We start from the raw sequence: 57,227 nt of genomic DNA on the forward strand, positions 1-57,227 counted from the left end.
CCACCGCGTCGGCCAATGCGATGACCTGGGACGGATCACGCAGGTCGATGCCGACCACATGCAGTCGATGCAGCCAGTCGGCGGCGTCAGGCATCGCCGCGAAGCGTCGCACCGCGTCACGCGGGAAGCGGGTGGTGATCGTGGTGTGGGCACCATCGCGCAGCAGCCGGAGCGCGATGTGCATTCCGATCTTGGCCCGGCCGCCGGTCAGCAGCGCCCGCTTGCCGGTCAGATCCGTCCGCGCGCCGCGCTTGGCGTGACTCATGGCCGCACACGCGGGGCAGAGCTGGTGGTAGAACGCGTCCACCAGCGTGTAGCGCTGCTTGCAGATGTAGCAGGGCCGGGCCTTCATGAGCGTCCCGGCCGTCGGCGCCTCGACGCCTGACGTGAGCGCCAGCCCCCGCGTCTCATCATCGATGCGGTCGGGTGCGCCCGTGGCCGTCCCGGCGACGATGGCCTTGTCGTTGTCCTGGATCGCCGCTCGCTTGACGCCTCGGCGGTGGTGCTTGACCGCCTTGAACATCCTGCCGGTCGCCTGTCGGACGGCCACGAAATCGGGGTGGGCCTCGTCGAGCTCGTGGATGGTGCGCAAGACCCGCAATGTCACGGCCAGGTCGTCTGCGTCGACTCCGCTGCCGACCGCAGCCGAGGAGGGTGCTGACATGGGCTCGGGCGCTGATCGGTTCGACACGGCGTCCAGCGTACTCAGGGCTCGTCCGCGGGCACATTACAGCCCGCATGGGCGAGGCAACTCAGCACCCGAGACCCGCGCGGATCTCGCGCCATGGTTGTCCCTCAGCATAGGCGGCCGGCATCCACGGGCCACCGCCGAGAGGTTGGTTGTCCGCAGGGCTGCCAGCCAGTCGATGGAAGGGGCCGCGAGCGTGGGAGCCGCCGCGGCGTCGCCGCCTGCGGCCAACCACACCGAGACCGAGATCCGGCCACCGAGCGAGGAAGCGTGCCGGCGCATATTCTCGGGCTTCATCGGCAACGGCCGCTGCGTTCGCCTCGCCCCCGCGCATGGCCAGCCCGAACTGGCCGGAGGTGTCGACCGCCCGCAGCAGCCCGACGGCGCGGAAGGCACCAGTCTCCTTCACATGGTCGGGCAAGAGCGACAGCGACCGCCGAACGCTGCAGTGGATTTCTTGCACTGCATCGCGGCCTCCTGTCATCGGCCCAGACAAACCAGTCACCCCGCATAACGAGCGCCGACCGTAACCGGTGGACAGCTTCGGACACCCGCGTGCACCCCCAACCCGCCTCATGGCCTGACACCACAGGGCTGCCCGTGAGCACGACGTGACGCTTGATGACGTGTTGTCTGCCTTCGCTGTCCTCGCCGAAGGACAGGACGACCGCAGATGCGACGTGGGGACGCCGCCGTAGGAACGAGTCAGTTCACCGAAATGCCGATGGGCGTGTGCTCACTCAGCTGCCCAGAGTCGGACGCCGACGGCGATGGTCGGACCCCGCCCACATGGCGATGGTCGGTCCTTCAAGATTGCGCACCGCGCCCGCTCATGTTTGCTTGGTTCGTGTGTTCGCGTTTGCGTACTACGTAGCGTCATGTCTGCTAGGTTGGGCTCATGGTCCTCGACTCGCTCGTCCCACGGAGGGTGGGTGAAGTCCTGACGGGGCTGGTTGCCGTGGAACCGGTGATCGCCCTGCACGGCCCGCGCTCGGTGGGTAAGTCCACGGTGTTGCACGGGTTCGCTGCCGATGTGGGGAGATCGGTTCTCGACCTGGACGACGTCGAGGTGCGCGAGGCGGTCGTGGGGAATTTGGCCTCGGTCGTCGCCGGTGCGGCACCAGTGTGTGTCGACGAGTACCAGCGGGTGCCCGACATCCTGGATGCGCTCAAAGCGAGGCTGAATCGAGAGGGCAGCCTACCCGGAACCGCCGTGATCACTGGATCGACCCGGCAGGACGCCCTGCCCGCCACGGCTCAGGCTCTCACGGGACGGTTGCACTCCCTGACCATCTGGCCGCTGTCCCAAGGTGAGATCGCCGGGGTGAGCGAGAACCTCATCGAGGTGTTGCCTGCCGACCCTGAGGGTGTCGTCGGCCGGATCCCCTCCTCAACGACCACGCGCCAGGAATACGTGGAGCGTGTCTGCGCCGGGGGCCTGCCCTTGGCCCTGCGACGTTCCGGCGCGGCCCGAGCCCGATGGTTCGATGACTTCGTGCGAGCATCGGTCGAGCGGGACGCCCTGGAGTTGAGCCGAATCCGTGAACGACAGGCAATGACCGACCTGCTGGGTCTGACTGCGGCACAAACCGGGCAACTGCTCAACGTCTCTGCTGCTGCTGAGAGGCTCGGCGTCAGTCGAGCCACCGTAGAGGTTCACCTGCGGCTGCTCGAGGACCTCTTCCTCGTGGTACGGCTACCGGCGTGGGGCAAGACCCTGCGCTCACGGGTCAGCGTCAAACCCAAGGTCCACGTCGTCGACTCCGGACTGGCCGCCCGGCTGCTGCGACTCACGCCTGACAAGCTCACACGACTCGACCCGGCATCACTCACCGACTTCGGGCACCTGCTTGAGACCTTCGTCGTCGGGGAGATCCGCAAGCAGGCTTCCTGGCTCGACGAGCCCGTCACCCTAGGCCACTGGCGGACAAGCGACGGTGCCGAAGTCGACGTGGTCATCGAGTACGACGACGGCACAGTCGTTGCGTTCGAGGTCAAAGCCAGCGAACGGGCGCCGGGCGGCGACTTTCGCGGTCTGGCTCAACTCCGCGACGCCCTCGGACCGCGGTTCGCCGCCGGGATCATCCTCACCACCGGAACCCGCTCCTACACCTACGCCGACCGACTCCACGTCATGCCCATCGACCGGCTGTGGACTCCGGTGGCACCCGGAGCCCCGCACTGACCCCGCCACAAGGCTCCGACGCGAGTTGGTTCTCTACCCAAGGTCTTTTGATGGGCCTGAGCCATGTCGTCACCTCGTCGTGGGGAATTGTGTAGAGCCGCCACAGCGCGCGTTGCTGTCAACGGCAATCCCGAGATTGGCGCAGAACGGCAGCATCCTCGGCGCCATGGAACGGGACAGGCGAACACGTAGCAACCGTGCAGCCGGCACGGGAGCTCGGCATCTGGGGGTCGCCATCACCCGTTGAGTCGGACGACGCGGACGGCGATCTCGACCAGGCTCCGAGCGCGACGGACGAGCGCCTCAGCCTTCACAGCTGACATGAGGCTGACGCCGTGCTCAACGTCAGCCTTGTTCGACACCAGTTCGCGGAGTCCCTTCTCGGCACCGGCCGCGTCCGGTCGCTGCCCCAGTGCCCGACGAAGCTCCTTCGCGGCAAGCGCGTGGTCCTTGCCCTTCACCGTCGAACCGGTGAGCTGAGTGACGATGGCGTCCTTGGCGCAGATGCCCGCATGGATGGCATCCCCCGCAGCAACGGTGTAACGCTCCGCACTCAGATTTGCCTCCGCGGAGGCCAGGTACTCCTCGGCTTTCTTCAGGAAGCTTCGTGCGTGATTGCGGTGTTCGAGCGTTGCCATCACGCCACACCGACGGGTGCCTGCGGGAGCGACCCGAGTAGAACCACCCCGTCAGCGACGATCTGGGCGACGACCGGCTCCTCGCCGCTGCCCGCGAGGCGGCCGAACTCCTCCGGTGTGAACACCAGCACGTCGCAGTCGTTGCCCAGCCGAGCGCGGACAACGTCTTCCAGTTCCGTCCGACCCTGCCAGTCCGAGGGCGCGAGGACGGCCAAGTCGACATCACTCTCGGCCGATGCCTCCCCCCGCGCCACCGACCCGAACAGGACCACCGCATCGACACTCGACCCGACCACGGCCCGGACCGCCTCCCTCAGCGCCGCAATCGGATCGAGCAGGACACGCAAAGGCTGGATGGCGTAATGGTCCTCGTTGATCGTGTGAACCATCGCCCGACCCACAGCGCGGCTCTCCACCACACCGAGATCGGCGAGGGAGGCCAGCGCCTGCTGAACCGACCACAGGCTGCACTGATCGCGGACCAGGCCATGCACCTGCCGCCCGGTCAGCGGAACACCCGTACGCAGCAGCACGGCCAGCACCGCCCCGCTCGCACCCGGGATCAAGCCCCCGAACGCGGCCTCAAATCGCATATGACCAGTCTACCTGTCACATGACTGCAGTTCCAGTCACTTGGGGTGATCACGCGGCTAGGCCACTGAGACCCAAGCGACCAGCTCGTCAACCCGAAGACCCCCCCCCGGCGGCCAACCCCAGCGAGGCTGGACCCTCGCGATCGCCGCCCCGCGATCTCGTGGGTCGCGATGTCGACGGTCAGGGCCTTGCCCGACAACTCCCACATGCGGTGCCACAACCACTCCGCCTCCAGGTCGGTGCCGACCAACAGGCCTGATCATAATTCTGAACCCCTCAAACTCATGATCTGTACTCGAGTCAAGTCCTCATGAGCCAGAGATGCCTGCGTGGTGGTGGACGGCTTGGGCACCGACCAGGACGAGGCTCGGGAGGTGGTGGGTCAGCGCTTCGAGGGCGTCGAGGAGGAGTCGCCGAGCGGCGACAAACAGGGACGACGGCGTCCACGTCAGTCCTTCGACGCGAGATCGGTCGCCGCCAGGGCGTCCATCAACTGCTCGGCCTCGGAGTCAGAGCGACTGCAACTCGTCCCTTCAGGGGTTGCCCGGCCAGGTAGTGTCAGCTATAGTCGACACGTGGTCGAGGTTACACCGCGAGGGCTTCGACCGTTGGCTCAGAAAGCTGAAGGACCGGCAGGGCAGGCTGCGGATCCTGGAGCGGATCGACCGCCTCGCCCACGGGAATCCTGGTGATGTGAAGTCGGTCGGACAGGGCGTGCTCGAACTGCGCTTGAGTTTCGGTCCCGGCTATCGGGTCTACTTCACACAACACGGCGACCGTCTGGTCCTGTTGCTGCCGACTGGCGTTCGAGAGAGGACGACGATGACGACGAAGAAGACTGAGAAATCCACCCCGTTCGATGCGGCCGACTATCTAGACGGCATCGATGATGTCCCCTCCTACCTGGAGATTGCGCTGGAGGAATCGGCCGAGGACCCCACGGCCGTTCCCCGCGCCCTTGGTGTCATCGCTCGCTCCCAGAACATGAGCGAACTCGCTCGCCGCGTCGGCATGAGCCGCGACGGCCTATACAAGGCGCTGTCCGATCAGGGCAACCCGACCTGGTCAACCGTCCTGAAGGTGACCAACGCACTGGGGCTGCGATTCACTCTGCACGCCGCCTGACTCACGAAAGGTACGCACATCGCGTTATCTCGAAGGTCGCGGCTTACGAGATGACGAGGTGCCGGTGACCGTCGATGCCTCCATGGACGATGTCGAGTTTTCCGGCGTGCGTGGTGGTTTCAACAAGCAGCCTGCCCCATACCCCCCTTTAGTTCTTGCGACTACGGCAACCCACCCATAGTTTGAGGCGTGAAGCAAGCAACCGTGAGGACTCGCACATGAACATTGGCATTCTGGGGACGGGCAACATCGGCAAGACGCTGGTCACAAGGCTCAGCCAAGCGGGGCACGAGGTGAAGGTCGCCAACTCTCGCGGCCCTCACACGATCGATGCCGAGCTTCTCTCAGCGGGCGCGCGTGCCGTGACGACCGAAGATGCTCTGGCCGATGTTCAGGTGGTCATCCTGTCCATCCCCCTCAACCGCATCCCCGAGCTCGCTCCGCTGATCGCGCGCCTGCCCGAGGACACAGCGGTCATCGACACCTCCAATTACTACCCGTTCCGCGACAACAAGATCGACGCGATTGAGGCTGGTCAAGTTGAGAGCGTGTGGGTTGCCCAGCAACTTGGCCGTCCGATCGCCAAGGCATGGAACGCGATCGGCTCGGCCTCCTTCGCCAAGAAGGGCAAGCCTGCAGGTGCGCCCGATCGGATCGCGATTCCTGTCGCGGCCGACCGTGACCGGGACCGGGAGATCGCGATGGCGCTGGTCAATGACACCGGCCTGGACGCCTTCGACGCTGGTTCCCTCGCGGACTCGTGGCGCCAGCAGCCCGGCGCCCCCGCCTATTGCACGGACCTCAGCCACGCCGAAATAGGCGATGCTTTGGACGCAGCCGAGCGGGACAGGCTGCCCAAGCGCCGGGATCTCGGCGTAGCAGTCATGCAGGAGCGTCTCGGCGACGGAACCACCAACCCAGACGAAGAGTGGGGAGTCCGCCTCGTACGGGTCATCAACATGTAGTCGGCCGCGGGCACGACCCTCGCGCGCAAGCGTGCTCCGCTCACGAGGGTGCCAGTGAGCGCTTGCGGTACCCGTGGGTCGACAAGGACGGCCGATACACGAGGGACGTTCCGGCAATCACTCTTCTCATGGGCGCGGGAGTCAGGGAGTTCGGGAATCGCTGGCCACGCATCGACATCGCCGGAGACTCCGCCACCACCCTGACTACCCATGATGCGCCCCTCCCGTCACGCTCCGTAACGGGCTCGAGGACGGTGGAGTGGACAGCAGGCGACGCCGACGACGTTCCCCCCACCCCGGATGTCGTGGGAATACGTGGGGAACCGTGGCGAATGGGAGGCCTCCGGAGGCCATCCGTGTCCATGAGAGTCCACAACTGAGAAGGACCGAAGTCCTTGTCAGAGGGGATTTGATGTAGTCAGGAAACCATACATCGTTGTGCGCGAGAGAGGAGTTGAACCTCCACGTCCCAAGGGACACTGGCACCTGAAGCCAGCGCGTCTGCCATTCCGCCACTCGCGCAGTGGGTCTTGCAACCCGACGGCAAACAATAGCACGCACTGCGCGAGCTTCCGCAAATCGAATGGGCTCCACCGCCCCGCCAGTCCACGGCGATCTCCCGGAACCCTGTCAATCAGGACCTGAGACGCCTACTGTGGAGAGACCACGGAGTCTGACTTGAAGGAGGACGACCATGCCGGATTGGCCACTATGGGTGTGGGTGATCATCGTCGCAGTGCTGCTCGCGGTGATCGCAGGGATCGTCGTGGCAGCGTCGCGGAGGCAGCAGAGCGCCAATCTTGAGCGCGCCGAGGAGCTGCGGACGCGTGCGCACGAGAGCGACCGGATCGTCGCCGCCCGGCAGGAGCGTGCTGATGAACTGGCCGCTCGCGCCGAGTCGGTACGCAACGAGGCGATCGGAGAGAGCCAGCGCGCCGAGTCCCTGCGCATGCAGGCCGCTGAGGCGGAGGAGCGGGCCGCACGCGCCGCCGAGCAGGCTGAGTTGCGCGACGATGAAGCCCGCAACAGCCGCGAGTCGCTCGAAGCAGCCGCCCTGGAGCGCGATCAGCAACTCGCTAAGGCTGACCAGCTGGACCCACGGGTGCACACCGGACGGCACGGCCACATCGTCGAGGATCAACCTGTCGACAAAGCCCGCCCCATCGATCCCGATGATGAGCGGGATCCGGATCCTGAGCCTCTCCCTGACGATGACCGCGACGTGGACCTCGAAGACGAGCGGGACCTCGTCGTCGACGACGATCCGACGCCGGATGACGTTCCCCGGGACGAACACGGCCGACGACTCGACCCCTATGGAAACCCTGTCCCCGATGGCCGATGGCCCGATAAGGAGTGAATCATGACCACCGATCCTCTCGGCACGCCCTACCCCGACCCTGCCGCGCGCCCAGACCTCGAGAACGAGGTCTCCGCGGAGTCGCCCGGCTCTCCCGACTCGCCGGACTCCCCCGCCTCGCCCGACTCACCAACCAGCCCGGACAGCCCTCCTGAAGCTGAGCCCCTCGACCGCGACGGTCTGGCAGGTATGGACATCGAGCACGAACCCGATGCGGACGGCTTCTGGCGCGACGAGTTCGGGAACCGCGTCGACCACGAGGGCCGACGGGTGGACGAGGACGGCAACCGGATCGACGCGGGGGGCGATCGCATCGACCCGCTGGACCCGCCAACCGGCATCGTGCCACCAATCCCACCCCGCTGACCCTCTCTCAGCAGGCGGGGGCACAAATCTCTGGGAGCCGGCCGCTCTCTGGGTTGGTCAACCCACCCAGAGAGCGGCCGCTCACCAAACGAACCACGCGGGGGTGACACATCCCCGCGACAGGTCAGGGAACCAGGTAGCCCGCCGCCCGGTACAGCTCGTACCACTCAGGCCGGGTCAGCTCGACGTCGGCACCCGCCGCCGCCCAAGTCACGCGCTCGGGCGTCGTCGTGCCCAGCACAACCTGCATGTTGGCCGGGTGCCGCGTGATCCACGCCGTCGCGATGCCCTCGGGCCGCACGTCGTACTTGGCCGCCAACCGGTCGATGACCGCGTTCAGCTCCGGATGGTCCGGGTTGCCGAGGAAGACGCCGGTGAAGAACCCCGCCTGGAACGGCGACCACGCCTGCACAGTGATGTCGTTCAGGCGGCAGTAGTCCAGGATGCCGAGGTCGCGGCTGACCGACTGGTCCAGCGCAGCCATGTTCGCCGCGACACCCTGCGCCACGATCGGCGCGTGCGTGATGGACAGCTGCAACTGATTGGCGACGATGGGCTGGGTGACGTCGCGCTTCAGCAGGTCGATCTGCCCAGGAGTCTGGTTCGACACCCCGAAATGGAGCACCTTCCCGGCTGCCGCCAGGTGATCGAACGCGCGCGCCACCTCCTCGGGCTCCACCAGCGCATCGGGGCGATGAAGGAGCAGGACGTCGATGTAGTCGGTGTCCAGCGCGCGCAGCGATCCCTCCACCTGGACGACGAGGTGCTTGTAGGAGAAGTCGAAATAGGGCCCATCCTTGACGATGCCCGCCTTGGTCTGGAGCGTGATCTCCTCCCGCTCCGACGCGGTGAGCTGCAGCGCCTCCGCGAAGCGTCGTTCACATCCGTGATAGCGGTCGTCGCCGTAGATGTCAGCGTGGTCGAAGAAGTTGATGCCCGCCTCGCGTGAGGCGTGATAGAGCGCCCGCACCTCGTCGTCGGACTTGTCCTGGATACGCATCAGGCCCGTGACTACGGCTGGGACCTCGAAGGTGGTGGGGCCGAGGTTGAACGTCTTCATCGTCGTTTCCTTCGTCAGGTCGTTCGCGGGCCTCCTCGGCTCGCGCTCATGAGCCTATCCCTCGCCCGACCAACAGGCGGGCTCTTCCTGCCATGCGACGCTGTGTCCAGGTAAAGCGGACAGGTCACGTTCCTGAGGCTTCGAGGCCGCTTCGCGGCACCTCAGCCAGCGGGGGCGCACGCCTCGCGGCACCTCAGCCAGCGATGGGGCCGACGGGGGCCGTGGAGTGGCGGATCACCAAGCGGGTGGCAAGCCGCACGTGCCCGGATTCGACCGGGCGGCCGGCGGAGATATCCAACAGCCGACGAACGGCGGCCGCGCCCATCCGGTGCAGCGGCTGGTGCACCGTCGTCAGGCCCGGCACGGCGAGCCCGGCCAGGATGGTGTCGTCGAACCCCACGACACTCAACTCCCCCGGCACCTGGATCCCGAGCTGCCGCGCAGCCTCGCAGACCCCCATCGCGGCCGGGTCGCAGGGGGCGAAGATTGCGGTGGGCCGCTCTTCAGCCGGCCGCGACAGTAAAGTCCGCCCGGCCTCCAACCCCAGCTCGTGGGTGTAGCCGCCCTCCACCACCAGCGACGAGTCCAGCGTGAGGCCGCCCATGTGGAGCGCCGAGACGTAGCCCTGCATCCGCTCGGTGGCGGGCACCGATTCGGGCGGGCCCTGAATGAAGCCGATGCGACGGTGCCCCAGGCCGATCAGGTGCTGCGTGGCCTCCACACCGCCGTTCCAGTTGGTGGCGCCGATGCTCATCACGTTCGACGGCAGGGCGTTGGCCGGGTCGATGGCCACCAGAGGCAGCGCCAGGTCGCGCAGCTTGGCGAGCTGATGCTCGGAAAGCCGGGCGGTCAGGACGATCACCCCGAGGTACCCCTTGGCCTTGAGCAGCTCCAACCAGGCGTCATCCAGCGGGACGGGGGCCCCCGCAGTCGACTCCCCCGGGATGTAGAACGTACCGAGCGCCACCCCCTCGGCCATCGCGGTGGAGATGGCGCCCTTGAGGATCTCGAGGGTGTAGGTGGTGGTGAGGTCGTCCGCCACGAGCGCGATCTGCGGGTACGGCGACGACTCCCCGCCCACGGGCTGGTACCCCAGGTCCTCCACGGCAGCCAGCACCTTGGCCCTGGTGGCGCCGGACACTCCGCCTCGGTCGTTGAGCGCCTTCGAGGCCGTGGCGGTGGATACGCCCGCACGCAGCGCGACGTCCTGCAGCCGCACCGCCTTCACTCCCTTGCCCGCCATGGAGGTCAGCCTAGCGAAAGTTTCGCCCGTGGGTCACAACACGGCACCAATCTTTGGTCGCTCTTGCAAACTAAATACCTTTGTGCCTAAGATCAGTCTTGTTAGTCAAGGTTTCGCGAAACTTTTCGCGGTCACACTTTCGGAGGATCAACGATGACCCACAAGCTTCCCAAGATCGCGGCACTCGTCGCGGCGGCGGCTCTGGCCCTGTCCGCCTGCGGCGGCACCACCGACGAGGCCAGCCCCGGCTCGTCGTCCGCCCCGGCCGGTGGCGGCGAAGCCGCCCTCACCTGGTGGCACAACTCCAATACCGGCGCCGGCAAGGACTACTACGACAAGGTCGCCGCAGACTTCGAGGCCGCCAACCCCGGTGTCACCATCACCGTCGAGGCCATGCAGCACGAGGACATGGGCACCAAGATCGAGGCTGCCTGGCAGAGCGGCGACATGCCCGACATCTACATGGAGCGTGGCGGCGGCGAGCTGGCCGACAAGGTCGAGGCCGGTCTCGTCAAGGACCTCTCCGAGGCCGCGTCCGAGACGATCGACAAGCTGGGCGGCGCCGTCAACGGCTGGCAGGTGGACGGCAAGACCTACGCGCTGCCCTTCTCGCTGGGCGTGGTGGGCTTCTGGTACAACACCGAGCTGTTCGAAGAGGCCGGCATCACCGAGGCCCCCACCACGATGGACGATCTCTACGACGCCATCGACAAGCTCAAGGCCGCCGGGATCGATCCGATCTCCGTCGGTGCAGGCGACAAGTGGCCTGCCGCCCACTACTGGTACTACTTCGCTCTCCGCCAGTGCTCGCAGGACGTGCTGTCCGGCGCGGTGACCAGCCTCGACTTCTCCGACGAGTGCTTCGTGCGCGCCGGCGAGGACCTCGAGAAGCTCGTCGCGGCCGAGCCGTTCAACCCCGGCTTCCTCACCACCCCCGCCCAGTCCGGCCCCACCAGCGCCTCCGGCCTCCTGGCCACTCGCAAGGTGGCCATGGAACTGGCCGGCCACTGGGAGCCCGGCGTCATGCAGGGACTGACCGAGGACGAGCAGGGCCTCGGCGAGGCCACCGGCTGGTTCGCGTTCCCTGAGGTCGACGGAGGCGAGGGCGACCAGAGCGCCGCGCTCGGCGGCGGCGACGCCTGGGGTGTCCCCGCCGACGCCCCCGACGAGGCCGTCGAGTTCGTCGAGTACCTCCTCTCCGACGAGATCCAGAAGGGCTTCGCCGAGCTGGACATGGGCCTGCCCACCAACCCCACAGCGTCCGAGTACGTGGCTGACCCGGCGCTGGCCCAGCTGCTCGAGGTCCGCGACGCCGCGGGCTACGTGCAGCTCTACTTCGACACCGCCTTCGGCACCTCCATCGGCGGCGCCATGAACGACGAGATCGCCCTGGTCTTCGCCGGTCAGGCCTCCGCGCAGGACATCGTCGACGCCACCCAGGCCGCCGCGGACGCGGAGAAGTAATCAATGACCGCCACCTCTCAGCAGGCGGCGGGCCGGATCAACGTGGAGGGCGGGCGCGACGAGCGCCCGCTCTCCCCCGTCCGGAAGCGGCCCGTCAACTGGAAGATGGGCCTGGAGATCGCGATCTTCGTCCTGCCCGCCCTCATCCTCTTCTTCATGTTCGTCGTGTGGCCCATGCTGCGCGCGATCCAGTTCTCGGTCTACCGCTGGAAGGGCTTCGGCCCACTGGTGGACTTCGTCGGCCTCCGCAACTACGCCTCGGTGCTCAGCAACGACGTGTTCCTCGGGGCGCTCAGCCACAACCTCATCATCGTGGTGGCCTCCATCGCCATCCAGCTTCCGCTCGGCATCGCCGTCGCGCTCCTGCTCAACCGCAAGATGAAGTTCCAGGGGCTGCTGCGCACCATCGTGTTCGTGCCCTACATCCTCGCCGAGGTCATTGCCAGCGTGGTGTGGTTCCAGCTGCTGCAGCCCCGCTACGGCGTGATCGACTCCATGCTCGCCACCCTCGGCATCCAAGGCCCCGAGCAGGGCTTCCTCGGCACCCCCGAGATCGCGCTGTGGACCGTGATGGTGGTGCTCACCTGGAAGTACCTCGGGTTCGCCATCCTGCTGTTCCTCGCAGGCCTCCAGGGCGTCCCCCAGGAGCTCGACGAGGCGGCCCAGATCGACGGTGCCTCGTGGTGGCAGACCCAGCGCTACATCACCATCCCGCTGCTCGGCCCCACCCTGCGCACGTGGGCGTTCCTGTCCATGCTGGGCTCGCTCCAACTCTTCGACATGGTGTGGATCCTCACCGGCGGCGGCCCCGCCAACGCCACCACCACCATGGCCACCTTCCTCATCAACGAGGGCACCAAGCGCAGCAACTACGGCATCGCCGGAGCCGCGTCGGTGGTGCTGTTCGTGGTGGCCCTCACCATGGCGCTGCTCTACCAGCGCTTCATCCTCAGCCGCGACATTGAAGCCAACGACAAGCGAAAGGTCCGCCGATGACCGCGATCACCGCCCGCGCCGCGTCCGACGCGGCCCCGCGCCGCCGTCGCCTGATGAGCGTCAACCCGTTGGTCTACCTGGTGGGCCTCGTGGTGGCGGCATTCTCGCTCGGGCCCGTGTTCTACTCCATCCTCGGTGGCTTCCGCAGCAACGCGCAGCTCGCCGAGAACCCGGCCGGGCTCCCGTCGCCCTGGATCTGGTCCAACTACACCGGCGTGCTGACCAACCCCAACTTCTGGCGCTACGGCCTCAACTCCATGGTGATCGCGCTGCTCACCACCGCGCTGGTGGTGGTGCTCGGCCTGATGGCGGCCTACCCGCTCTCGCGCTACCACTTCCCCGGGCGCGAGAAGATCTACATGATCTTCGTGCTGGGCCTGCTGTTCCCCGCCACGGTGGCGGTGATCCCGCTGTTCATCATCATCAGCAAGGACCTCGGCATGAGCAACACCTGGTGGGGCGTCGCGCTCCCCCAGGCCGCGTTCGCGCTGCCCATGACCATCGTCATCCTGCGACCCTTCCTCCAGGCCATCCCGGCCGAGCTCGAGGAGGCTGCCGCGATCGACGGCGCCAGCCGGCTGAGCATCTTCACCCGCATCATGGTGCCCCTGTCCGGCCCAGGTCTGGTCACCGTCGGCGTCCTGGCCTTCGTCGGCTCCTGGAACGCCTACCTGCTGCCGCTCCTCCTGCTGCAGGGCGACATGCGCACCCTCCCGCTGGGCGTGGCCGACTTCTCCACCGAGCACTCCTCCGACACCGCCGGCGTGTTCGCGTTCACCACCTTGGCGATGGTCCCCGCCATGGTCTTCTTCCTCACCATGCAGCGCCGCATCGTCGGCGGCCTCCAAGGCGCGGTCAAGGGCTGACGCCCGCGCGCAGAATCGACTCCCCCATGACCTGGACAGACCCCACCGCACCCCTCGACGCGCGCCTCGATGCCCTGCTGGCCGAGATGTCCCTGGCCGATCTGGCCCACCAGCTCGGCTCCTACTGGCTCCCCGCCGACGGCGACCGACCCGCACCGGATCCCGACGCCCACGAGGTGGCGCCGATGGAGAACGAGTTCGCGCAGGAACTACGCCCCTGGGACGAGGCCATCGACGGCGGGCTGGGACACCTCACCCGCGTCTACGGCACCGCCCCGGTCAGCGTGCCCGATGGCGCCGCCAAGCTGCGCCGGCTGCAGGCCGACGTCGTGGCCTCGAACGCGTTCGGCATCCCGGCGATCGCGCACGAGGAGTGCCTCACCGGCTTCACCACCCTGGGCGCCACCGTCTACCCTGCGTCGATCGCCTGGGGCGCCACGTGGCGGCCCGAGCTGATCGAGGAGATGGCCGCGGCGATCGGCTCGGACCTCGCCTCCGTCGGCGTCCAACAGGGGCTCTCGCCGCTGCTCGACGTGGTGCGCGACTACCGCTGGGGCCGCGTCGAGGAGACCTGCGGTGAGGACCCGTACCTGGTGGGCAGCCTCGGCACCGCCTACGTGCGCGGCCTGCAGTCGGCGGGTGTGATCGCCACGCCGAAGCACTTCGTCGGCTACCCGGCCAGCCGCGCGGGGCGCAACCACGCGCCGGTGTCGATGGGGCGCCGCGAGCTCGAGGACGTGATGCTGCCGCCGTTCGAGATGGCGCTGCGCCTCGGCGGGGCCCGATCCATCATGAACTCCTACTGCGACATCGACGGCCAGCCCGCCGCCGCGTCGGCCGAGCTGCTGACCGGCGTGCTGCGGGACCGCTGGGGCTTCGAGGGCACCGTGGTCTCGGACTACTGGAGCATCGCGTTCCTCACCCGGATGCACCGGATCGCCCCCGACGACGCCACCGCCGCGGCGCTGGCCATCCGCGCCGGGCTCGACATCGAACTGCCCTCCACGGGCTCTTACTGGGCCATCGAGGAGGCCATCTCGCGCGGGATGCTCAACGAGGACGACGTCCGCCGCTCAGCGCGCCGCGTGCTCCGGCAGAAGCTGCAGTTGGGGCTGCTCGACGACGGCTGGGAGCCGACTGCGGACCCAGCCGCGGACCTGGATTCCCCGCGCAACCGCAGGATCGCGAGCCGGGTCGCGGAGGAGTCGGTCGTGCTGCTCAGCAACGACGGCGTGCTGCCGCTGGCCGCGGGGCGCCGGGTCGCCGTCGTCGGTCCCGTGTGGGCCGACGTGCGCAGCTTCATGGGCTGCTACTCCTTCCCCAACCACGTCATGGCCAAGACCGGCACCGAGATCGGCCTCCCCATCCGCGGCCTCGACGAGGCCCTGACGGCCGCGCTCGGTGACGCCGTCACCTTCGCGCAGGGCACCGGCTTCATGGACGGCACCGACGAGGACCTGGCCGCGGCCGTGGCCTCGGTCGCCGGCGCCGACGTGGCCGTGGTCACCGTGGGCGACATCGCGGGCATGTTCGGCGACGGCACCTCCGGCGAGGGCTGCGACGCCGTCGACCTGCGCCTCCCGGGCCGGCAGGGCGAACTGGTCGAGGCGGTGCTGGCCACCGGCACCCCCACGGTGCTGGTGCTGGTCACCGGCCGCCCCTACGCCGTCGGAGAGTACGCGGACCGCTGCGCCGCCGTCGTCCAGGCGTTCATACCTGGCGTGGAGGGCGCGGACGCCCTGGCCGGGGTCCTGTCAGGAGCGCTCAACCCGTCGGGCCGGCTCCCGATCGGGCTGCCCTCGCACCACGGCGGCCAGCCCGGCACCTACCTGGCGGCGCCGCTCGGATGGTTCTCCAACGGCATCTCCAACCTTGATCCCATCCCGCGGTTCCCGTTCGGGCACGGCATCTCGTACACGCGGTTCGAGTACTCGGATGTCGCGGTGTCCTCGCCGACGATGCCCGTCGACGGCGCCGTCGAGGTGTCCGTCACGGTCACCAACGTCGGGGATCGCGACGGGGCCGACGTGGTCCAGCTCTACCTCAGCGACCCCTGGGCGGAGGTGGTGCGGCCGCTGAAGCAGCTGATCGGCTTCCGCAAGGTTGACCTGGCCGCCGGCGCGTCAGTACGGGTGACCTTCGAGGTGCACGCGGATCGGTCGTCGTTCACCGGAGTCGACATGGCCCGGATCGTCGAGCCGGGCGAGGTGCAGCTCTCGATCGGGTCCTCGTCGGAGGACCGGCTGCCCGCGCTGTCGGTGGAGGTCACCGGCGAGCGGCGGGTCGTCGCGGAGGGTCGCGTGCTGGATACGCCCGTCACGGTGGCGGCGCTGTGAGCTCGAGGGTCGCGGCGGCGGCGGACCCCGGGGTCTACGCGCACCGGATGGGCACCGCGGTGCTCAGCCTCGGGCCGGCCGCCGCGGGGCGGTCGGTCACGGTGCGGCAGACCCGGCACGCGTTCGCCTTCGGCAACATCGGGTTCGACTTCATCGGCCTCGCCAATGGCGAGGAGCAGACCGTGTCGACCGGATTCGGCCAGGCGCCCAGCGAGATGGCCCAGGCACTGGCAGGGCAATGGTTGGAGTTGTTCAACACCGCGACCCTGCCCTTCTACTGGCGCACCTTCGAGCCTCACCGGGGGCTGCCCGACACGCGGCGCATGCAGGCCGCCGCCCGCTGGTTCGTGGAGCGTGGCGTGGTCGTCAAGGGCCACCCCCTGGTGTGGCACACGCTCGCCCCGCAGTGGCTGCTCGACCTCCCCACCGCGGAGGTCCGGCGCCGCATCGAGGAGCGGATCCGCCGCGAGGTGGCCGACTTCGACGGGCTGATCGGGCTGTGGGACGCCATCAACGAGGTGGTGATCATGCCGGAGTTCACCGCCGAGGCCAACGCCATCACCCCGCTCGCCCGCGAGCTGGGCCGGGTGGGCATGGTGAGGCTTGCGTTCGACACCGCGCGCGAGGCGGACCCGTCTCTGCGCCTCGTGCTCAACGACTTCAACATGTCAGCCCGCTACGAACGCCTCATCGAGGAGTGCCTCGACGCCGGGATCCGGATCGACGCCATCGGCCTGCAGAGCCACATGCATCAGGGCTACTGGGGCGAGGAGCGCACGCAGGAGGTGCTGGCACGGTTCGCCCGCTTCGCCCTGCCGCTGCAGATGTCGGAGACCAGCCTCGTCTCCGGGGAGATCATGCCGGCCGAGATCGTGGACCTCAACGACTACCAGGTCCCGTCCTGGCCCTCCACCGTCGACGGCGAGGCGAGGCAGGCCGACGAGGTGTCGCGGCACTACCGCACGCTCGTGGAACACCCCTCGGTGGAGGCCATCACCTACTGGGGCATCACCGACGCGGGCGCCTGGCTGGGCGCGCCCATCGGGCTGATCCGTGCCGACGGCACCCCCAAGCCGTCCTTCGAGGCACTGCGCGGCCTCATCCGCGGCGAGTGGTGGGTACCGGAGACCACCGTGGTCGCGGACGAGCGGGGCGAGGTCGCCGTCGAGGGCTTCGCGGGAGACTACGAGGCAGTGATCGACGGGCGGGGCACGGCGTTCAGTGTCGCGGCGGGCTCCGAGACCGGCGTGGATCTCACGCGCTGAGGCGCGCGCCGAAGCGCTCGATGAGGACCGTCGCGAGGTCCTCGACGACCTGGATGGGATCGCCGACATTGATAGCCTCGATCCCCTCCTCGTCCTCCCCGAGCGCCTCGAGCGCGGCGCGCTGGGAGCCCAGCATCACGGGCTTCATGAAATGCCCCTGCCGAGCCACCAACCGCTCCAGGTTCACGTCCTCCGGCAGGACGAGGTGGACGAAGAAAACGTCCCCGTCGGCCTCGCGCAGCACGTCGCGGTAGTCCGCGCGAAGGGCCGAGCACGCCACAACAGACGAGCGGCCCACCGCCTCCTGCTCGGACATCCAATCCCTCAACGACGCCAGCCACGGCCAACGGTCCTCGTCGGTCAGCGGCTGGCCCGCGCCCATCTTGGCCCGGTTGGCCTCGCTGTGGAAGTCGTCGCCCTCCCCGAACGGCAGGCCCAGTAGATCGGCCAGGCCCCGGCCGATGGTGGTCTTGCCGGTGCCCGCGGCGCCGAGCACCACCACGTGCACGGGCCTGTTCGCGTCGATGTGCCCCGCAGGGCCTTGACCGCTGTGATCCACTGGACAGTTCTCCTCATACCCTGGGCCGCGTCGCCTCAATGATAATACCATTACACAGAGTCGACGGAGTGGCAAATCCGGACCGCGCCCACGGGCTTCGCGGCCACTACCCTTGGGCCCATGTCCAGCCCTCGCGCCGCCCTCTCGCACTCGGTCATGGACACCGTCGGCGTGGAGATCGTCAGCGGCCAGCTCGCCCCCGGCGAGGGCTTCACGCTGCAGGATCTCACGGAGCGCTTCGGTGTCTCGCGCACCGTCGCCCGCGAAACGATGAGAGCGCTGGAGGAGCTGTCGCTGGTGGCCGCGAGTCCGCGCATCGGCATCACCGTCCTCCCCGCCGGGCAGTGGAAGGTATTCAGCCCCCGCGTCATCCAGTGGCGGCTCCAGTCGGGTCAGCACGACGCCCAGCTGCGCTCGCTCACCGAACTCCGGGCCGCCGTCGAGCCTGCCGCCGCCCACCACGCGGCCGCCCGCGCCACCCCGGGAGAACGGGTGCGGTTCACCGAACTGGCCGCCACTCTGCGACGGCTGGGCGAAGCAGGTGAGGGCCACCTTGAGGAGTTCCTGCGCGCGGACATCGAGTTCCACACCCTCCTTCTGCAGGCCTCCGGCAACGAGATGTTCGCTGCGCTGGGAGAGACCATCGGGGAGGTCCTCGTCGGGCGCACGCACCTCGGGCTCCAGCCTGCCCATCCCGAACCCGACATCCTCGACCGCCACGACGCGATGGCCCGGGCCATCGTCGACGGGGACGCGGTGGCGGCGGAGTCGCACGCCCGGGCGCTGGTCCATGAGGTCAGCGACGCGCTCGCCCACCTCTGAGGAGGTAGTAGCGTCACCCCATGCGCGTCGCCTTCATCTCGCTCCACACCTCCCCCGCCGAGCGGGCCGGCACGGCCGACGCCGGAGGCATGAACGTCCTCATCCGGGCGCTGGCCACGGCTCTGCAGCAGGCCGGGGCGCACGTCGAATTCTTTACGCGACGCTCCTCAGCGGATCAGCCCGCCACCGCCACCCTCGACGACGGACTGATCGTCCACCACATCACCGCCGGCCCGGCCACCCCCCTGCCGAAGAGCCAGATCGACGCCCACATCGACGAATTCCGCGACAATCTCGGCTCGCTGGACCGCTTCGACCTCGTGCACTCCCACCACTGGATGTCCGGCGTGGCCGCCATCCCGCTGGCCCGCGCGGCCGGCATCCCGCATCTGATGACCTTCCACTCAGTGGCGGCGCACCCCAACTCCTCCCTGCGCGACGGCGAGCCCGCGGAGTCCCCGGCGCGGATCGACGGCGAGGTCTACTGCGCCACGGAGTCGGACTTCATCCTGGCAGTCAGCCGCCACGAGGCCGCCGTCGTCATCGGGCGTTGCCAGGCGGGCCCGGAGCAGGTGATGATCGTGCGTCCCGGGGTGGACACCGAGCTGTTCCATCCGGCCGACCCGGGAGAGGTGTGGGTGCCGGCGCCCGGCGTCGAGCCCGGATACGTGCTGTTCGCCGCCCGCCTCCAGCCGCTCAAAGCCCCGGACGTGGCCATCCGAGCGCTCGGGCTGATCCCGGCCGAGGAGCGGCCGGATCTGGTGATCGTCGGGCAGGTCTCGGCGGACTTCGCCGACTACGAGGCCGAGCTGCACCGCTTCGTCGAGGAGGGTGGTGTCGCGGGCGAGGTGACCTTCCTGCCCGGCCAGGACCGCGAGTCGTTCGCGCGGATCATGCGGCACGCCTCCGTGATGCTGGTGCCGTCGTACTCCGAGACCTTCGGCCTGGTGGCCCTGGAGGCGTCGGCCTCCGGCATCCCGACGCTGGCCGCGGCCGCCGGCGGACTCACCGAGGCCATCTGCAACACCCACACGGGCGACCTGGTGCCCACGCACGATCCCGCAGACTGGGCCGCCGCGCTGCTGCGCCTCCTCCGCGACCCCCATCGTCGGGCGCGGATGGGCGTCACCGCCCGCGAACGTGCTGAATCGATGACGTGGGCGCACGTGGCGGACCGGACGCTCCAGGCCTACCGTCGCGCCATCGCCAACGGCGCCGTCAAGCACGTCACCTTCATCCACGCCCACCCCGATGACGAGACCCTCGCGTCGGGCGCGCTCATCGCGCACCTGGTCGACGAGGGGCTGAAGGTGTCGGTGCTCACCTGCACACGCGGCGAGATGGGGGGCGTGGTGCCGGGCCCGCTGTCCTACCTGGAGGGCACGCCGGCGCTGGAACAGCGGCGCGAGGCCGAGCTGGCGGGGGCCCTGGATTCGTTGGGCGTGCACGCCCACGCGTATCTGGGGATGCCGCCCGCCCGCGCGTCGGAAGAGCCGCGCCGCTTCCTGGACTCAGGTATGCGGTGGATCTCCGAGGGGCTCGCGGGCCCGGGAGAGGAGGCTGACGAGCGGTCGCTGACGTCGGCGGACGAGGCGGAGGCGACGGCGGACATCGCGGCGTTCCTGCGCAAGATGGGCACGGACCTCGTCGTCAGTTACGACGACGACGGCGGGTACGGCCACCCGGACCACGTGCGCACGCACCACTTGAGCCGGGCCGCAGCCGACTCGGTGGGGATCCCGTTCGCCGCGCTCACCACGGACCGCGAGGTCGCGGCGAGGTGGTTCGACCTTGAGGGGTACCGCCCGCGCGTCGCGAAGGCGCTGCGGCATCACCGCACGCAGCTGACGGTCCACGACGACGACCGCACCATCACCCACAGCGGGGGGCAGCCCGACACCATCGTGACGTCGACTGGCCTACGCGGAGACGTCCCCCACCTGCCGTAGCGGCCTGGCGGCACCTCAGCCAGCAGAATCGACGAGGTCTCGCTCGTGGATCGCCACCACGGCGAACGTCAACACGCCAAGTGCCGGCACGAGCAACAACAGGTACTGCCAGGTGATGACGACGGCGAGGCCGAGCGCCACGGCGGTCATGACGGCGACGAACGGGGACAAGGAAAGCCGGCGGGGCGCCTCGGCCAGAAGCCCGCGCCACAGGAGTCCAGGCCGCCACGACGCAGCGGCGGTGAGGATCAGGACCGCCGCGACCCCCGCGGCGGCGGTCAACACGACGGCGATCCCCGCCGCCCCGGGCAGCGCGCCGTCGGCGGCAATCCGAAGATCCAGGGCGACGAGGCCGCCCAGCAGCAGCGACCCCGCCCCCACGCCCACGCCTCCGGGCATCGCCCGCCGCACGTCGTCGACGAACTGCGCCACCGTCGAGGACTCACCCCGAAGGAAGCGGCGCAGATGCGAGGCGCCGGCCGCGAAAGCCGCCGGCCAGGTGACCAGCGGCAGGCAAGCCACCGCCATGAGGATGCCCACCCACAGCACCTCACCGAGGAGCGCGAACTTGGCCGTGGCGCCCGGCCACCGGAGCACGCTGCCATCGGCAGGCTCCTGTACCGCGAACCGCGGCCGTCGCCTCATCCCTTCAGCCCCTGCGTCGAGACGCCCTCCACGAGGAACCGCTGGAAGATGATGAAGAACAGCAGGATGGGAAGCAGCGCCAGGACGGACACCGCGACCGTCGCGCCGTAGTCCGACGTCGAGGTCTGGTCGTTGAACACCCGCAGAGCCAGCGGCAGGGGGTAGTTCTCCGGAGAGTTCAGGTAGAGCAGCGGCCCGAGGAAGTCGTTCCAGCTCCAGATGAACGCGAAGATCGACGCCGACACCAGGGCCGGCTTGATCAGCGGAAGGATGATCAGCCAGAAGATCCGCCAATGGCCGCAGCCGTCGATGCGTGCAGCCTCATCCATGTCGCGGGGCAGCGCCCTGATGAACTGGACGATGAGGAACACGAAGAACGCCTCCACGGCCAGGAACTTGCCCAGCAGCAGCGGGACGAAGGTGTCGATCAGGTCGAGCCGCCGAAACAGCATGTACTGGGGGATGATCAGGACGTGGAACGGCAACAGGAGGGTGCCGATCATGATGGCGAACCACACGCCGCTTCCCCGGAACCTGACGCGCGCGAACGCGTAGGCCGCCAGCGACGCGGAGATCACGATGCCGATCACCGAGAACGTCGCCAGGATGAACGAGTTGGCGAAGAACCGCCACAGCGGCACCCCGCCGATGCCTTCCAGAACCTTGAAGTAGTTCTGGATGGTGGCATTCTCCGGCAGGAACGACTGGTTGGCGCCGAACTCGGACGTGGGCTTGAACGAGGCCGAGAACATCCAGGCAAGCGGGTAGAGGACCACGGCGGTAAGGAGCACCATGGCCGCCACCCATCCGACGGTGGCCCAGGTGCGCCTGCTGCGCATGCCGCGGGGCCGCGGTCCCGCGACGGCGCCCCGCTCTGGGGCGGAGGTGGTGGCGGTCATCGCTTGTCTCCCGAGTAGTGCACCCACTGGTTGGAGGTGCGGAACATGATGAAGGCGATCACGCCGACGACAGCCAGCAGCACCCAGGCCATCGCCGAGGCGTAGCCCATCTGGCTGTTGGTGAAGGCCCGCGTATACAGGTAGACGGTGTAGAAGTTGGTGGCTCCCGCAGGCCCCCCGGTGCCCGAGCCGATGATGTAGGCCGAGGCGAAGATCTGGAAGGCGTGGATCATCTCGAGGAGCAGGTTGAAGAAGATGACCGGCGACAACATGGGCAGTGTCACGCTGACGAACTTGCGGAAGGGACCGGCTCCGTCGACGGAGGCCGCCTCGTAGAGCTCCTGCGGCACCTGCTTGAGGCCGGCCAGGAAGATCACCATGGGTGCGCCGAACTGCCAGACGGCCAGCAGGATCATCATGGGCAGAATGAGGGCGGGGACACCAACCCATCCCCCGATGTTGATGCCGAAGAGGCTGAGCGAGCTGTCCACGGGGCCGCCGGTGGAGAACATGGCGCGCCACACGATGGCGATGCTGACGGATGCGCCGATCAGCGACGGCGCGTAGAACGCCGAGCGGAAGAAGCCGGTGCCGCGGCTGCGGTAGTTGAGCAGCATCGCCACTCCGAGGGCTGCCGCGAGCTTGATCGGGGTGCCCACGAGCACGTAGATCAGGGTGATGCGCACCGACCCCCACCACACCTCGTCGCTGAGCATGCGCTCGAAGTTGCCGAGGCCGATGAACTCGGTGGTGCCGAAGATGCTGTAGTTGGTGAACGCGAGGTACAGCGAGTAGATCATGGGGCCGGCGGTCAGCAGGAAAAAGCCCACCAGCCACGGCGTGAGGAACAGGTAGCCGGCCGCGTCCTCGCGGCGCTGCAAGGCCCTCCTCCGGCGGGGCGCGGAGGCCGCGTGCTCTGCTGCAGTGACGGGCCCCCCGCCACGGGCCCGGCGAACCGGGCCCGCGGCGGTTGTGGCCGCACTCTTGGGTGCGATGGTCATGGTGTCAGGTCCGTTTCCGTGCTCAGCCGAGGATGACTTCGGTCTCGGCGAAGAACTGGTCGACGGCCTCGTCGACGGTCACGGCGCCGAGCCCGAGCGCCTTGCCCAGGTCCCAGAACTTCTGCTCCAGAGCACCGTAGCCGACGACCGGGACGGGCGGGGCGTCGCCGATGCGGTCCTCGACGGAGGCGAGGAAGTCGGCCACCTGCTTGTCGGGGCCCTCCAGCACGGCCCCTTCGAGCTTGCTGCTGGAGGCGGGGAAGCCGAGGGTGGTGCCGAAGATCTCGCCTGCTTCGGGGCTGTTGACAACGAAGTCCAGGAAGAGCGCGGCGGCCTCCGGGTGCTCGGTGTTCTCCGAGATGGCCATCTGCAGGCCTGCCTGGCGGTAGAGGTCCTTCGACCCCTCAACTGCAGTGGGAGGCGCGATCATCGAGATCGTTTCGGCCCCCGAATCGGCCAGGTAGCCGCCCAGGAAGTTGCTCCAGCTGGTCTCGCTGACGGTGAGGTTGGCGCCGAAGCCGGACTTGGGCGCGATCTCCTCCAGCTTGTTCTGGGGGACGCCGATGCCGTCGCGGACGGCCTGGCCGGACTCCCAGAAGGCCGTCAGCTCCTCCTTGGTGAAGCCGAGTTCGCCGTCCTCGGTGTAGAGATTCTTGCCCTCGGCGCGCAGCGCCAACTCGAAGGTCTGGATCCGCTGCGTGACGTCAGTGCCGCCGTAGACGGTTCCGCCGGTCTTCTCGGTGACGCCTGCCATCCAGTCGGTGAACTCGGCGAAGGTGGTGCCGCCCTCGGGCATCTCCAGCCCGTGCTCGGCGATCAGTCCATCGTTGACGAAGTTCGCCCAGGTGCTGTAGCCGGTGGGGAGCGAGTACTGGACGCCCTCAAGCTGACCGGTGCCCTTGAGCCCGTCGTCGAAGGTGTCCATGGTGATGTGATCGGAGACGGTGCCGAGGTCCAGCAGGTAGCCCGGCTCGGCGTACTGACGAAGGTAGCTGTCTGAGAACTGCCACACGTCCGGCAGTCCGCCGCCTGCGGCCTCGGTCTGCTTCTTCTCCCAGTAGGAGGGAAAGTCCGTGAACGTACCGTTGATCTCGATGTTGGGGTACTCCTCGTTGAACGCAGCGATCAACTTCTCGTACCGGGCAGCGCGGTCGTCATTGCCCCACCAGGTGAACGTGAGCGACACCGCCTCGTTGGGATCGAAGGAGGCGGTGGCCTCAGGGGCGGTCTCGCCGCCGCCACCACAGGCCGTCAGAGCCAGGGCCGCGCTGGCGATGAGCGCCACGAGGGTGTGCTTCTTGGGGAACATCAGTTGTGTCCTCTCGATTCGGAACGTCGTCGTTCTGGGCTGTGCGTGACGGGCAACTTGCCGCCCGTCGCACTTGGAAAGCGCCTTCCCAAAAGCTAACACCCTTTGAAACGTTTCGCAAGAGCCGGTACATAACGAAATGGACACAGCGCGAGGATCTTGACAGGACAAAAGGCCTAGTCCGGACGCAAGCGGCTCAGCCGAAGGCGTGGAATCGTTTCCAGCCGCTCCCCCGCTCGCTGGCGGGCGTAGCCACCCTCGGCCCCTCCCCCTGGAGCGCTCGTCACGCCACTACCATGGCGAGCAGGCAAGCGCTGTCCCTCCCCACACCACCGAGGCGTACCCATGACGACCACCTCCCACACCCCCGGCCTCAACGCCGCCTTCGACTACGTCTTATCCCTCGTCCGCGACGGCGCCCTCCCCACCGCGGTCCTGGGGATCGCCACTCGCGACGGCATCGTGGCCCTGGAGGCGTTCGGTGGCACCGGCACCCGCGAGGCGCGGACGGGCGACCACTACCGGCTGTTCTCCATCACCAAGCCCCTCGTCGGCCTCCTCGCCGCTCGCGAGCTGGAGCGGGGAACGCTCTCCCTCGACACCCCCCTGACCGACGCGCTCCCGGGGTTCGGCGCGGGCCGCGACGACGTCGTCCGCCTCCGCCACCTCGCCTCGCACACCTCCGGCATCACCGAGCCCGAGCTGGACGACCGGCGCCCCCTCCGCGAGGCCCTCGAGACAGCCGGCCGCGACACCCCCGTCGGCACCCGGCGCCGCTACTCGTCGCTCGCGTTCGAGGGCATCGCGGCGCTGATCGAGCACGCCGGCGGCGCAACCTGGGAGTCCGGGCTCAGCACCCTCAACGACGAGCTCGGGACCAGCTTCACCCTCGACGAGGCCTCGGACCCGCCGCCCGTCCTCGGGCTCGGAGCCTTCGACATGGCCACATTCGCCGCCCAGCACCACCCCGGCGCGGGCGTCATCGCCCGGGCGGAGGACCTGCTCAGGGTGGCCGTCTCGCTCCTACGGGGCGACGGCGCCGTCGTGCGCCCCGAGACCCTGGACCTGATGCGACGCCCCCTCACCGTCGGCATTCCTGTCCACGAACCGCTCCCGCAGGACGACGGCGACGAGTACGGCTTCACTGTCAAGCTCCCCGGATGGGGCGCGACCGACGGCGTGTTCGGCCACGCCGGCTGGTCCGGCACCGAGTTCTGGATCAACCCGGCGGCGGGTGTGGCGTGGACGCTGATGACCAACCGACCCGAGCGGCCCGGTTTCGAGGTCTCCACCATGGAACGCCTCGTGACGCGGGCCGACTAGTCCTCAGGGCGCGCCCCAGCGCGTCGTTCAATGTGCGGACAACTGAACCCGTCGCGCTCATCATCACCCTTGCAAAGTCTTGACCGACCCCCTATTGACAGTACAAAGCGAAGGATCTAGGCTGAGGCCAGCTCAAGGATGAGCAACCCGAAAGGATGACGATGGCTGTCGACAAGAGCCGTAACACTGACCCCCGTTACTCCAAGCTGACCGTCGGAGTCTGCCCCGACCAGTGGGGAGTCTGGTTCCCCGAGCACCCGGACCAGATCCCGTGGGAGAAGGCACTCGACGAGATGGCCGAGGCCGGCTTCTCCGTGATGGAGACCGGGCCGTTCGGCTACTTCCCCACCGACCCCAAGCGCCTCATGGACGAGATGGGCAAGCGCGGCTTCCGCGTCGTCGCCGGCACCGCGTGGGGCATCCTCCACAAGGAGGAGGCCTGGGCCGAGACAGAGAAGACCTTCCGCGCCGTGGGCGAGACCCACGCCGCCGTCGGCGCCGAGTACGTGGTGCACCTGCCCCCCATGTTCCGCGACGAGATCACCGGTGACTTCACCGACGACCGCCACCTCGACGGCGCCGCCTGGGACCTCTACATCAACAACGCGAACCGCCTCGGCCGCATGATGAAGGAGGACTACGGGCTCAAGATGGTGCTGCACCCCCACGGCGACTCCCACATCGAGACCCGCGAGGATATCGACCGCATCTTCCAGGCCACCGACCCCGAGTACGTCGGCTTCTGCCTCGACACCGGCCACATCGTCTACGGCATGGCCGACAACATCGCGCTCATCCAGGACTACCCGGAGCGCATCAGCTACGTCCACATCAAGGCCATGGACCCCAAGCTGGTCAAGCAGGCCCACGACGAGGACTGGCCGTTCGTCAAGGCCGTCAAGGCCGGCTGCTCCGTCGCCCCGCCCGAGGGCGAGCCCGACATGCCCACCCTCGTCGAGGCCCTCGCGGACCTCAACAAGGAGCTCTACGTCATCACCGAGCAGGACATGTTCGGCTGCGACCCGGGCTACCCGCTCCCCAACGCCATCAAGACCCGCGAGTTCCTGGCCTCCTGCGGCCTCGGCCTCCTCTGATCCGCGAAAGACTGACTCACATGACCCTTCGTATCGGAATGATCGGCCCCGGTGGCATGGGCAAGGCCCACATCGAGCGGATCCACACCGTCATCTCGGGCGGCCGCGTGGTGGCCGTCAGCGACGTCAACCCTGACAACGCCGCCGCGGTGGCCGAGCAGATCGGCGGCACGGCCTTCGCGACCAGCGCCGAGCTGATCGCCTCGCCCGACGTGGATGCGATCATGATCGCCAGCTACGGCCCGGCCCACAAGCCCGACGTGATCGCCGCCATCAAGGCCGGCAAGTACGTGTTCTGCGAGAAGCCCCTCGCTCCCACGGCGGCCGAGTGCGTCGAGATCATGGACGCCGAGCAGGAGGCCGGCAAGAAGCTGGTCACGGTCGGCTTCATGCGCCGCTTCGACGCCTCCTACCGCGAGATGAAGAAGATCCTCGACGACGGCGAGGTGGGCGAGGCACTCATGGTGCACAACGCGCACCGCAACCCCACCGTGCCCGAGATGTACACCTGGGACATGGCCATCAACGACACCGCCATCCACGAGATCGACACCATGCGCTGGCTGCTGGGCGAGGAGTTCGTCTCCGCGCGCGTCGACAAGCCGAAGAAGACCTCGCTGCGCTTCGAGCACCTGCAGGATCCGCTGGTGCTGATCCTCACCACGGAGTCGGGCGTCCGCGTCGACGACGAGGTGTTCGTCAACTGCCAGTACGGCTACGACATCCAGTGCGAGCTGGTGGCGGAGCAGGGCATCGTCCGCCTGGGTGACCAGGAGTTGGTCGTCCGCGCCGACAAGCTCGGCCGTCACAACCGGCTCACCATGGACCACAACCAGCGCTTCGGCCAGGCCTTCGTCACCGAGGTCCAGGAGTGGATCACCGCGGCATCGGCGGATCGCCACACGGGCTCCAGCTCCTGGGACGGCTACGCCGCCGCCGTGGTCTGCGACGCCGGCGTCAAGGCACTGACGGAGGACGGCGAAGTGCCGATCTCCATGATCGAGCGTCCCGCGCTCTACGCGTGACCTGAGGGCGCCCGCGTTCCGGCGGGCGCCCCTCACTCCGCCTCCCCTCCCCCCTCTCCCCGCTCCACCCCCGCCCAGCACGCCAAGGAAGCCGTCATGGTCAAGATCCTGCTCGACCCCTCCATGTACCACCCCCACCTCACCGTCGCCCAGGAGTGCGAGAAGGCCGCCGACCTCGGCTACGGCTACATCGAGCTGTCCCCGCGCGCCGACTTCCACGAGTGGCACCACTACCCCAAGGTCGACAACGCCGAGATCGCGCGCGTCAAGAAGGCCATGAAGGCCACGGGCGTGAAGATCGAGACCTTCAACCCCGTCTTCAACTGGGCCTCACCCGACGAGCAGGAGCGCCAGGCACAGGTGCGCAACTGGCGCCGGCTCCTGGAGATCGCGGAGGAGCTCGAGGTGCCCATGATGGCCACCGAGTTCTCGGGTGATCCCAACCGGGCGCTCACGAGCGAGCACCAGTTCTACCGCTCCATCGAGGAGTTGGCCCCGGACTTCGAGAAGCGCGGCATCGAGTGCGTCGTCGAGGCCCACCCGTACGACTTTGTTGAGACAAACGACCGGGCCGTCCAGGTGGTGCGCGGGGTCAACAAGGACTGGTTCAACTACCAGTTCTGCCTCCCCCACCTCTTCCACCTGTCTTCGGGAAAGAGCAACCCGCGCGAGCTGATGGAGTACGCCGGAGACCGCCTCCGGCACATCCACATCGGCGACGTGTGGAACCACCTGGCCAACGTCGGAAACCGCTACATCATCAACCCCCCGGGCGTTGACGCGCGCATTCACCAGCACAACGAGATCGGCAACGGCGAGGTCCCCTGGGACGAGGTCTTCGGGTACCTGCGTGAGATCGAGTACGACGCCCGCCTGTCCGTATGCGTCTTCGGATGGGAGGAGGACGCCGACGCCATCCACGTCCGGATGCGGGAGCGCCTCGAGTCCGAGTTCACAACGAACTGATAACATCTGAAATCTTTGTCTTGACATAGAGTTGTTTGTCAGGTCATCATAGCGGTGTTGCAACGATGCGACACTCCCTCCCTGCGGAGTCACCAGACACCGCAACCACCCTCGGAAGAGAGACTGCAATGAAGCAAGGAATCAAGCTCGTCGGCCTGTTGGCCGCCGGCGCCCTCGCCTTGAGTGCATGCGGGACCACCGCCAGCACCACCTCCTCGGCCCCCGCCGAAGGATCCGACGCCCCGACGTCGCAGGCCATCGAGACCGTGGCGTTCGAGCCCGGCGAGGTGGTCAAGCCCGCCGACGGCGAGGTCATCAAGATCGGCGTCACATTCCCGATCCTGGATCAGTTCCTGCAGACCGTCGCCGACGGCATCGAGGCCCGCGCCGCAGAAGCCGGTGTCGAGGTGACCATCGTGGCCGCCCAGGAGAAGGCAGACGTCCAGCTGGGCCAGGTGGAGAACTTCATCTCCCAGGGCCTCGATGGCATCATCATCATCCCCGTCGACACCGACGCGGCCGGCCCCATGACCGAGAAGGCCATGGACGCCGAGATCCCGCTCGTCTACGTCAACCGTCGCCCCTCCGACCTGCCCGTGGGCGTGCCCTACGTCGGGTCGAACTCTCTGGTGGCCGGCCAGCTTCAGATGGAGGCGCTCGCTGAGCTCGCCGACGGCAAGGGCAAGGTGGGCATCCTCATCGGCGACCCGGCCAACGAGGCCGCGCGTGACCGCACCGAAGGCTGCAAGCAGGTCCTCGAGGACTACCCGGAGATGGAGCTCCTGCGCGAGCAGGCCGGCAACTGGTACCGCGAAGAGGGCCTGGCCATCACCGAGAACTGGATCCAGTCCGGTGACGAGATCGACATCATCTGCGCCAACAACGACGAGATGGCCCTCGGCGCCATCCAGGCTCTGAAGAACGCCGGCAAGCTCGACGACGTGATCGTGGGTGGCGTGGACGCCACCGCCGACGCACTGGCGGCGATGAAGGCCGGCGAGCTCGAGGTGACCGTGTTCCAGGATGCGGCCGGCCAGGGCGCTGGTGGAGTGGACTCCATCATCAACCTGTACAACGGCGAAGAGGTCGCCGGCGTCATCGACGTGCCCTACCAGCTCGTCACCCCTGACAACATGGCCGACTTCGAGAAGTGACGGACCCAGGGGGCCGGGTGCGATGATCGCCCCGGCCCTCTGCTTCGGCAGGGAGGATAGGAAATGCAAGAGGTAATTCTGCGGATGCGTGACATCCGAAAGACGTTCCCCGGCGTGGTGGCCTTGGACGGCGTACAGCTGGACGTGCGAAGCGGCACGGTCCACTCGCTCATGGGGGAGAACGGCGCTGGCAAGTCCACGCTCATGAAGTGCCTGATCGGCATGTACACCCCCGACGCTGGCACGGTTGAACTCGCCGGTGACATGGTCAGCTTCAAGGACACCAAGGACGGCCTCGAGCACGGCATCTCCATGATCCACCAGGAGCTGTCTCCCGTGCCGGAGATGATGGTGGCCGAGAACATCTGGCTCGGCCGGGAGCAGCGCGGCAAGTTCGGGCTGTTGGACCCCAAGCTGATCATCCGCAAGACGCAGGAACTCTTCGACGAGTGGGACATGAAGATCGACCCGCGCGCCAAGATGAAGGACCTCACGGTGGCGCGCCAGCAGATGGTGGAGATCGCCAAGGCCATCAGCTACGACGCCAAGATCATCATCATGGACGAGCCCACCTCCGCCATCCCCGAGCGGGAGGTGGACCACCTGCACAGGATGATCAAGCGGCTCACCGACTTCGGCGTGGCCATCGTCTACATCACCCACAAGATGGACGAGGTCTTCAAGATCTCCGACGACATCACGGTCTTCCGCGATGGCAAGCACGTCGTCTCCCTCCCGGCGAAGGAGCTGGACCGCAACAAGCTGATCCAGCTGATGGTGGGCCGCGAGCTCACCAGCCTGTTCCCCAAGCTGGAGGCCGAGATCGGCGAGGTGGTCCTGTCGGTCCGCAACCTCAACCGGGGTCGGTTCGTCCAGAACGTCAGCTTCGAGGTGCGCCGCGGCGAGATCCTCGGCTTCGCCGGGCTCATGGGCGCGGGCCGCACGGAGGTGCTCGAGACCATCTTCGGGATCGAACCCGCTGACAGCGGCGAGATCTTCGTCGAGGGCAAGCAGCTCAAGGTCCGCGAGCCGAAGGACGCCATCGCGGCCGGCATCGGCATGCTGACGGAGGACCGCAAGCACAACGGCATCATGGGTGTGCTGTCGGTCCGCGACAACATCACCATCGCCGCGCTGCCGAAGTACAGCCCGAAGGGCTTCCTCAACATGGCGCAGATCCGCAAGGACAGCGAGGCCCAGCGCCAGGCGCTGCGCATCAAGACCCCCACGCTTGAGCAGTTGATCAAGAACCTCTCCGGCGGCAACCAGCAGAAGGCGCTCATCTCGCGCTGGCTGCTCACGGTCCCTGAGATCCTCATGATCGACGAGCCCACCCGAGGAATCGATGTGGGCGCAAAGAGTGAAATCCACCGCCTCATGTCCCAGCTCGCGCAACAGGGCAAGGCCATCATCATGGTCTCGTCCGAGCTGCCCGAGGTCCTCGGGATGAGCGATCGCGTCATCGTCATGCACGAAGGCCGCATCTCCGGTGAGCTCTCCCGTGCGGAGGCCAACCAGGAGTCCATCATGCAACTCGCCACCGGCGGCACCGCGGCCGCGTAGGAAGGAACCAACTACTCATGTCTGACACCACTGTCGAGGCCAAACCGAAGTTCAACGCGACGGCGGCCATCAAGAAATACGCCATCCTCCTGATCCTCATCGGGTTCATGGTGATCCTCGCCATCGTCACCGGGGGAACGTTCCTGAGGTCACAGAACCTCATCAACGTCGTCGTCCAGGTGGCCCCCATCGGCATCGTCGCCCTCGGCATGATGTTCGCCATCATCACCAAGGGCATCGACCTGTCGGTGGGCTCCACCGTCGCCCTGGTGGCCGTCGTCTCGGCCAGCCTCGCCCAGGTCCAGAGCGACACCGCGATGTTCCCCGGCCTCCCCCCGATGCCGATCTTCGTCTCGATCATCGTGGGCCTGCTCGTCGGCGCCATCGTGGGCGCCATCGTCGGCACCCTCGTCGCCTACTTCCGCATCCCGCCGTTCGTGGCAACACTGGGCATGATGACCGCCGCTCGTGGTCTGGCGAACATCTACACCGGCGGACGCCCCGTCTCCAACCTGGCGGACGGATTCAACTGGCTGGGCCAGGGCGCCATCCTCGGCATCCCGGTGCCGATGATCATCTTCCTCCTGGTGGCCGTGGTCATCTGGGTGGTCCTCAACCGGACCCGCTTCGGCCGGCACACCTACGCCATCGGCGGCAATGAGCAGGCGGCCCGCGTCTCGGGCATCAGCATCGGCAAGGTGCAGTTCCTCATCTACACCCTGATCGGCCTGCTGGCCGGTCTCGCCGGCATGATCCTCGCCGCCCGCATCGGCTCCGGCCAGCCCACCCTGGGCGTCATGCTGGAGCTCGACGCCATCACGGCCGCAGTCATCGGCGGCGTGTCCTTCAACGGTGGCATCGGCGTGGTGTGGGGCGTCGTCGTGGGCGCGCTGATCATCGGCGTCATCAACAACGGCCTGGATCTCATGAACGTCTCCCCGTTCATGCAGATGGTCGTCAAGGGCGCCATCATCGTCATTGCAGTCATCATCGACGAGCGCAAGAACCGCTAGTCAACACAGCAGTTGCAGGGGCGGGGCCGGTGCGGCTCCGCCCCTGTCGCATGCCCCGGTACGGTGGACCCATGCGCCTGATCCTGATCCGTCACGGGGAGACCGAGAGCAACGTCAACCGCCAGCTGGATACCGCATACCCCGGTGCGCCCCTCAACGAGAACGGGCTGACGCAGGCCCAGGCGCTCGTCGAGGCCATCGCGCACGAGCAGATCGAGGCCCTGTACGCCTCCACCCTGACGCGCGCGCAGCAGACCGCCGCGCCGTTGGCGGAGGCCAGGGAGCTGGAGCTCATCATCGCCGACGGGATCCAGGAGATCGCCGCCGGGATCGAGGAGATGAACACGGACTGGAGCGTGTACGTGGGCATGCTCAATTCGTGGGCGCCGCACAACCTCGACGCGGGGCTGGAGGGCGGCGAGACGGCGCGCCAGTTCCTGACGCGGTTCACCAACGCCGTCGCTGCCATGGAGCAGGCGGGCGACGAGGTGGTCGCGCTGGTCAGCCACGGCGCCGCGCTGCGGGTGTGGGCGATCTCTCAGGACCCGTCGATCGGGGTCGAGAACGCACAGCCGCTGCACAACACTCAGTGGATCGTGCTCAACGGGTCGACCACCGACGGGTGGAGGATCGAGCAGTGGGGTGACTACGTCACCTCCACCGACGACACGGACTGACCCTGACACGAGGCCCGTGCGGCCCTTGTCCCCCGTTGGTTGAGCCGCGCCAAGCCGCGAAGCGGCGCAACGCGCGTCGAAACCGACCCGCGCCCGGTGCAGGGGAGCCCTGACTCCCCGACGCTGGTTGAGCCGCGCCAAGCCGCGACTTCTTCCGCTGGGTGAGCCAGCCGCGGCGCGTAGCGCCCGCTGCTGCGTCGAGGCCTCCAGCGCCCGGTGCAGCGAGCCCTGACACGACGCCCGGGCGGCCGTTGTCCACATTCTCCCTGCTGATCGCGGCAGAATCCTTGGCTGGGTAGACGAGGCCGCCCGGGCCTCGTCTCACTGCTCCCTGCACTCGATTCCCTATGGCGTGGTCACTTCCGGGCGTGCGCCGTCAGGGCGGCCCTGGTGACAGTCTGCCCTGGCGGGACGCCAGTCCGGCGATCCCCGACCTGGGCTTCCCGACGCAGAGCCGCCCTGCCGTCCCCCACCCTCGCATTCACGTCCCGTCCCGTGCCGCGACTGGCGCGGTCGCCTGACTGTCACCTCTGGTGCCGTAGCCGACACTGTCGGTGGCACTTCTGATGCCGTAGTCGACCCCAGAAGTGACGGTTAGAGAGTCCACCCGATCAGGTGTCGCGACACCGCCCCAGCTGGATGGGCCGGGTTGAGCACCGACTGAGGCGAACGCTCAGCGGTCATCTCCCGTCCCGCCCACTCGGACGACTTGATGACCGAACGGGGGGTGCGCACGAAGGTGGGGGACGGCAGGTCGGCTGGGCGCAGGGATGCCCAGCCCGCGGGGCACCCAGAAGAACCCGCCTGAGACAGACCCGCACCAGGGCCGACCTGCCGGCACACGCCTGGACCGAACCACGCCACGCAGGTACCAGTGCAGGGAGACGTGACACGAGGCCCGGGCGGCCTCAACTACCCGGCCCCTCACGACCGGCGGTCGAGGAGCACGAGGTGGTCAAGGGCCGCACGGGCCTCGTGGCAGGGCTCCCGGCACCAGACAGCGCCAGGACCCGGCCAGTGGAGGTCAGGGACCAGGGCAAGTAGGGGTGACGCCTCGGTCAGAGGCGGACGGTGCGACCCTCGTGGGCGCTGACGGTCGCGGCCTCGGCCAGCTTGAGCGCCTCAACGCCGTCGATCACGTTGGGCGAGATGTCGCCGTCGGCCACCACCGCGTCGATGAAGGCACCCAGCTCATCGCGGTAGGCCGCCTCGTAGCGGGACAGGAAAAAGTTGAGCACCGGTCCCCTGGCGTCGGTCTGCGTGGCGCTGGCGGCGCGCACGGAGGTGGCCGTGAGGTTGTCGGCCGAGAGGGAGCCGTCGGCGCCGAACGCCTCGAGGCGCTGGTCGTAGCCGTAGGCGCAGGTGCGCGAGTTGACGATCGTGGCGAGGGCGCCGTCGGCGTTGCGCAGGAGGACCATCGCCTGGTCGAAGTCACCGGCGGCCTTGATCTCCTCGTCGGCGTTGGTGCCGAACGCGCTGACCTCGACGATGTCGCCCAGGAAGAAGCGCACCATGTCGAAATCATGGATGGTCATGTCCTTGAAGATGCCACCAGAGCCGGCGACGTAGCTGGCCGGCGGGCCCTGGGGGTCACGGGAGGTGACGGTCAGCTGCTGCAGCGCGCCGATCTCGCCGGCGGCCACGCGGGCGTTGACCTCAGCGAAGGAGGGGTCGAAGCGGCGGTTGAACCCCAGCATGACACGCGAGGCTTCGGCACCCAGCTCGTCCATACAGCGGTTCGCCTCGTCCATGCCCAGCGCGACCGGCTTCTCGCACATGACCCGCTTGCCGCCCTTGACGGAGCCGAGGATCTGCTCGACGTGCATCGCGGTGGGCGAGCCGATGATGACGGCGTCGACGTCGACGGCGTTGTAGACGTCCTCGACGTCCAGGGTGTAGCGCGCCCCGTACGCCTCCGCCAGGCCCTTGGCGGGCGCCTCGAAGGCGTCGTAGACCAGCGCAAGTGTCGCCTGGGGGTGGGACGCAATGGCGCGTGCGTGGACCTGGCCGATGCGTCCGGCCCCGATGATCGCGAAGCGGATCATGTGTGCTCCTGTGGGTTGGGCCGCGCACCAGCGTCACGGCAGTATGTCAGCACATATGATACTAGACCGCGTGGGCGGCACCCATTCTGGGGGTGGCCAAACATTCCCGAGTTTGGCAGGACATAATGGTTCCCAACGAGCCGCGCGAGGCGGCTTGGCTGCGAAGGAGCTGCACATGAAGATTGCCGGCGCACCCATCAGCTGGGGTGTGTGTGAGGTACCGGGCTGGGGCTACCAGATGTCCCCCGAGCGCGTCCTCACCGAGATGAAGGAGATCGGCCTCACCGCCACCGAGTTCGGCCCCCAGGGCTGGCTCCCAGTCGACGCGGAGGAGCGGGCCGCGGTCGTCTCCCAGTTCGGCCTCAAGCCGGTCGGGGCCTTCTTCCTCGCCGTCATGCACGACCCCGAATTCGACCCCATCCCCATGGTGGAGGCCGAGCTCCGCGCCTTCGAGATCGCCGGCGGCGAGTTCCTGGTGCTGGCCGCCGACTCCGGCCAGGACGGCTACGACGCCCGCCCCGAGCTCGACGAGCAGGGCTGGCAGACGCTGTTTTCCAACCTCAGCCGGATCAGCGACGTCTGCAAGGCCAACGGCGTCACCGCCGTCCTCCACCCGCACTGGGGCACCATGGTGCAGAACGTCGACGAGGTGGAGCGCGTGCTGGACAACTCCACCGTCGGCCTGTGCCTGGACACCGGTCACCTTGCCTGCGGCGGCGCCGACGTGGTGGCGCTGGTCACCAAGTACGCGGACCGCGTGGGCATTGTGCACGCCAAGGACGTGCGCCTGGACATGGCCGCCAAGCTGCTGCCGGGCGAGATCACCTGGTCCGAGGGCATCAAGGGCGGCATGTTCGTCCCCATCGGCGATGGCGACATCGACTTCGCCACCATCGTGCGCCTCCTGGATCAGGCCGGCTTCGACGGGTACTGGGTCCTTGAGCAGGACATCATGATTGACGAGGAGCCGCCTGCGGTCGGAGGACCCGTCGACAACGCGGCCAAGTCCTTCGAGGCCCTCAAGGCCCTCGCCTGAGGCATCCCCGGAACGCGCACAGGGGCGGTCACCGTGATGGTGAACCGCCCCTGTCGTATTGCGCAGAGATCAGAGGCTCATGTCGACGATGCCTCGGCCAGACATGGTGCCCGCTCGCAGCTTGTCGTAGCCGATGTTGACGTCGTCCAGGCTGAACACCTGATGCACCACGTCGTCGACCTCGATGAGGCCCCGCGCGGCCATGTCCACCACGGCCGGGAGGTCGACGCGGGTGCGCGCCCCGTACGATCCGATGATCGACTGGCTACGGCGCACCGTGCGGTTGATCTGCACCTCTGCGGACTGCACCCCGGCACCCAGGCCGATGGGCACCATGCGGCCGCCGTCGGCCAGGATGTCCAGTGCGGTGTTCCAGGTGGCCGGCCTGCCGAGCGCCTCGAACGCAACGTCCACGCCGTAACCGTCGGTCATCTCCATCACAGCCTCGCGGGCGTCTCTGTTCAGGAGGTTGACGGTGTGCGTGGCGCCCATCGTCCTCGCCGCCGCGAGCTTGTCGTCGTCGACATCGAGCGCGATGACCTGTCGTGCACCCATCACCTTGGCGAACTTGAGGATCATCGAGCCCACGCCACCAGTGGCGACGACGGCAACCGTCTCCCCAAACCGGAGGTCCGCCCCGCGACGCACGGCGCCGTAGGCGGTCATGGCGGCGCAGCCGAGGATGGCCGTGTTCTTGGGCGAAAGGTTGTCCGGAATGGGCGTGACCGACGTGGCCGGAACCACGCAGTACTCCGCCAGGCCGCCCATGGAGTACATCCAGATGGGGTTGCCGTCGTTGTCGGCGAGTCGGGTCTCACCGTCGTAGAGAACACCCTTGAGGCGGTTGAGCTGGAAGAAGGGGTAGCAGAGATCGTCGCGGCCGGCCCGGCAGGCTTTGCACTGGCCACACGGCATCAGGAATGCGCCGGCCACGTTCTGGCCGACGGCGAGCTCACCGGTGAGCATGCCGGGGCCGAGTTCGACGATGGTGCCCGACACCTCGTGGCCGAGGACGCAGGGCGTGGGGAAGGCGATGGCGCCGCCGAGGACGTGGAGGTCCGAGTGGCAGAGGCCGCAGGCCGCGACCTTCAGCAGCACCTCGTTCGCGCGGGGTCGCGGGGTGGGGATGGTTTCGATCGACAGCGGTTCACCCGGAGCCCGAAGGACTGCGGCGCGCATCGTGGCAGGAATGTCCATGCTGGCTCCTCATTGACTTTGTGTGGACAAACTCAGTATGGACCATGAGACACCGCGTGTCACTAGCGGGGCGAGATAAATCCGCCGCAACTATTTGTTCTTACATGGAATGATTGGTGGAATCGTTTGCACCCAGCGCCGAGGCCACGAGAGCGGAGATCACGGAGATGATCAGGGAGCCGAACACTGCGTTCCAGAACCCGTCGACGTGGAAGCCGAGGCCCAATTCGCCGGCCAGGTATGAGGTCAGCAGCAGCATGCCGGCGTTGATCACGAAGAGGAACAACCCGAACGTGAGGATGATGAAACAGGCGCCCAGGACGAAGGCGAAGGGGCGGACGATCGCGTTGACGAGCCCGAGGATGACGGCGACGCCGAGGAGGGTGAGCGCCTGGTCGACGTTGGAGTCTGCGGTGAGGGTGATGCCGGGGAGCAGCCACACGGCGACGGCGGTCGCGACGGCGGTGGCGACGAGGCGCAGGAAGAGCTTCATGCGTCTGAGCGTAGGGCTCCGGCCTGTCACGCGCCTCAGGGAACCCCCCGACCCGCTCCCTGAGGCGCTCCACCAGCCAAGTCGCCGGCCCCCGTCTGCAACTTGCGATGTGGAGAGCGGTTTGTGTGCATATACACACAAACCGCGCTCCTGATAGCAAGTTGCAGGTTGCAGACCGGTCCCTCCCCAGCGGCGCTGCCGGGCGAAGCTGGCACCGACCGAGCACCCCAACACCACAGTGAGCCAACGTCGGTTTCGACGCGGGCTGCGCCGCTTCGCGGCTCGGCCCGGCTCAACCAGCGGGAATGGGCGAGGGTGCGGGACGGCAGGGCGGGTGTGCGCAGTGCTGCCCAACCCGAGGATCACCTACTGGCGTCCCGCCTCGCCAGACCAGTCCCTCCCCCGGTCCAGCGGCGGTAGAGGCTCCACCATTGAGGGTGCGGGATGGCAGGGCGGGTGTGCGCAGTGATGCCCAACCCGAGGATCACCTACTGGCGTCCCGCCTCGCCAGACCCGACCCAGGCCCGCCCTGCCGTCGCGTACCCGGACCCGACCACGCCACAGGCAGACGAGTGCGGGGAGACGGGAGGCGAGGCCCGGGCGGCCTCGACTACCCAACCACCGACCCGGCTCACCGGAACATCGAGACCATGGACAACGGCCGCCCGGGCGTCGACTCACGGCTCCCCGCACCCGACCACTTTGGTCAACGTCCGAAACGGGGAGGGCGGAGCGGTCAGAGGCCGAAGGTGGTGACCGCCTCGACCGTCGCGACCTCGTGCCACTGGCCGTCGGCGGCGGACGCCACCACCGCCTCGTCGATCTCGGCGGCGGCCCAGCCGTCGCCCGCGGAGGGCGCGACCTGCTCGCCCGTCGTCACGGAGATGAGGAACTTCGCCGCTTCGACGGCCTTGAGGTCGTCGAAGCCCATCGAGGTTCCAGCGCCCGGCTGGAACCGGTCGAAGTCCGGCATGCCTGGACCAGCCATCACGCGGGTGTAGCCCTGGACAGGGCCCTCGCCGCGGCCGATGCACACGTCGACGTGGTTGAGCGACTCGAAGTTCCACCGCACCGACCCCTCCGTGCCGTACACCTCGACGATGTACTCCGCGCGCGGCCCGACCGAAACCCGGCTGGCCTCAAGCACCCCGACGACGCCGCCGTCGAACCGAGCCAGCACCGCGACCCAGTCCTCGTTGCCCACGGGCCCCTTCTCCTCGCCGACGGTGTAGCCGGAGTGCCCGACCCCGCCGGATCCGATCGGGATGGGGCGTTCCTTGATGAACGTGTCCGTCATCGCCGAGACCGACGAGATGCGTCCCACCAGGTACTGGGCCAGGTCCGCGCCGTGCGACAGGAGGTCGCCGACGATCCCGGCCCCCGCCCGCGCCCGGTCGTACCGCCAGGTCAGCGGCCCGTCGGGGCTGGAGGCGTAGTCCGCGATGAACCACACCCGGCAGTTCGTCACCCGTCCGAGCTTCCCGTCGCGGATCAGCTGGCGGGCGTACTGGATGGCCGGCACATGCCGGTAGTTGAAGCCGACGGCGGTGGCCAGCCCTGCACCGGCCGCGGCCTGGGCGATCTCCCGCGACTCCGTCGCGCTGACGCCCATGGGCTTCTCGATCCAGAACGGCTTGCCGGCCTCAGCGGCCGCCAGCGCGATCTCGTGGTGCAGGAAGTTCGGCGCGCAGATGGAGACCACCTCCACCTCGGGATCGGCGAGGAGGTCGCGGTAGTCGGCGTAGGCGCGCTGGAAGCCCGCCACGTCGACGGCCCAGTCTCGCGTGGCCTCCACCGGGTCGCACGCGGCGACCAGGTCACAGGCGAGCCCGAGTTCCGGGTAGCGCTCAGCGAGCGCCTTGTAGCTGCGGGTGTGCAGCCGGCCCATCCAACCGAGAGAGATGACGCCGACGCCGATGCGCTTGTTCATGATGTCCTGCCTGGCCCTCCGGGCCGTGAAAGAGAGCACTCACCGGGGCCGATCCCGACCGGGCAACAGCGCTCGGTCAGGATCGGCCCCAGGGTCAGTGCTCGAGGTGTGGTGCCGCAAGCGGCCTTACTTGGTGGCGACGAAGTCCAGGCCGATCTTGCCGTGGCTGCCGGAGCCGGCCCAGCGCGTCGTGACCACCTTGGTGCGGGTGTAGAAGTTCACGCCCTCCTGGCCGTGGATCTTGTGATCGCCGAGCAGCGAGTTCTTCCAGCCGCCGAACGAGTAGTAGCCCACCGGCACTGGGATGGGCACGTTGATGCCCACCATGCCCGCGTTGACGTCGAGCTGGAACTGACGCGCCACCTGACCGTTCTCCGTGAAGATTGCCGAGCCGTTGCCGAAGGCGCTGGAGTTGACGATCTCGATGGCCTCCTCGTAGGTGTCGGTCTTCACCACGACGAGAACCGGCCCGAAGACCTCCTCGCAGTACAGCTGGGTCTCGAGCGGGACGTTGTCCACGATGGTGGGGCCCACCCAGTTGCCGTTCGCGGTGCCCTCGACCTCGGAGCTGAACCCGCGACCGTCGAGCACCACGTTGGCGCCCTTGGCTTCCGCGTCGTTGATCCAGGAGAGGATCCGCTCACGGGACTTCGACGAGATGACCGGGCCGAGCTCGTTGGCGGGGTCCGAGCCGGGGCCCACCTTCAGGACCTCGGCGCGCGCCTTGACCTTCTCGATGAGGGCGTCGTGCGCGTCACCCACGGCCACAACGACGGGCAGGGCCATGCAGCGCTGGCCGGCCGCGCCGAAGGCGCCGGAGACGATGTGCTGGGCCGCGAAGTCCAGGTTGGCGTCGGGCATCACGATGGCGTGGTTGTTCGCGCCGCCGAGGGCCTGGAACCGCTTGCCGGAGGCGGCGCACCGGCTGGCGACGATCTTGGCCACCGGGGTGGAGCCGACGAAGGAGACGGCGTCGATGCCGGGGTGGTCGAGGATGTGGGAGACCACCTGCTTGTCGCCGCACACCACCTGGAACAGGCCGTCGGGCAGACCGGCCTCCTTGTAGAGCTTGGCCACCATGAGCGACACGGACGGCACCGGGGTGGCGGGCTTGAGGATGACTGCGTTGCCGGTGGCCAGGGCCATGGGGTGCATCCACATCGGCACCATCATCGGGAAGTTGAACGGCACGATGGCGCCGACGACGCCGACGGCCTGGCGGAGGGTGTGCACGTCGACGCCGGTGGCGGCCTCGACGGTGTGGTCGCCCTTCAGCGCGTTCTGGATGCCGCAGGCGAACTCCACGATCTCCAGTCCGCGAGCGATCTCGCCGAGCGCGTCGCCGCGGGTCTTGCCGCCCTCGCGGACGATGACGTCTGCCAGGTCGTCCTGGCGCTCGATGAGCAGCTGGCGGAAGTTGAACATGACGCGGCTGCGCTTGGCCAGCGACGCGCGGCCCCAGATCTTCTGGGCGGCGCGGGCTGACGCGATGGCGCGGTCGATGAGCTCGGTGCTGGCCTCGGCGACGCCGCCGATGACCTCGCCGGTGGCGGGGTTGTCGATGGGCAGAACCTCGACACCCTCCTCGAAGTACTCGGCGCCGTCGATCCAATGGGGCATGGTGATGGACATATCAGTCATTCCTTTAGTGTGCTGGCTCAGAAGAAGCGGCGCTGGCCCTTGACGGCCTCCGCGTACTCTTCGTAGGCCTTCTGGGTGGATTCGAGCGTGGAGGCGGCCGTGACGGGCACGTCCCACCAGCCCGTGGCGGGCGGGTTGGGCCCGTAGAGGTCGGTCTCGATGTGGATCATGGTGGCCTTGTCGGAGGCCACGGCGGTGGCGTAGGCCTCGCGGAAGTCCGCGATGGTGCTGACCTCGATGACGTCCAGGCCCCAGGAGCGGGCGTTGGCGGCGATGTCGACGGGGATCAGCTCGTCGCTGCGCCCACCGTCGGCGGCGCGCATCCGGTACTTGGTGCCGAACCGCTGCGAGCCGCGCGACTCGGACAGGCCACCGATGGAGGCGTAGCCGTGGTTCTGCAGCAGGACGAAGATCACCTTGGCGCGCTCCTGCACGATGGTGGCGAGCTCCATGGGCAGCATCTGGTAGGTGCCGTCGCCGACGATGGCCACCACTTCGGAGTCCGGGGATGCCATCTTGCAGCCCAGCGCCGCGGGGATCTCGTAGCCCATCGTGGAGAAGGCGTACTCCACGTGGTACTGACCCGGGGTGCGGGCGCGCCACAGGGCCTGCAGGTCGCCGGGCATGGAGCCGGCGGCGTTGATGACGATGTCGTCGTCGCCCAGCAGCTCGTTGAGGGCGCCGAACACCTCGGTCTGTGCCGGGAGCGGGCCGTGGCCAAGGTGGTAGCACTTGTCCGTGGCCTCGGCCCAGGCGGCGCGCTCGTCGGCGATCTTCTGGGAGTAGGCCTCGTCGACGCGGTGCCCCTCAAGGGCCTCGGTGAGCGCGGTGAGCGCCTCGCGGGCGTCTGCCACGAGCATCTGGGCGCCCTGCTTGGCCGCGTCGAAGGAGCCGACGTTGATGTTGAGGAACTTCACGTCCGGGTTCTTGAACTGGGTCTGCGAGCCGGTGGTGAAATCGGAGTAGCGGGTGCCGATGCCAATGATGAGGTCTGCCTCGACGGCCAGCGCGTTGGCTGAGCCGGCCCCCGTGGAGCCCACGCCGCCGACGGCGCACTCGTGGTCCCAGTTGATGCCGCCCTTGCCGGCCTGCGTGTCGGCTACCGGGATGCCGGTGGCGGTGGCGAACGCCCGCAGCTCCTCTGTGGCGGCGGAGTAGATGGTGCCTCCGCCGGAGATGACCAGGGGACGCTTCGCCGCACGGATGGCCTCGACGGCGCGCGCGAGGGCTGCGCGGTCCGGCACGCGGCGGTCGATGTGCCACACCTTCTTGGCGAAGAACTCCACCGGCCAGTCATAGGCCTCGGCCTGGACGTCCTCGGGGAGGCAGACGACCGCGGCACCGGTATCGGCGGGGTCCGTGAGCACGCGCATGGCGCGCGGCAGGGAGACCATCAGCTGCTCGGGGCGGTTGACCCGGTCCCAGAACTTCGACACGGGGCGGAACACGTCGTTGGCGCTCACGTCGGGGTTCGTCGGGTCTTCAACCTGCTGCAGGACCGGATCCGGCATGCGGTTGGCGAAGATGTCCGAGGGGAACAGCAGGACGGGGACGCGGTTGGTGGTGGCCAGAGCGGCACCGGTGACCATGTTGAGGGCTCCGGGGCCGATCGAGGAGGTGACTGCGAGGGTCTGCATGCGCTCGGTCTGCTTGGCGAAGGCGGCGGCCACGTGGACCATGCCCTGCTCGTTGCGGCCCATCCAGTACTCGAAGGGCTCGTCGAAGGCCGGGTCGACCTCGTGCTGCAGCAGCGCCTGGCCCACGCCTGCGACGTTGCCGTGACCGAAGATGCCGAACATGCCGGGGATGAAGCGCTGCTCGACGCCGTCGCGCTCGGTGTACTGGTGCGCCAGGTAGCGGACGATGGCTTGCGCGACCGAAAGGCGGATGGTGGTCATGTGAGGATTTCTCGCTTTCTCAGGCGTCGAGCCGGGTGGGTGCGTAAGGGAGGCGGTGATCGACATCGGTGTCATCCCAGGTCTGGCGGAGCCAGCCGTAGCAGGGGTCGTCCACGGAGAGCCAGTCGGGCCCGCCGGGGCCGGCCATCACGTTGAGGTAGTACAGGTCGTAGCCGGGGGCCGCGACGCACGGGCCGTGCCAGCCGTGCGGAACCAGCGCGGTATCGCCCGTGTTGACGCGCAGGGCGACGTCGATGGGCCGCTCGGGCGTGCCGTAGGTGGAGTGGAACGCCATGCCGGGGCCGTGCTCGTCGGCCTTGATCTCGAAGTAGTAGATCTCCTCGAGCTCGCGCTCGTTCTCGGTGGTCTCGTCGTGCTTGTGCGGCGGGTAGCTGGACCAGTTGCCGCCGGGCGTAATCACCTCGCACACCAGCAGGCGGCTGGTCTGCAGCGTGTTGTTGAGGGCGTAGTTGGTGACCTGCCGCGACATTGTGCCGGCGCCGCGGAGGCCGACGGTGGCCTCGTCGGCCGGGCAGTAGCGCACGTCGAGCGTCTCGCTCGCCACCGCGCTGGGCAGGGCGTAGCGGCCGCCGTCGACCGAGGTGAGAGTGGCCTCGGCGCCGCGGGGGAGGTAGAGGTAGTCGGTGACCTCGCCGAAGATGGTGGAGCGCCCGTTGAGCGTGTGGGTCTCCCCGCCGACGGTGACTGTCGCGGCGCCCTCGAGCGGCAGTACCAGGCACTCGGACTCGCCCGTGCCGAATGCGTAGGACTCCCCCGCGGCCAGCACCGCGACCTTGAGGCCGGAGTAGGCCCAGTTGGCGGATTCCGGGCTCACGTCCACGGCGAGCGGCGGCCGCCCGGTGGAGCCGGCGGGCAGGACATGGTCGGTCATCAGTTCTCCTTGACGCGGTGGCGGGTCTTGGTATCGACGGGGTTGCGGCGCACGGCCGCGAGCAGTTCGGGCTCGCTCGGCATCGCCGTCGAGCATTCGAGGCGGGTGGCGACGAGCGCACCGGCGGCCGAGGCGGCCACCAGGGTGTCCACGAGCGGCCATTCCTTGATCAGGCCGAAGCACAGCGCGCCGCCGAAGGCGTCCCCGGCGCCGAGGCCGTTGACCACCTCGATGGGGGTGCCGGCCACCTCGATCACTCTGTCGGCGTCCATCGCGAGCACGCCGTCGGGGCCACGCTTGACCACCGCGACGTCCACGCCGCGGGCCATCAACGCCTCGGCGGCCCGCTCGGGGTCCGACTCGCCGACGGCCACCTCACACTCGGCACTGTTGCCGACGACGATGTCCACGTAGGGCAGCACCTCGGCGATGGCCTCACGCGCGGCCTCCGGCGAGGGCCAGAACTGCTCGCGGTAGTCCAGGTCCAGGATGGTGAACGGCCTGCGCCCGCGGGCCTTGAGCGCAGCCAGGTGGGTGGAACGGCTGGGCTCGCGACTCAGCCCCGTCGTCGTGATCCAGAAGACCTTCGCCTGGACGATGGCGTCGATCGGAAGGTCCTCGGGGCGGAGCCGCAGGTCTGGCGCGGTGGGGCGGCGGTAGAAGTAGAGGGGGAAGTTGTCCGGAGGGAAGATTTCGCAGAAGGTGACCGGGGTGTTGAGGTCGCCGTCGACCTTCACATAGTCGTCGAACACGCCGAGGTGTCCCATCTCCGCGCGACAGAACCGGCCGAAGGGGTCGTCGCCGACGGCGGTGACGACGGCGGCGGAGCGACGGAGGCGCGCGGCGGCCACGGCCACATTGGTGGCGCTGCCGCCGAGGAACTTGCCGAACGAGGTGACGTCCTCGAGGCCCACTCCGTGCTGATGGGGGTAGATGTCCACGCCGATTCGGCCCATGGTCAGCACATCGACGCTGCGCGTGCCGAAAAGTCCCATGATGTGTCCCGCTTCTTCGAGGAGGTGCCCTCTTATCGTAACCAGTGACGGGCATTTGTCAAGACAAACCGTCAACTCCTGACAAAGGTCTAGCTACAACCTGACATTGGCAGTACAATGTGTGCACACGACGACGTGAGAGACCAGATGCCACACAGCGCCCCGTACATCGCGCAGATCGAGATCGATCGCACCAGCGCCACACCGCTCCACGCCCAGATCGCGGAGCCGCTCGCCAGGCTCATCGAGGACGGCACCATCGAACCCGGCACGCGCATCGAGGACGAGGTGTCGATGGCGGAGCGGCTGAAGGTGTCACGGCCGACGGCGCGCCGGGCCATGGAGACCCTCACCAACCGCGGCCTCATCGTGCGACGGCGCGGCGCCGGCACGCAGGTCACCCCCACCCGCGTCCACCGACCCATGGCGCTCAGCTCGCTCAACGACGACCTCGAGAAGTCCGGCGTGGACCCGCGCACCACCGTGCTGGAGTGGGAGATCGAAGGTGCGGCGCCGGGTGTCGCGGCGGCGCTCAACATCGCTCCCGGTTCCGAGGTGGTGCACATGCGACGCCTACGGATGCTCCGGGACGAGCCCCTGGCACTGATGAGCAACTGGCTGCCGGCCACACTCGCCCCGACCCGGGCAGAGCTGGAGTCCGGCGGCCTGTACGCCCGCCTGCGCGAGCGCGGCGTGAAGGTGACGGTGGGCTTCCAGCAGATCAGCGCCCGCCTGGCCACGGCCGACGAGGGCCGCCTCCTCAACGAGCCCACCGGCGCTGCGCTCCTGACCATGCAACGCACGGCCTATGACGAGCAGCACCGGGCGGTGGAGTTCGGCATGCACGTCTACCGCGCCTCGATGTACTCCTACGACCAGACGGTGATGGCCTGAGTCAAGCCCGGCGCCGCCGTCGCCAAGAAAAGTTCGCCTTGACCTGCGATTTGTTCTGACATATCCTTGACAGGACAAACCAATGTAGTGTCCAATGGTGTCAGGCCTCATCGTCGAGACCGCACCACCGCTTGAGAAGGAACCGCCATGACCATCGAGTACACCGAGGGACCGCTCCTGACCGCGGCCCGGACCACCCCTACCGCCCTGTGGAACGACTCGGCCGACCTTGAGGAGCTCCGCCAGTCGATCTCCTACGGCGGCGTGGGAGCCACCTGCAACCCCGTCATCGGCTACACCACCATCAAGCAGCACAAGGACATCTGGGGCCCCCGGATCCAGGCCATCGCCGCCGCCAACCCCACCTGGGGCGAGTCGGAGATCGGCTGGCAGGCCATCAAGGACATGTCTGTGGAGGCCGCCGAGCTGCTGCTGCCGATCTTCAAGGAGACCAACGGGCGCAACGGGCGCCTGTCCGTGCAGACGGACCCCCGTCACCACCGCGACGCGAAGGCCCTGGCCGATCAGGCCGTGGAGTTCTCTGAGCTCGCCCCCAACATCATCGTGAAGATCCCCGCCACCAAGGTGGGCATTGAGGCCATCGAGGACGCCACCTACCGCGGCGTGGTCATGAACGTGACCGTCTCCTTCACCGTCGCCCAGGTTGTCCGCTCCGGCGAGGCCATCGAGCGTGGCCTGCAGCGCCGCGTCGCTGAGGGCAAGTCCATCGACGACATGTGGCCCGTGGTCACCCTCATGGTGGGCCGTCTCGACGACTGGATGAAGGCAGAGGCCGAGCGCACCCAGCTGTTCATCGATCCGGGCCACATGGAGTGGGCGGGTGTCGCGGCCATCAAGAAGGCCTACCAGATCTTCCAGGAGCGCGGCTTCCGCTCCCGCGTGCTGTCCGCAGCGTTCCGCAACGTGCTGCAGTACAGCGAGCTCATCGGTGGCGACCTCGTCGTCTCCCCGCCCTTCAAGTGGGCCAAGCGGATCAACAACTCGGACTACGTGGCCGAGAGCCGGATCGACGTGCCCGTGGATCCGAAGATCATCGAGTCGCTGCAGCGCATCGAGGACTTCAACCGCGCCTACGAGGAGGACGGCCTGAGCATCGAGGAGTTCGAGAACTTCGGCCCCACCCGCAAGACGCTGCGCCAGTTCCTGGGCGCCGACTGCGACCTCGACGCCCTGGTGCGCGACTTCCTCATCGCCCCCGCCTGATCCTTATCCCCGTCCGGGTGTGATCCCCGGAATCCGAGCCGCGCAAGCCCCGGTCCGCTCCTGACGGACCGGGGCCTGCGTGCGTCCGGGGGTGGGTGGGTGGGGTTTGCGTGTGCCCGGGGGTGGGTGGGGTTTGAGCAAATGGCAGGGGTCACGGGTCGGGTCCCGCTCAGTCTGAGCGTGGGCCCTTCGTGACCCCTGCCATTTGCTCAAACCCACAGCCGCAGAAGCCCCCCGGGGTGGGTCAGCTGGCGCGGGGGTCGTCGGCGGGGAGCTGCTTCTGCAACGACGCCAACCTCTGGTTGATCTGCTCCAACAGCTCCGCGGTCTCCGCGTTCAGCGCCTTCATCGCCTTCCGCCTGGTCCCACCGGAGTTCGCTCCCCAGATGAGCTCACCTTGGACACGCAGCGCCTGCGCGTGTCGATGCCAACCCGCGGGCTCCGTCGCCTCCGGGAACGCCAGCTCGACGGCGTCCGCAGCGGTGTCGATGGCCGCCATCTTCGCGTCGAAGCGGATCTTGGGGTTGTTCGCATCCGTGGCCGACTTCAGCTTCCCCACCAGATCATCGAGACTCTTGGCGATCTGCGGATTCTCCCGCAGCGCGGAGACCAGCGTGACGGTGGTGGCGACCGCGGCGCCGGTGGTCTTGATGATGATGCCGAGCTTGCTCATGCGGCCAGTCTAGGTTCGACGCCAGAACCGGGCGTCCGATCCCCGCGACCGCCTACACTGGCCGACATGCGACGACGCGTCCTCACCCCGGTTCTGCTCCTCGGCGCCGCTGCCCTCGGCGCCTGCACCGCGGCCCCCGAGCCCGCCGTCGAGACCACCCCCACCGTCGGGGTTCAGCTCTTCCAGTGGCCGTGGCGATCCGTGGCCCAGGAGTGCACCGAGGTGCTCGGGCCTCACGAGTTCGGGTTCGTCCTCCTCTCCCCCGCGCAGGAGCACATCGACGGTGAGGCCTGGTGGACGTCGTACCAGCCGGTCAGCTACCAGCTGGAGTCCAAGCTGGGCACGCGCGAGGAGTTCGCCGAGATGGTCACCGCGTGTGGGGAGGCCGGTGTGGACGTGATCGCCGATGCCGTGATCAACCACATGGCGGGGATCGACGGCGGCACTGGTGTCGCGGGGACGGACTTCACGCACTACGACTACCCCGGTCTGTACGGTCCAGAGGACTTCCACGACTGCCCCATGACGGTCTCAGGCGACATCGAGAACTACTCGGACCAGCAGCAGGTGCAGGAGTGCGAGCTGGTCAACCTCGCGGATCTGGACACCGGCAGCGAGAAGGTCCGCGACACCATCGCGGCCTACCTCAACGACCTCACCGAGCTCGGCGTGGCGGGGTTCCGGATCGACGCGGCCAAACACATGTCCGCGACCGACGTGGAGGCCATCGTCGGGCGCCTCGACGGCGAGCCTCTGATCGTCTCCGAGGTCATCCGAGGCGGCGGGGAGCCGATCCAGCCGGAGGACTACCTCGACGCAGGCGCGGTGTTCGCATTCCAGGTGGCCAAGGACATCTCCGGCCTGGTGCCGGGCGGAGCGATCGCCAAGGCGCTGGAGCTGCGCGACGGCGAGGTCCCGTCGGAGCAGGCGTTCACGTTCATCACCAACCACGACACCGAGCGCAACGGCCAGACCCTCACCTCCAAGGACGGTGACCAGTTCAGGGTGGCGACAGCCCTGCTCCTCGGCATCGACTACGGCACTCCGATCGTCTACTCCGGCTACGCGTTCTCGGACCGCGACGCCGGGGCGCCGCAGACGGACGGCCGGGTCGACGACGTAGCGTGCGCGGCGCCGTCGGAGGATCCGGAGGATGGTGCCTGGTTGTGTCAGCACCGGGATGTCGCGGGGTTGGCTGAGTGGGTCGCGGTGGTGGGCGACGCGCCCGTCGAGAACGTGTGGAAGCAGGGGTACGCGGTGGCGTTCGATCGAGGCGACCGAGGCCTCATCGCCGTCAACGACACGAGCACCCCGGTCAGCGCCACCCTCACCACGAACCTGCCCGACGGCGCGTACTGCGACGCGGCTGCCTCGCCGGCCCCGCCCACCGCGGAGGATCGCTGCGAGGAGGGCCCGTTCGTGGTGGCCGACGGCAAGGTCACCGTCGAGATGCCCGCGATGGACGCGGTTGCCCTCCACGTCAACCTCCGCGCGGCCGGTTGATCCCTCTCTGTGGTGTTGAGGGCCAGTTGTGGTCTGGTTTGGCGGCGTGTGGTGGGGGCCGGTTGATCCCTGTCCGTGGCGTGGTGGTCGGGTTGGGCGGCGTGTGGTGGGGGCCGGGCCGCCCATGATGCCGGCGGCGGCGCTTCGTGCTGCCATGCCGTCATCAACGCCCACCCAACCTGCCCCGGCCCCCACCACCCACCGCCCTGCTGGCCCGTCCCGTCGCCTGGCTTACGTCCCGACGCCTGCCTTACGCCTCGACGCCCGTCGTACGCCTCGACGCCAGCCCTGTATCACAGGCGGCCCGGAGCCGCCTGACCTATGTTTGGCAGCCGGCGCTGTAGCGCGGGCGGCCAGACTCAACGCAGGCGCCAGAGGACCCGCTGCCTCGAGACGAGCCGAAGGCGAGATGTCCACGAGGGTGGGGGACGGCAGGGCGGCTGCGCGTCGGGGTGCCCAACCCGAGGTTCACCCAACTGGCATCCCGCCACAACAGACCCGAGCCAGGGCCGCCCTGACGGCGCACGCCTGGAATGGACCACGCCACAGGGAAAACGAGTGCAGGGAGCACTGACACGAGGCCCCGGGCGGCCTCATCTACTCAACCAAGGACCATGCCGCGATCAACAGGGAGAATGTGGACAACGGCCGCCCGGGCCTCGTGTCAGGACTCCCGGCACCCGGTGCCGGACTTGTGCCGCCACCGTTGAGCAGGGTCAGACTGTGAGCGGAGGGGTGCTGTTACGCAGGTGAACCTCGAGGGGCAGGGGCGTCGGCACCCAGTCGGCGTCGATCGCCGCCCTGACCGCCTGATAGCCCACCTCCTCCAACGGGATGCGGACCGAGGTCAGCTGCGGGGTCACGTCGCTGGAGGAGGGGATGTCGTCGAACCCCGCCATCGCCACGTCTGACCCGAGCTCGCGACCCTCCTCGCGCAGTTCCCGCACCGCACCCAGCGCCACCGCGTCGCTCAGAGCGAACACCAGCGTGCCCGGCTCGATGCCGACCGCAAGCGCCTCGCGCATCGCGTCCGCACCGCCCTCACGGGTGAACGCCGCGCGGTGCACCCGGACGATCTGACCACCGCCGGAGGTGAAGCCGTCGGTGAAACCCGCCTGGCGTTGGTCCGTGGTGATCAAGCCTCGGGGCGCGGCAAGCACGACCGCCCGACGGTATCCGCGCGCCGCCAGCGCCACGCCGAGCGCCCTGGCCCCGCCCCAGTTGTCGATGAGCACGGAACGAAGCTCTGAGGCGCCAGGGCCCAGCGCGATGACCCGGCCGCCCATCCCGTGGATGGCGTCGATCTCGAGCTGCACAGGCTCATGGGGAAGCGCCATCCGCGAGGCGGCCAGGATGACCCCGCGAGGCCGCTGACCACGCAGCACCCGCAGCAGCGCGGCCTCCTTCTGCGGATCCCGCCCGGTCGTCGCGATGGTGACGAGGAATCCGGCCTCATCCGCCGCGCGTGCGACGCCGGCGGCGACCTGCGCGAAGTAGGGGTCCGCAATGTCAGCCACCAGCAGCGCGATGAGGGCCGAGGCCCCGCTGGCGACGGCCTGCGCAGAGACGTTGACGCTGTAGCCCAGCTTGTCGGCGGCCGCGCGAACCCGCTCCTGATACGACTCGGCCACCTTCCGCGTCGAGCCGTTGAGCACGCGCGACGCCGTGGCCAGCGAGACGCCCGCCTCCTGGGCGACGTCGACGAGGGTGGCGGTACCGTAGCGGCGCTGCTGGTGGTTCACGGTCATGAGTCTAAGGCCGCAGATGCGGGGCGACCCACCGCCCGAAGGCGTCGACGGTGTCACGCGCCACGACCTCGAAATCGGTTGCCCAGATGGTTGCGTTGAAGATCTCCACCTCGACGTCGCCGTCGTAGCCGGTGGCCTCCACTGCGCGGGTGAGGGTCTCGAAGTCGATCACGCCCACGCCGGGCTGATGCCGGGACAGAAGGACGTCGGCTTCGAGGGGGGCCCGCCAGTCGCACACCTGGTACGCGGCGATCCGGCCCTCGCGGCCCGCACGAGCGATCGCCGGCAGAACGTCCGGATCCCACCAGATGTGGAAGGTGTCCACAGTCACCCCCGCGACACTCGAGTCAAGCCCGGACACGAGGTCCAGCGACTGCCCGAGCGTGGAGACGACGGCGCGGTCCGCCGCGTACATCGGGTGGAGCGGCTCGACGGCGAGCGTCACGCCCGCGGCCGCCGCGTCGGGGGCGAGCTCTTCGAGGGCCTCGCGGACCCGGGCGCGCGCGCCGATGAGGTCCCGCGACCCCTCCGGCAGCCCACCGGCGACGAGCACCAGCACCGCCCGCGACCCAGGCGCCCCGGCGGCAGCCAGCACGGCCGTCTCCTCGATGGCGCGACGGTTGTCGTCCAGCGAGTCGCTCCGCTCGGGTCCCGCCACCGCGGTGAAGAAGCCCGCGCGGCAGTAGGACGACATCCGCAGCCCGGAGTCCGACAGCATCGCGGCCGCCTCCCGGAGGCCCACGTCGGCCACCGGTTCTCGCCAGAGCCCGATCGACTGCATGCCGACGGAGGTGGTCACCGTCAGCGCGTCACGGAGGGTGGCGTGCTTGATGGTGGCCTGGTTGATCGAGAGCCTGGGGTGCGTCAAGGATCAGCCCAGCAGCAAATCGTCGAGGACGACCTTGCAACCTTCGCGGCTGGAACGCAGGCCCGCGTCGGCGAGTTGGACTCCGCGGGCGCCGGCGAGCAGGTCGAACGGGTACGGGGTGCCCTGCACGTAGGAGGCGAGGAACTCCTCCCACTGCTGCCGGAAGCCGTTGTCGAACACCTCATTGGTTGGCAGCTCGGCCCAATCCGCGGCGTAATCATGATCATCGGCCAGGTCCGGGTTCCACACCGGCTTCGGCGTCCCCACTCGGTGCTGGATCTTTGCGCCGAACAATCCCACCACAGCGGACCCGTGCGTCCCGTCGACCTGGAACTCCACCAGCTCGTCGCGGTTCACCCGCACCGTCCAGGAGGAATTGATCTCCGCGACGATGCCGCCGTCGAGCTCGAAGATGCCGTACGCGGCATCCTCCGCGGTGGCCTGATATGCCTTCCCAGCCTCATCCCACCGCTCCGGAATATGGATCGCCGCCTGTGCGTAGACGCTGCGCACCGGCCCGAACAGGTTCTCCAGCACATAATTCCAGTGCGGGAACATGTCGACGATGATGCCGCCGCCGTCCTCAGCACGGTAGTTCCACGACGGACGCTGTGCGGGTTGCCAGTCGCCCTCGAAGACCCAATATCCGAACTCCCCGCGCACCGAGAGGATGCGGCCGAAGAAGCCGGAGTCGACGAGGCGCTTCAGCTTCTGGAGGCCGGGCAGGTAGAGCTTGTCGTGGACGACACCGGTCTTCACGCCCGCAGCGGCGGCGAGGCGGGCCAGTTCGAGGGCCTCCTCGACGGACTCGGCCGTCGGCTTCTCCGTGTAGATCGTCTTTCCCGCAGCGATCGCCTTCCGCAGCGCCGCCCCACGCGCCTTCGTCACCAGGAAATCCGAATAGATCTCCCACCGCGGATCCGCCAGAGCAGCATCCAGATCAGTGGTGAGGTCCTCGATGCCGTGCCTGGCGGCCAACTCGGCCAGCTTCGACTCGCTACGGCCCACGAGCAGCGGCCGGACGGTGACACGGGAACCGTCAGAGAGCTCGATGCCTCCCTGATCCCGGATCGCCAGGATCGACCGCACCAAGTGCTGCCGGTAACCCATGCGGCCGGAGACACCATTCATGATGATCCCGATCTCACGCACGGACCCGGATCCCTGCACCATCTCGGCCGGCGGCGGCTTCAAAGTCGTTGACACACTCAGTTCCTATCTATCACTTGCGTTTGGACGACATTGGTAAACGCTTTCCCCTATCCTGACACGTCACTGCCCCGCGACACAAGAGGACGCCCCAGTTTTGTCCCAAGAAGCTTGGTTGTGAGGACCGTCAAGGATCCTGGGAAACGTTTACCATCGGATCACACTGTTCCCCGGTGGTCACGCTCGACCCGCATGTCGGTGACGGGGCTCGTGAACCCGTGCCGGTGAGTGGGGTGGGCTGCGAGATCAGCGGGGGTGATGGCAGCACCCTCAGCTGCGGCGGAGGCATAGATCGCGGCCACCATCTCGATGGAGCGGGCGGGCTGATCGGCCGTGGGTGGAAGCGGCTCTCCGGCAAGAAGCGCGTCGAAGACGTCTCGCAGCAGAGGCGCATGGTCACTGCGCTCCTCGTACTCGGGGAAACGCCACGCCTCGGCCTCGACTTCGAACCCGGGGGCGGGCGTGATCTGCCAGTTCTCGTGCCCGTGGCCGTAGAGGTGCTCGACGGAGACCGTCGCCTTCTGCGTGTCGATCCGCACCGTACTGACCTGGCGCGGAGAGACCGCGCTGGTGACCACCTGAGCCACCGTCCCCCCGGCGAACGTGATGGTCGCGGTGGAGGCGTCCTCGGTCTGGGTCTCGCGGTCCAGCCGCCACAGACGCCCCTGCACACTGGCCCAGTCACCCAGCAGGAAGCCCAGGAGGTCCAGCTGGTGGATGCCGTGCCCCAGCGTGGTGCCGCCACCCTCGGTGGCCCACTTCCCGCGCCACGGCACGGCGAAGTAGTCGGCTCCACGGAACCACAACGTCTCACAGACCGCGATGAGCGGGCGCCCCAGGGCGCCGCGGGTGAGCAGTTCGCGGACATGCGCCGCGGCGGTGCCGGTCCGCTGCTGGAACACCACAGCCAGCTCCTTGCCGGCAGCAGCGGCGGCCGCGCGCATCTCGTCGAGTTCGTCGAGCGACGGCGCCGGAGGCTTCTCGACGACCACGTGCGCACCCGCGGCGAACGACGCGACCGTCTGGTCGCGGTGGACACCCGGCGGAGTGCAGATCAGCACCACATCCGGATGTTCCGCCGCCAGCAGTTCGTCGAGCGTGTCGTAGACGGCCGGGTTGCCCCACTGGGCGGCGAAGGCGTCTCCCTTGGACCGCGTCTGGTTGGTGACCGCAACGAGCTCGGCCTGGGGATGGGCCTCGACGGCCCGCGCGTGGAAATGAGCCACGGCGCCGGTGCCGACGATCGCGCAGCGCAGTGTCTGGGTCATGCGGATGCCTCGGACTCGGGGGCGGCGGTCGGGCCGACCGATCGGAGCTCGGCGACGAGTTCTGCCCCCGCGCCGGATGCATGGGCGGCCACGTCGGCGGTGCCGATGAGGACCGCTGCGGACAGGACCAGCGTCTCGCCCTGCGGCAGGCGGGTCTCGGTGTAGAAGAACGGCGCCGGATTGAGGCCCGCGTACTCCTCACTGCGGGCGAACCACGGGTTCGGCTCTACCGCCCCGTCGAGCATGAGTACGCCTGCGCTGCGGTCAGGGGCCGTGAAGGCCAGCCACGGGCCTGGCTCGCCCCGCGCCTCGTCCCCTGCGGGCCCCGATGGCGCCGTGATCTCCCCGCCGGTGAACGTGGTGGGGCCCCGCCAGAAGATGCCGCAGTACCCGGCGTTCTCCCTGCCCTTCGACGTCGGCGAGCCGAAGCCCAGTGCCTCGCCCGAGACGTTCGTCAGGGCGCTGCGCCAGGTCAGTGCCCACGTGTCCCCGTCGACGGGGCGGGCGGTGAGCAGGCGCTCCTCGGTCAGCACCAGCGAACCGTCCTCCGCCACCCAGTCCAGCCGCTCCACTACTTCCGCGGTGTGGTCGCCGCCCCCGAGCTCGAAGGACCGGTGCACCTGTGTCCCGTTGTTGGGCAACTGCACGTAGCCACTGCCGTGGACGTAGGTGGGGCCGCCCCAGAAGTTGTGGGGGCCCACCACCGGCAAGGCCAGCGAGAGCCCCTTGTGCCAGACGTGGTCGTCGGGGCGATAGGCGGTGACGTCCGCGCCGGCGCGCGTTCGGAGGAGTGCGTAGGGACGCGGGGACTCCAGCTGCGCGTCGGTCGGCTCGTAGACGTACTCGGCGACGGTGACGTCGCCGTCGACCAGCAGGAGCCGGCCTGGCCGGGTGTCGAACTTCATGGAACCTCCACGGTGAGGATGGGCTGGGTGCCCGCCGCAGCGGGCGGTTCACACACTAGAGGAATCCATGGGAAAGCGCTATCCTTGCTGAGACTTCTTCGCACAGAACCCAAAGGAGGGCTCATGCACGTGGCCGACAATCCGATCATCCCGGTGGTGGTCATCAACCGGGCAGACCGCACCGAAGCGCTGGGTGAGGCGCTGGTCGCGGGCGGCATCCCGATCGCCGAGGTGACGTTCCGCACCGAGGCGGCGCCCGAGGCCATCCGACGCATGAGCGCCAACGCGGAGCTGCTGGTGGGTGCCGGCACCGTGCTGAGCGCCGGTCAGGTGGACCAGGCCCTCGACGCCGGCGCCCGGTTCATCGTCAGCCCAGGCTTCAGCGCCGAGGTCGTCAGGCGCGCCCAGCACCACGGGCTGCCCGTCTTCCCCGGCGCGGTCACCCCGTCGGAGATCATGGCCGCGCTCGATCTGGGCCTGACCACCCTGAAGTTCTTCCCCGCCAACATCTACGGCGGTCCCGCCGCCCTCAAGGCGCTGGGTGCGCCGTTCCCGCAGGTGCGGTTCATCCCCACCGGCGGCGTGGCAATGGGCAACCTCGCCGACTTCCTCACGTTGCCCAACGTGGCTGCGGTCGGCGGCTCCTGGATGGTTCCCGCCAATCTGGTTGACGCCAGCGACATGGACACCATCCGCCGCCTCTGCACCGAGGCCTCTGCCGCGGTCGCCTCGTTCGGAAAGGCGGCCTGACATGGGCACCCTCACCCTCCGCCCCGCCGACGAGTGCCGCTACCAGGCCGTCTCGCTCGGCGAGGTCATGCTGCGCCTCGACCCAGGCGACCTGCGCATCCGCACCGCCCGCTCCTTCACCGCCTGGGAGGGCGGCGGCGAGTACAACGTCATCCGCGGCCTCTCCCGCGTGTTCGGCCTGCCCACCGCGGCGGTCACCGCGCTCGTCGACGACGAGGTCGGCCACCTCGTCGAAGGCTTCATCCTCGCCGGCGGCGTCGACGCCCGATGGATCAACTGGGCCAAGAGCGACGGCGTCGGACGCACCGTCCGCAACGGCCTCAACTTCACCGAACGCGGCTTCGGCATGCGCGGCGCCAAGGGCGTCTCCGACCGCGGCCACACCGCCATCTCCCAGCTGCGCCCGGACCAGGTCGACTTCGACCGCCTCTTCGGCGAGCAGGGCGTGCGCTGGCTCCACACCGGAGGCATCTACGCAGCCCTCTCCGAGCAGTCCGCCGAGACCGCGCTCGCCGCGGTGAAGGCCGCCAAGAAGCACGGCACCGCCGTGTCCTACGACCTCAACTACCGCCCCAGCCTGTGGCAGACCATCGGCGGCCAGGCCCGCGCGCAGGAGGTCAACCGCGAGCTGGCCAAGTACGTCGACGTGATGATCGGCAACGAGGAGGACTTCACCGCGGCCCTCGGCTTCGCGGTCGAAGGCGTCGACGAGAACCTCGCGGAACTGCCGATCGAGGGCTTCAAGGCCATGATCGAGCAGGTCGCGGAGGCGTATCCCACCATGGCCGTCATCGCCACCACCCTGCGCACCGTCCGCTCGGCCTCCACCAACGACTGGGGCGCAGTCGCCTGGTCCGCCGACACCAGCCTGGTGCAGGCCACGCACCGCGAAGGCCTGGAGATCCTCG

At 68.3% G+C, this 57,227-nt stretch carries 49 protein-coding genes, 1 tRNA gene and 1 pseudogene (1 of these 51 running past the window's edge); 26 read left to right on the plus strand and 25 right to left on the minus strand.

Annotated elements, in window-relative coordinates:
- A pseudogene (locus H5399_RS12420) lies at positions 1-691 on the minus strand (short-chain dehydrogenase); the annotation flags it as partial.
- Between the two features lie 895 nt (positions 692-1,586).
- Between H5399_RS12420 and H5399_RS12425 the strand changes: the two are divergent.
- Positions 1,587-2,873 carry an ATP-binding protein gene (locus H5399_RS12425; protein WP_182783238.1) on the plus strand — a complete coding sequence of 429 codons (1,287 nt, stop codon included), beginning with the start codon at positions 1,587-1,589 and terminating at the stop codon, positions 2,871-2,873.
- A 236-nt stretch (positions 2,874-3,109) separates the two neighbouring features.
- On the opposite strand, the gene H5399_RS12430 is transcribed toward H5399_RS12425, so the two are convergent.
- Positions 3,110-3,511 (minus strand): hypothetical protein, encoded by a 402-nt coding sequence (locus H5399_RS12430; RefSeq protein WP_182783237.1) that lies wholly within the window; start codon positions 3,509-3,511, stop codon positions 3,110-3,112.
- Positions 3,511-4,104, minus strand: coding sequence for a nucleotidyltransferase domain-containing protein (locus H5399_RS12435; protein WP_182783236.1), 594 nt, complete (start codon positions 4,102-4,104; stop codon positions 3,511-3,513). The genes H5399_RS12430 and H5399_RS12435 overlap by 1 nt, the downstream gene beginning before the upstream one ends.
- 322 nt (positions 4,105-4,426) lie before the next feature.
- On the opposite strand from H5399_RS12435, the gene H5399_RS18125 reads away from it, so the two are divergent.
- The gene (locus H5399_RS18125; protein WP_255422280.1) at positions 4,427-5,230 is read left to right on the plus strand and encodes an addiction module antidote protein; all 804 of its coding nucleotides are present in this window, start codon (positions 4,427-4,429) and stop codon (positions 5,228-5,230) included.
- Positions 5,231-5,412: 182 nt separating this feature from the next.
- A complete protein-coding gene (locus tag H5399_RS12450) occupies positions 5,413-6,195 on the plus strand; it encodes an NADPH-dependent F420 reductase (RefSeq protein ID WP_255422279.1) in 783 nt (260 codons plus the stop codon).
- A 439-nt stretch (positions 6,196-6,634) separates the two neighbouring features.
- Here the strand turns inward: H5399_RS12450 and H5399_RS12455 are convergent.
- Positions 6,635-6,717: transfer RNA gene (locus H5399_RS12455), tRNA-Leu, on the minus strand.
- Between the two features lie 172 nt (positions 6,718-6,889).
- Between H5399_RS12455 and H5399_RS12460 the strand changes: the two genes are divergently transcribed.
- Positions 6,890-7,555 carry a hypothetical protein gene (locus H5399_RS12460; RefSeq protein WP_182783234.1) on the plus strand — a complete coding sequence of 222 codons (666 nt, stop codon included), beginning with the start codon at positions 6,890-6,892 and terminating at the stop codon, positions 7,553-7,555.
- Positions 7,556-7,558: 3 nt separating this feature from the next.
- The gene (locus tag H5399_RS12465) at positions 7,559-7,921 is read left to right on the plus strand and encodes a hypothetical protein (protein ID WP_182783233.1); all 363 of its coding nucleotides are present in this window, start codon (positions 7,559-7,561) and stop codon (positions 7,919-7,921) included.
- Between the two features lie 124 nt (positions 7,922-8,045).
- Here H5399_RS12465 and H5399_RS12470 read toward each other — a convergent pair whose 3' ends face one another.
- On the minus strand, positions 8,046-8,981 hold the full coding sequence (locus H5399_RS12470) for an aldo/keto reductase family oxidoreductase (RefSeq protein WP_182783232.1): 936 nt from the start codon (positions 8,979-8,981) through the stop codon (positions 8,046-8,048).
- Positions 8,982-9,174: 193 nt separating this feature from the next.
- Positions 9,175-10,224 (minus strand): LacI family DNA-binding transcriptional regulator, encoded by a 1,050-nt coding sequence (locus tag H5399_RS12475; protein ID WP_182783231.1) that lies wholly within the window; start codon positions 10,222-10,224, stop codon positions 9,175-9,177.
- Between the two features lie 153 nt (positions 10,225-10,377).
- On the opposite strand from H5399_RS12475, the gene H5399_RS12480 reads away from it, so the two are divergent.
- Genes H5399_RS12480 through H5399_RS12500 form a run of 5 tightly spaced genes read left to right on the plus strand, consistent with a single transcriptional unit; the run spans position 10,378 to position 17,151 of the window.
- On the plus strand, positions 10,378-11,688 hold the full coding sequence (locus H5399_RS12480; protein ID WP_182783230.1) for an extracellular solute-binding protein: 1,311 nt from the start codon (positions 10,378-10,380) through the stop codon (positions 11,686-11,688).
- A gap of 3 nt (positions 11,689-11,691) precedes the next feature.
- A complete protein-coding gene (locus H5399_RS12485) occupies positions 11,692-12,684 on the plus strand; it encodes a carbohydrate ABC transporter permease (protein ID WP_182783229.1) in 993 nt (330 codons plus the stop codon).
- On the plus strand, positions 12,681-13,550 hold the full coding sequence (locus tag H5399_RS12490; protein WP_182783228.1) for a carbohydrate ABC transporter permease: 870 nt from the start codon (positions 12,681-12,683) through the stop codon (positions 13,548-13,550). Before H5399_RS12485 ends, H5399_RS12490 begins: the two co-directional genes overlap by 4 nt.
- 26 nt (positions 13,551-13,576) lie before the next feature.
- The gene (locus tag H5399_RS12495) at positions 13,577-15,886 is read left to right on the plus strand and encodes a glycoside hydrolase family 3 protein (RefSeq protein WP_182783227.1); all 2,310 of its coding nucleotides are present in this window, start codon (positions 13,577-13,579) and stop codon (positions 15,884-15,886) included.
- Positions 15,883-17,151 carry an endo-1,4-beta-xylanase gene (locus H5399_RS12500; RefSeq protein ID WP_370585760.1) on the plus strand — a complete coding sequence of 423 codons (1,269 nt, stop codon included), beginning with the start codon at positions 15,883-15,885 and terminating at the stop codon, positions 17,149-17,151. The genes H5399_RS12495 and H5399_RS12500 overlap by 4 nt, the downstream gene beginning before the upstream one ends.
- On the opposite strand, the gene H5399_RS12505 is transcribed toward H5399_RS12500, so the two are convergent.
- On the minus strand, positions 17,141-17,710 hold the full coding sequence (locus H5399_RS12505) for a gluconokinase (protein ID WP_220490978.1): 570 nt from the start codon (positions 17,708-17,710) through the stop codon (positions 17,141-17,143). The two genes, H5399_RS12500 and H5399_RS12505, sit on opposite strands and share 11 nt — an antisense overlap.
- A 120-nt stretch (positions 17,711-17,830) precedes the next feature.
- Here H5399_RS12505 and H5399_RS12510 point away from each other — a divergent pair, with 120 nt between their 5' ends.
- Entirely contained in the window at positions 17,831-18,532 is a 702-nt protein-coding gene (locus H5399_RS12510) for a FadR/GntR family transcriptional regulator (protein WP_182783225.1), read from the plus strand.
- 20 nt (positions 18,533-18,552) lie between these two features.
- A complete protein-coding gene (locus H5399_RS12515) occupies positions 18,553-20,481 on the plus strand; it encodes a glycosyltransferase (RefSeq protein WP_182783224.1) in 1,929 nt (642 codons plus the stop codon).
- A 15-nt stretch (positions 20,482-20,496) separates the two neighbouring features.
- Here the strand turns inward: H5399_RS12515 and H5399_RS12520 are convergent, their stop codons facing one another.
- The 4 genes from H5399_RS12520 to H5399_RS12535 all read right to left on the minus strand — a co-directional run bounded on the left by H5399_RS12520 (position 20,497) and on the right by H5399_RS12535 (position 24,335).
- Complete coding sequence (locus tag H5399_RS12520; protein WP_182783223.1) at positions 20,497-21,126, minus strand: hypothetical protein; 630 nt, start codon at positions 21,124-21,126, stop codon at positions 20,497-20,499.
- Positions 21,123-22,025: a carbohydrate ABC transporter permease gene (locus H5399_RS12525; RefSeq protein WP_182783222.1), complete on the minus strand. Its 903-nt coding sequence runs from the start codon at positions 22,023-22,025 to the stop codon at positions 21,123-21,125. Before H5399_RS12525 ends, H5399_RS12520 begins: the two co-directional genes overlap by 4 nt.
- Positions 22,022-22,906 carry a carbohydrate ABC transporter permease gene (locus H5399_RS12530; protein ID WP_255422278.1) on the minus strand — a complete coding sequence of 295 codons (885 nt, stop codon included), beginning with the start codon at positions 22,904-22,906 and terminating at the stop codon, positions 22,022-22,024. Before H5399_RS12530 ends, H5399_RS12525 begins: the two co-directional genes overlap by 4 nt.
- 142 nt (positions 22,907-23,048) lie before the next feature.
- Positions 23,049-24,335 carry an ABC transporter substrate-binding protein gene (locus H5399_RS12535; RefSeq protein ID WP_182783220.1) on the minus strand — a complete coding sequence of 429 codons (1,287 nt, stop codon included), beginning with the start codon at positions 24,333-24,335 and terminating at the stop codon, positions 23,049-23,051.
- Between the two features lie 345 nt (positions 24,336-24,680).
- Between H5399_RS12535 and H5399_RS12540 the strand changes: the two genes are divergently transcribed.
- The 8 genes from H5399_RS12540 to H5399_RS12575 all read left to right on the plus strand — a co-directional run bounded on the left by H5399_RS12540 (position 24,681) and on the right by H5399_RS12575 (position 33,150).
- Entirely contained in the window at positions 24,681-25,658 is a 978-nt protein-coding gene (locus tag H5399_RS12540) for a serine hydrolase (RefSeq protein ID WP_182783219.1), read from the plus strand.
- Between the two features lie 161 nt (positions 25,659-25,819).
- Complete coding sequence (locus tag H5399_RS12545) at positions 25,820-26,752, plus strand: TIM barrel protein (protein WP_182783218.1); 933 nt, start codon at positions 25,820-25,822, stop codon at positions 26,750-26,752.
- A gap of 20 nt (positions 26,753-26,772) precedes the next feature.
- Positions 26,773-27,777 (plus strand): Gfo/Idh/MocA family protein, encoded by a 1,005-nt coding sequence (locus H5399_RS12550; RefSeq protein WP_182783217.1) that lies wholly within the window; start codon positions 26,773-26,775, stop codon positions 27,775-27,777.
- A 96-nt stretch (positions 27,778-27,873) separates the two neighbouring features.
- Complete coding sequence (locus tag H5399_RS12555; RefSeq protein ID WP_182783216.1) at positions 27,874-28,743, plus strand: sugar phosphate isomerase/epimerase; 870 nt, start codon at positions 27,874-27,876, stop codon at positions 28,741-28,743.
- Positions 28,744-28,871: 128 nt separating this feature from the next.
- A complete protein-coding gene (locus H5399_RS12560) occupies positions 28,872-29,897 on the plus strand; it encodes a sugar ABC transporter substrate-binding protein (RefSeq protein ID WP_182783215.1) in 1,026 nt (341 codons plus the stop codon).
- A gap of 63 nt (positions 29,898-29,960) precedes the next feature.
- Positions 29,961-31,460, plus strand: coding sequence for a sugar ABC transporter ATP-binding protein (locus H5399_RS12565; RefSeq protein WP_182783214.1), 1,500 nt, complete (start codon positions 29,961-29,963; stop codon positions 31,458-31,460).
- 17 nt (positions 31,461-31,477) lie between these two features.
- Positions 31,478-32,473: an ABC transporter permease gene (locus tag H5399_RS12570; protein ID WP_182783213.1), complete on the plus strand. Its 996-nt coding sequence runs from the start codon at positions 31,478-31,480 to the stop codon at positions 32,471-32,473.
- A 71-nt stretch (positions 32,474-32,544) separates the two neighbouring features.
- Positions 32,545-33,150, plus strand: a complete 606-nt coding sequence (locus H5399_RS12575; protein ID WP_182783212.1) for a histidine phosphatase family protein — start codon at positions 32,545-32,547, stop codon at positions 33,148-33,150.
- A gap of 1,058 nt (positions 33,151-34,208) precedes the next feature.
- Here the strand turns inward: H5399_RS12575 and iolG are convergent.
- Entirely contained in the window at positions 34,209-35,195 is a 987-nt protein-coding gene (gene iolG / locus H5399_RS12580) for an inositol 2-dehydrogenase (protein ID WP_182783211.1), read from the minus strand.
- Positions 35,196-35,370: 175 nt separating this feature from the next.
- Here iolG and H5399_RS12585 point away from each other — a divergent pair, with 175 nt between their 5' ends.
- Positions 35,371-36,231 (plus strand): TIM barrel protein, encoded by an 861-nt coding sequence (locus tag H5399_RS12585; protein WP_182783210.1) that lies wholly within the window; start codon positions 35,371-35,373, stop codon positions 36,229-36,231.
- Between the two features lie 69 nt (positions 36,232-36,300).
- Here H5399_RS12585 and H5399_RS12590 read toward each other — a convergent pair whose 3' ends face one another.
- From H5399_RS12590 to iolC, 7 genes are all read right to left on the minus strand, one after another.
- Complete coding sequence (locus H5399_RS12590) at positions 36,301-37,428, minus strand: zinc-binding dehydrogenase (RefSeq protein WP_182783209.1); 1,128 nt, start codon at positions 37,426-37,428, stop codon at positions 36,301-36,303.
- A gap of 100 nt (positions 37,429-37,528) precedes the next feature.
- On the minus strand, positions 37,529-37,921 hold the full coding sequence (locus H5399_RS12595) for a phage holin family protein (protein ID WP_182783208.1): 393 nt from the start codon (positions 37,919-37,921) through the stop codon (positions 37,529-37,531).
- Positions 37,922-38,657: 736 nt separating this feature from the next.
- The gene (locus H5399_RS12600; RefSeq protein ID WP_220490977.1) at positions 38,658-39,851 is read right to left on the minus strand and encodes a Gfo/Idh/MocA family protein; all 1,194 of its coding nucleotides are present in this window, start codon (positions 39,849-39,851) and stop codon (positions 38,658-38,660) included.
- Positions 39,852-39,977: 126 nt separating this feature from the next.
- Positions 39,978-41,483, minus strand: coding sequence for a CoA-acylating methylmalonate-semialdehyde dehydrogenase (locus H5399_RS12605; protein WP_182783367.1), 1,506 nt, complete (start codon positions 41,481-41,483; stop codon positions 39,978-39,980).
- A gap of 26 nt (positions 41,484-41,509) precedes the next feature.
- A complete protein-coding gene (gene iolD, locus H5399_RS12610; protein ID WP_182783207.1) occupies positions 41,510-43,390 on the minus strand; it encodes a 3D-(3,5/4)-trihydroxycyclohexane-1,2-dione acylhydrolase (decyclizing) in 1,881 nt (626 codons plus the stop codon).
- A 19-nt stretch (positions 43,391-43,409) separates the two neighbouring features.
- Positions 43,410-44,282 (minus strand): 5-deoxy-glucuronate isomerase, encoded by an 873-nt coding sequence (gene iolB / locus H5399_RS12615; RefSeq protein ID WP_182783206.1) that lies wholly within the window; start codon positions 44,280-44,282, stop codon positions 43,410-43,412.
- Positions 44,282-45,277: a 5-dehydro-2-deoxygluconokinase gene (gene iolC / locus H5399_RS12620; RefSeq protein WP_182783205.1), complete on the minus strand. Its 996-nt coding sequence runs from the start codon at positions 45,275-45,277 to the stop codon at positions 44,282-44,284. The genes iolB and iolC overlap by 1 nt, the downstream gene beginning before the upstream one ends.
- A gap of 147 nt (positions 45,278-45,424) precedes the next feature.
- On the opposite strand from iolC, the gene H5399_RS12625 reads away from it, so the two are divergent.
- Positions 45,425-46,171 carry a GntR family transcriptional regulator gene (locus tag H5399_RS12625; RefSeq protein ID WP_182783204.1) on the plus strand — a complete coding sequence of 249 codons (747 nt, stop codon included), beginning with the start codon at positions 45,425-45,427 and terminating at the stop codon, positions 46,169-46,171.
- Positions 46,172-46,318: 147 nt separating this feature from the next.
- Positions 46,319-47,395, plus strand: a complete 1,077-nt coding sequence (locus H5399_RS12630; RefSeq protein ID WP_182783203.1) for a transaldolase family protein — start codon at positions 46,319-46,321, stop codon at positions 47,393-47,395.
- A 244-nt stretch (positions 47,396-47,639) separates the two neighbouring features.
- Here H5399_RS12630 and H5399_RS12635 read toward each other — a convergent pair whose 3' ends face one another.
- Entirely contained in the window at positions 47,640-48,068 is a 429-nt protein-coding gene (locus H5399_RS12635; RefSeq protein ID WP_182783202.1) for a hypothetical protein, read from the minus strand.
- 66 nt (positions 48,069-48,134) lie between these two features.
- Between H5399_RS12635 and H5399_RS12640 the strand changes: the two genes are divergently transcribed.
- Positions 48,135-49,571, plus strand: a complete 1,437-nt coding sequence (locus H5399_RS12640) for an alpha-amylase family protein (protein ID WP_182783201.1) — start codon at positions 48,135-48,137, stop codon at positions 49,569-49,571.
- A 716-nt stretch (positions 49,572-50,287) separates the two neighbouring features.
- Here H5399_RS12640 and H5399_RS12645 read toward each other — a convergent pair.
- The 5 genes from H5399_RS12645 to H5399_RS12665 form a co-directional block, all read right to left on the minus strand.
- The gene (locus tag H5399_RS12645) at positions 50,288-51,313 is read right to left on the minus strand and encodes a LacI family DNA-binding transcriptional regulator (RefSeq protein WP_220490976.1); all 1,026 of its coding nucleotides are present in this window, start codon (positions 51,311-51,313) and stop codon (positions 50,288-50,290) included.
- Positions 51,314-51,323: 10 nt separating this feature from the next.
- Positions 51,324-52,187: a sugar phosphate isomerase/epimerase gene (locus H5399_RS12650; protein WP_255422277.1), complete on the minus strand. Its 864-nt coding sequence runs from the start codon at positions 52,185-52,187 to the stop codon at positions 51,324-51,326.
- Between the two features lie 3 nt (positions 52,188-52,190).
- Positions 52,191-53,393: a Gfo/Idh/MocA family protein gene (locus tag H5399_RS12655; protein WP_370585759.1), complete on the minus strand. Its 1,203-nt coding sequence runs from the start codon at positions 53,391-53,393 to the stop codon at positions 52,191-52,193.
- A gap of 161 nt (positions 53,394-53,554) precedes the next feature.
- On the minus strand, positions 53,555-54,664 hold the full coding sequence (locus H5399_RS12660; protein ID WP_182783199.1) for a Gfo/Idh/MocA family protein: 1,110 nt from the start codon (positions 54,662-54,664) through the stop codon (positions 53,555-53,557).
- On the minus strand, positions 54,661-55,569 hold the full coding sequence (locus H5399_RS12665; RefSeq protein ID WP_182783198.1) for a PmoA family protein: 909 nt from the start codon (positions 55,567-55,569) through the stop codon (positions 54,661-54,663). Before H5399_RS12665 ends, H5399_RS12660 begins: the two co-directional genes overlap by 4 nt.
- 123 nt (positions 55,570-55,692) lie before the next feature.
- Between H5399_RS12665 and eda the strand changes: the two genes are divergently transcribed.
- On the plus strand, positions 55,693-56,319 hold the full coding sequence (eda, locus tag H5399_RS12670; RefSeq protein WP_182783197.1) for a bifunctional 4-hydroxy-2-oxoglutarate aldolase/2-dehydro-3-deoxy-phosphogluconate aldolase: 627 nt from the start codon (positions 55,693-55,695) through the stop codon (positions 56,317-56,319).
- A gap of 1 nt (position 56,320) precedes the next feature.
- Positions 56,321-57,227 carry the 5' portion of a sugar kinase gene (locus H5399_RS12675; protein WP_182783196.1) on the plus strand. The gene runs 197 nt beyond the window's last position, so only the first 907 of its 1,104 coding nucleotides appear in the window; the start codon lies at positions 56,321-56,323; its stop codon lies off the right edge, out of view.

Origin of the sequence: Tessaracoccus sp. MC1627, assembly GCF_014164725.1 — a bacterium.
In the GTDB taxonomy this organism is placed as follows: Bacteria; Actinomycetota; Actinomycetes; order Propionibacteriales; family Propionibacteriaceae; genus Arachnia.

Bases quoted from the DNA above. Each gene is read 5' to 3' on its own strand.
- H5399_RS12425 (WP_182783238.1), top strand. From the start codon at position 1,587: ATGGTCCTCGACTCGCTCGTCCCACGGAGGGTGGGTGAAGTCCTGACG.
- H5399_RS12430 (WP_182783237.1), bottom strand. From the start codon at position 3,511: ATGGCAACGCTCGAACACCGCAATCACGCACGAAGCTTCCTGAAGAAA.
- H5399_RS12435 (WP_182783236.1), bottom strand. From the start codon at position 4,104: ATGCGATTTGAGGCCGCGTTCGGGGGCTTGATCCCGGGTGCGAGCGGG.
- H5399_RS18125 (WP_255422280.1), top strand. From the start codon at position 4,427: ATGCCTGCGTGGTGGTGGACGGCTTGGGCACCGACCAGGACGAGGCTC.
- H5399_RS12460 (WP_182783234.1), top strand. From the start codon at position 6,890: ATGCCGGATTGGCCACTATGGGTGTGGGTGATCATCGTCGCAGTGCTG.
- H5399_RS12465 (WP_182783233.1), top strand. From the start codon at position 7,559: ATGACCACCGATCCTCTCGGCACGCCCTACCCCGACCCTGCCGCGCGC.
- H5399_RS12470 (WP_182783232.1), bottom strand. From the start codon at position 8,981: ATGAAGACGTTCAACCTCGGCCCCACCACCTTCGAGGTCCCAGCCGTA.
- H5399_RS12475 (WP_182783231.1), bottom strand. From the start codon at position 10,224: ATGGCGGGCAAGGGAGTGAAGGCGGTGCGGCTGCAGGACGTCGCGCTG.
- H5399_RS12480 (WP_182783230.1), top strand. From the start codon at position 10,378: ATGACCCACAAGCTTCCCAAGATCGCGGCACTCGTCGCGGCGGCGGCT.
- H5399_RS12485 (WP_182783229.1), top strand. From the start codon at position 11,692: ATGACCGCCACCTCTCAGCAGGCGGCGGGCCGGATCAACGTGGAGGGC.
- H5399_RS12490 (WP_182783228.1), top strand. From the start codon at position 12,681: ATGACCGCGATCACCGCCCGCGCCGCGTCCGACGCGGCCCCGCGCCGC.
- H5399_RS12495 (WP_182783227.1), top strand. From the start codon at position 13,577: ATGACCTGGACAGACCCCACCGCACCCCTCGACGCGCGCCTCGATGCC.
- H5399_RS12510 (WP_182783225.1), top strand. From the start codon at position 17,831: ATGTCCAGCCCTCGCGCCGCCCTCTCGCACTCGGTCATGGACACCGTC.
- H5399_RS12515 (WP_182783224.1), top strand. From the start codon at position 18,553: ATGCGCGTCGCCTTCATCTCGCTCCACACCTCCCCCGCCGAGCGGGCC.
- H5399_RS12520 (WP_182783223.1), bottom strand. From the start codon at position 21,126: ATGAGGCGACGGCCGCGGTTCGCGGTACAGGAGCCTGCCGATGGCAGC.
- H5399_RS12525 (WP_182783222.1), bottom strand. From the start codon at position 22,025: ATGACCGCCACCACCTCCGCCCCAGAGCGGGGCGCCGTCGCGGGACCG.
- H5399_RS12535 (WP_182783220.1), bottom strand. From the start codon at position 24,335: ATGTTCCCCAAGAAGCACACCCTCGTGGCGCTCATCGCCAGCGCGGCC.
- H5399_RS12540 (WP_182783219.1), top strand. From the start codon at position 24,681: ATGACGACCACCTCCCACACCCCCGGCCTCAACGCCGCCTTCGACTAC.
- H5399_RS12545 (WP_182783218.1), top strand. From the start codon at position 25,820: ATGGCTGTCGACAAGAGCCGTAACACTGACCCCCGTTACTCCAAGCTG.
- H5399_RS12550 (WP_182783217.1), top strand. From the start codon at position 26,773: ATGACCCTTCGTATCGGAATGATCGGCCCCGGTGGCATGGGCAAGGCC.
- H5399_RS12555 (WP_182783216.1), top strand. From the start codon at position 27,874: ATGGTCAAGATCCTGCTCGACCCCTCCATGTACCACCCCCACCTCACC.
- H5399_RS12560 (WP_182783215.1), top strand. From the start codon at position 28,872: ATGAAGCAAGGAATCAAGCTCGTCGGCCTGTTGGCCGCCGGCGCCCTC.
- H5399_RS12565 (WP_182783214.1), top strand. From the start codon at position 29,961: ATGCAAGAGGTAATTCTGCGGATGCGTGACATCCGAAAGACGTTCCCC.
- H5399_RS12570 (WP_182783213.1), top strand. From the start codon at position 31,478: ATGTCTGACACCACTGTCGAGGCCAAACCGAAGTTCAACGCGACGGCG.
- H5399_RS12575 (WP_182783212.1), top strand. From the start codon at position 32,545: ATGCGCCTGATCCTGATCCGTCACGGGGAGACCGAGAGCAACGTCAAC.
- iolG (WP_182783211.1), bottom strand. From the start codon at position 35,195: ATGATCCGCTTCGCGATCATCGGGGCCGGACGCATCGGCCAGGTCCAC.
- H5399_RS12585 (WP_182783210.1), top strand. From the start codon at position 35,371: ATGAAGATTGCCGGCGCACCCATCAGCTGGGGTGTGTGTGAGGTACCG.
- H5399_RS12590 (WP_182783209.1), bottom strand. From the start codon at position 37,428: ATGGACATTCCTGCCACGATGCGCGCCGCAGTCCTTCGGGCTCCGGGT.
- H5399_RS12595 (WP_182783208.1), bottom strand. From the start codon at position 37,921: ATGAAGCTCTTCCTGCGCCTCGTCGCCACCGCCGTCGCGACCGCCGTC.
- H5399_RS12600 (WP_220490977.1), bottom strand. From the start codon at position 39,851: ATGAACAAGCGCATCGGCGTCGGCGTCATCTCTCTCGGTTGGATGGGC.
- H5399_RS12605 (WP_182783367.1), bottom strand. From the start codon at position 41,483: ATGTCCATCACCATGCCCCATTGGATCGACGGCGCCGAGTACTTCGAG.
- iolD (WP_182783207.1), bottom strand. From the start codon at position 43,390: ATGACCACCATCCGCCTTTCGGTCGCGCAAGCCATCGTCCGCTACCTG.
- iolB (WP_182783206.1), bottom strand. From the start codon at position 44,282: ATGACCGACCATGTCCTGCCCGCCGGCTCCACCGGGCGGCCGCCGCTC.
- iolC (WP_182783205.1), bottom strand. From the start codon at position 45,277: ATGGGACTTTTCGGCACGCGCAGCGTCGATGTGCTGACCATGGGCCGA.
- H5399_RS12625 (WP_182783204.1), top strand. From the start codon at position 45,425: ATGCCACACAGCGCCCCGTACATCGCGCAGATCGAGATCGATCGCACC.
- H5399_RS12630 (WP_182783203.1), top strand. From the start codon at position 46,319: ATGACCATCGAGTACACCGAGGGACCGCTCCTGACCGCGGCCCGGACC.
- H5399_RS12635 (WP_182783202.1), bottom strand. From the start codon at position 48,068: ATGAGCAAGCTCGGCATCATCATCAAGACCACCGGCGCCGCGGTCGCC.
- H5399_RS12640 (WP_182783201.1), top strand. From the start codon at position 48,135: ATGCGACGACGCGTCCTCACCCCGGTTCTGCTCCTCGGCGCCGCTGCC.
- H5399_RS12660 (WP_182783199.1), bottom strand. From the start codon at position 54,664: ATGACCCAGACACTGCGCTGCGCGATCGTCGGCACCGGCGCCGTGGCT.
- H5399_RS12665 (WP_182783198.1), bottom strand. From the start codon at position 55,569: ATGAAGTTCGACACCCGGCCAGGCCGGCTCCTGCTGGTCGACGGCGAC.
- eda (WP_182783197.1), top strand. From the start codon at position 55,693: ATGCACGTGGCCGACAATCCGATCATCCCGGTGGTGGTCATCAACCGG.